The sequence below is a fragment of the Marinobacter halodurans genome, assembly GCF_004327985.1.
Classification (GTDB): Bacteria; Pseudomonadota; Gammaproteobacteria; order Pseudomonadales; family Oleiphilaceae; genus Marinobacter_A; species Marinobacter_A halodurans.
Genome location: NZ_SJDL01000038.1, coordinates 1 through 53,996, shown reverse-complemented (window position 1 = coordinate 53,996; position 53,996 = coordinate 1). Strand labels below are relative to the sequence as shown.

The following is a 53,996-nucleotide window of genomic DNA, read 5'->3' as shown; positions in this document are numbered from 1 at the left end:
ATAATGTCTGGAAAGTGCCCTGGCCAGCCGATGCCGGCGCTGGCGGGCCATGTGCTGCAGGTTCTCCGGGGTCAATGTCAGCGGGTCCGCTTCGGCCATTGCTCGCCCCGGCTGGTTACGGCGAAACTGCCAGAATTGGCCGTCGGTCGAGCCGATCAGGCGATGCAGGGGACCTAGCAACCGGTTCAACTGCGAGGAGTCCAACGAGTCTCCGAGGCCGCCCAACGCGTCGGGCAGGGCGAAATTGAACAGGGCCTTGCCCCGGGGAGTCTGGGTCCAGAGGAGGGTTTTGAAATGGGTGTTGGCTGCGTCAAGGGTAAGCCCGGGGCCGACCAGCGCCATCGCCCAGCCTTCGCGAACGCCTTTTAGAAAGTAAGGTTCGGCGGCCGGCTGGTTGGCGTCGATCAGCATGGGGCCGGCGAGTTTGGCTTCGTCCTGGGTTGTCCCCTGGTAGACAAAGCGTAGCCGTGGCTGCGGCTCCTGCTCGTAAAGTCGGCGCAGCGCGTCAGGCCGGAGAGCCTGGTGAACCAGAAACAGGGGGGATTCCAGCGGCGGCAGGTCCGTGAGTGCTTCAAACATCACGGCGTTCCCGCCCTCTCGATCTGCAGGCGATTGATGCTCCATATCCGTATGCCCATGCGTCCGTGCATTGAATGCCTGATCGTAAATGAGAGTGATGCCATTTGCCACCCTTGGCCATGTTGTGGGAGAGCCAGTCAGAGGCGTCGTAAGTTGGCGAGCGGAGTCAGCCCCTTGACCTGGCCGTTGGTCCGGGCATGATGATTAGCCCATCGTCTGACGATTCAGGAGTGAGATTCACGCGTGGCGCGACAATCAGGCTGGAAACGCGCGGCCCGGTGGCTGCTGTACCCCCTTTGTGGGCTGGTGTTGTTCATGCTGGCGGTGATTGGCGTGTTGCGCTTCGTCAATCCCCCGACCACGGCGTTCATGATCGCCGATCACATTGCCCATCCCGGGCGTCGTCAGGTGCAGAACTGGGTGCCGATCCAGCGGATATCGCCGTGGATGCCGTTGGCCGTAATGGCCAGCGAAGACCAGCGTTTCCTCCAGCACTGGGGACTGGACCTGAACGCCATCGCCACCGCGGTGGAGGACTACCAGCAGGGCGACAGCCTGCGTGGCGCCAGTACCATTTCCCAGCAAACCGCCAAGAACCTGTTCCTGTGGAACGGCCGCCAGCTGATACGCAAGGGGCTGGAAGCGGGCCTGACGCTGGGTATGGAGGCGCTCTGGAACAAGCGGCGCATCATGGAGGTGTACCTCAACGTGGCCGAATTCGGCGACGGCGTGTACGGTGTGGAAGCGGCCAGCCTGCGCTTCTATGGCATTCACGCCAGCCGGCTCAGTGCCAGCCAGGCGGCCCGGCTGGCGGCGGTGCTGCCCAATCCCAAGGCGCTGAGTGCCGCGCGGCCGTCGGCCTACGTCTGGCAGCGGGTGGACTGGATCCTGCGCCAGATGAGTCAACTGGGCGGACCCGCGCTGGTGAAGCCGCTGGTGGCGGCCGATTGACCGTTGCACAACCGATACAGGAGTCTGGATGCTGGAGATTTCCCGCAACGTGACATTGCCGGAATCCGAGATCGAGCTGAGTGCCATCCGCTCGCAAGGCGCCGGGGGCCAGAACGTGAACAAGACGTCGACGGCAATCCATCTGCGCTTCGATGTGCGGGCGTCGTCGTTGCCGGAATTCTACAAGCAACAGCTGCTGGCGCTGGCGGACCAGCGCATCACCAAGGACGGCGTGATCATCATCAAGGCCCAGCAGTTCCGCACCCAGGAGCAGAACCGGGAGGATGCGTTGGAGCGGCTGCGGGCACTGATCCGCAGCGTCGCCCGTCCGCGCAAGGCGCGCCGGGCCACCCGCCCCACCCGCAGTTCCCAGCGCAAGCGCATGGATCGTAAAACCGAGCGCGGGCGTACCAAACAACTCAGGGGTAAGGTAAAAATCTGATTAACCGGTTTGTCATGACTATCCTATATCCATATTTGGAAGGAGGAATCAGGATGATGCAGGGTAAACGAGCGTGTGGCGGGACCTGGCGGGGCATCGCCCTGGCCGCGTTGGCACTGGTCACCGCCGGCGCCATGTCGGGGTGCGCCCCGATGATGGAACGCTTCCAGGCGTCGAAGACGCGTCAGATTGAGGGGACGGTGACATACCGGGAGCGCATGATGTTGCCGCCCGACGCCCAGGTCACGGTGGCGCTGGAAGACGTGTCCCTGGCCGATGCGCCGGCCGAGCCCGTGGCCGACATGCAGTTCAGGGCCGAAGGCGCCCCGCCCTGGAGCTTCACCCTGTCCTACGAGCCCGACCAGGTGATCGAGGGGCGTCACTATAACCTGCGGGCCAAGGTCACATTGGATGACCGGTTGCTGTTCATGAGCACCGAGGCCCATCCGGTTGAGCTGCCCGGCGATACCGGACCGGTGGCTATCCTGGTGAGCCGGGCCAGCGGCACCATCGCCGAGATGGCCCGCGCCGACAGCGCCCGCAATAGCCTGATCGGCACCTTTTGGGAACTGACGCGCATTCATGACGACCCCATCAGCCAGGAAACGGACCAGCGTAAACTGAACATGGTCCTGTCCGAGGAAGGTCAGCGGATTTCTGGCTTCTCCGGTTGCAACCAGTTCGCGGGCCATTACACCCTCAATGGCGATCAACTGCAGTTCGGCCCGCTGGCCTCCACCATGATAGCCTGTTTCAAGGGAATGGAGCAGGAAGACGCTTACCAGAAAGCCCTGCGGGCCGTGACCCATTACCGGATCCAGGGACCGTTACTGCAATTGCTGGATAAGGACAACGAGGTGGTGCTGCAGTTCGTCTCCGGCGACCAGCTCTGAGGTTCGTTGATGGCCGAGCGCATACTCAACATCACCAACGGGGACTGTGCCGTCGAGGTCCTGACCCGGGCCGGGCAACCGGGGGACTGGCTGCCTTGGCGGGACATCCTGCATGAAGGCCCGGTTCCGGACGGCCTCGATCTGACCGGCCTGTCGGTGTTGCGGGCGCGCTTTATCAGCGAGCGGGGCTGGGCACCGCTGGAGCAGGCGGATTTCGAGGTCCGGGATGCGTGGCTCGCGCAGTGCGGTGAGTATGACCGCATTCGCCTCTGGTTTGAACACGACCTCTACGATCAACTGCAGCTATTGCAAATCCTGGACTGGCTGGCGGCCCATCCCCCGTCGGTACCGGTCACGCTGCTGACGCTGGATGACTACCTGGGCACGGCCTCGCCCGAGCTGGTTGAGCGCTACCTGGAGGCGGAGCGGCCGGTGAGTGCCGCCCAGTTGGGCCTGGCGCAGGTGGCCTGGGCGGCCTTTCGCGCGGACACGCCGGAGCGCTGGGCCGGTTTGCTCGATGCGGACACCGGCGCCCTGCCGTTTTTTGACGGCGCGGTCCGCCGCCTGCTGGAAGAATACCCCCAGCCCCATACGGGGTTATCGCGCACCGCCTACCATGCCCTGAGCCTGATTGGCCAGGGGGAAGATACCTTCGGCCCGCTGTTCGGCGAAGTCCAGAACACCGAGGAGCGCCGCTTCATGGGCGATCTGGGGTTTCGCTGGCTGCTGCACAACCTGAGCGACGGTGAGGAGCCGTTGCTGGTGACCGACAGCGAGCTGCCCGCCTGGCAGGTGGATCCGGCACAACGCTTCCAACTGACAGCCAAGGGTCGACTCGTCCTGGCCGGCCAGGCTTCGGCAGGAGACCTGATGATCCGCAACCGCTGGATCGGCGGCGTCCACCTGCGCCCGGACCGCTTCTGGGAATGGGATGCCGCGACAGGGCGCTTGCAGGCAAGCACGCTGCGACCGGCCCCGGTATCATAGGCGCCCCCATTCCGCTGATTGACTGGAAGTCCCTGCAATGAACGAACATCCCAACATTGTCCTCATCGGCATGCCCGGCTCGGGAAAGAGCACGGTCGGTGTCCTGCTGGCCAAGCGCACCGCCATGGAATTCATCGATACCGACCTGCTGATCCAGTCGGCAGAAGGCAAGACCCTGCAGGAGATCGTCGATGGCACCGGCTACCAGGCCCTGCGCCACATCGAGGAGCGGGTCCTGTGCGACCTGCATGCCAGCGGTGCGGTCATCTCCACCGGGGGCAGTGCCGTCTACAGCGAGGCGGCCATGTCGCACCTGAAGACAAATGGCCGGGTGGTGTTTCTCGATGTATCGTTGTCCACAGTCCAGCATCGCATCGGGGACTACAGCCTGCGGGGCATTTCCAAGCGTCCGGACCAGACCATCGAAGAGTTGTTCGCTGAACGCAACGCCCTGTACCGGCGCTATGCCGACATCATTGTCGACTGTGATGCCCTGAATCAGGAAGAGGCCTGTCAGGCGGTGCTGGACCAGTTGCCGTAACCGCACCGCCTGGTGCTCGCTGACAGGACACCATGTCATGACAGAACGGATGCGCCATTCTTCCCTATTGCTGGCGATTGCCCTGACGGCTGTTTTGGCCGGCTGTCAGACGCAGCCGACCAGCGAGGCCGAACGGATCGGCCACATGGTGCAGGCGGTGGATGCCGCCATCGACCGGCCGGCCGATCCGGAATCCCTCGACACCCTCGTTCGCTACGGCACCGACAGCCGCTACTACATTATGATCCGCGGCTGGCTGTCGCAGGAGCTCGAGGGTGTGGAAAGCCAGTACGAAGCAAGCCGCAATCCCGAACGGCGCCAACGACTCCAGGCCCGGGCGGATTTCCTGCGTCAGGCCATCCGCCGCATTGACCTGGAGTAATAAGGCGCCGCTGGATCGCCCCGGCGCTAATCCGGAATACGCACTTCCTTCTCCTCGAACACAATCCGGTCGGCCGCGTCCGGCGTTTCAGCGATCGCCGGCACGTTGGCTTCGGTGATGGCCGGTGCGCCGGCACCCCTCGGCGTGGTCCGGACCACCTGGCTCGGCGGCAGCGCCGCGCCTTTGGTCAGGTGCGCGTACATCAGGTCCAGCCCCTCCAGGTAGTAGCGGTGCAGCGGAATGTAGCGCTCGTTAAAGCCGGGGAAGGCATTGAAGGCATCCAGGTGATGGCCGTTGAGCACTTCGTAGTAGTACAGCTGGCTGCTGTTTCCCTCGACGGTCCGGTTGAGCCCGAAGTAGGGCCGCGACGTGTGGTTGATGGGCAGGATGGCATCGGAGCGCCCGGTCACGATCACCGTCGGGATGCCGTGCAGGTCGCCGCTGGCACGGATGGCGTCAATGCCGTCGGCAATCCGTTGCGCCTGGTCGGCCTGTTCGCCCGACAGGCGCGCTCCGGTAACCGCATCGCGCCCTGGGCCAGGCTGCGCAGGCACAGCAGGGCATCCAGGCCATAGTCCCGCAGGCCGCTGGAGGGTGACGTGCTCAGCTTGAGGTTGGTCGGCCCGCCACTGGCGTCGTCGTAGACCTGGTTGATGCCGGCCGACGGCGGAATGCCGTTGCTGGTGGCAAACAGCGTGGCCTCGGCGGTCTCCGCAAGCGGCTCGACTGCGCCGGTACTGGCGTTGGTGGCGGCGAAGCTCAGCCCGCAGAGACGATCCGTCACCCCGAAGCGCCCGTAGGCGTTGGCGTAGGTCATGCTGATGCTCTGGGCGACCGCCGCGCCGAAGTGGCTGGGAGCCACCAGGTCCTGTTCCGGCTGGATGGCGTAGGTTTCGTTGAGGATGCGCTGCGCGTCGGTGGCCCGGGCATCGGTGTCCGCCCCGCTGACCAGACCCCTGGCGGCCAGGACGCTGCAGATGTTGTCATCCACGGTGAAGTCGTTGAGCACCCCGTTGAACGGCGCCGTATCCTTCACGCCCGGTGCCAGGTTGGCGCAGCCCTGATACACCGCCAGGGCGGTGGTGTAATCCAATAGGCTGTGGCTGTGATCTCTGACCGGCGCGGCGTTGCCCTGGCGGATGGTGAAGCTCGTATCCACCGTCGGGTTCACGTTGGGTTCAGACACGGCGACCCCGTCGATCAGGCCGCGGCGGTCTTCCTCCGCTGCCCGCACCGAGGCGCCGCCGCCGTTGGAAACCGACGAGGCGATCACCAGCGTGTTGGACGGTTTCAGTGTCACCTGGACCTTGCCGTTGGGGAGTTGCTTGCCGTAGGTTTCATTCAGCACATAGAACCCGAATTCGATGGATCTGAGCACGTACCGGCCCCAGTCCGCCTCCGGGTTGACCTGCGAGTGGGCGTGCTTGACGGCAAAGCGATCCGGCCAGTTGGCGTTGAACGTTGCCAGTTCCGCTGCTGAAAGCCCGGGCCGGAACTGGAGCCGGGCTGCGGGATCGGCTGTCGTCTGGCCTTGCAGGGTCTGGCCTTGCAGGGTCTGGCCGGCGCCGGTTATCAGGTTGAAGACGCCGGTCCCGGTGCCCTTGTCGGTGTAGATCACCGCGCAACCTTTCTTCAGTCCCCATTCACCGGCGGTGCCGATGGCGCCGTAAATCCCGCGGGAACCGGACGACGGTGCGGTGACCATGCAGGCACTGGCGGGATCGAAGCTGTCGGGAACCTGCAGCATGACTGTCGCCGGTACATCGTTGCCGTCCAGGGTCATCAGGGCGAGATACTCGTCGCCCGGGATCTTCCCCTCGGCATCGTCCGCGTCCACCTGCGGGCCGAACAGCGTCCCGTAACCACCGCCGGCACTGGTGTCCACCAGCGCCCGGTATTTGTTGTAGATGGCCAGGGTGCGCAGTTCTTCGGCGGTGGGATTCAGCGGATCGGCTGGTGCCGGCGCGGTGCCGCTGGCCAGGCCACCTGCACCCAGGCCGCCGGTCAAGAGGTCGTTGCCGGACCCGTCATAGCGTCGATGGGCAATGTCGCTGATCAGGAAGCCGGGTTTCTGGTTGATGCCGGCAATGGGCCGGGCATCGGCCGTACCGGCGGCGAGGCTGAAGGCAGCCATCGCCACCATGAGTGGGAGGCGAATCGTCATGGTGTGCTCCTTGCGCTGTTGTTGTTGTGTTGGAGGGGCAATCTGCCCAGCACCGGAACACCTATGCGCATGCTGTGCCAAAAAGTAAAACATTGGTAAAACAGGGATGTCATGGATGAGGTGGAGGTGGGTCAGAGGAAAACCATCCGGAAATCCGGACAGGTGAAGAGACCCGGCCGGCGCGAACCCACGAGGAAACGGGGTCTGGGACGAGTGCTTCGGGTGTCCGCCTGGGCAGACAGTGTCTGCGTGTATGGACACCCGAATTGGAAAGGCGCCGATAGCAGGGTGGCTACCGGCGTTTCAGGGGCGACTAGCCGGTCGTTTTTGCCGAATAGGGATGGAGCAGGCCCAGGCCGACACTGACCACCGCCGATGCCGCCAGAGCCCCGAGGAACGGCGCCAGGGTCGGCACGCCGCCGGGGAAGCTGGCGGCATGCAGGCCGCCGATGGCGCTACCCGTAGCGATCCAGTCCGGCAGGACGGCACCGATCAGGCCGGCCACGGCTCCGGCGACGGCGGCGGTCGTGGTCATGCGTGACCAGAGGCCCAGCAGCACCGGAATCACAGTCGTGGCGCAGAGCAGGTCGGCGATCAGGAACAGGCGCAGCACCGAATAGCCCTGCAGTGCGATGAGGATAACCGGCACCATCAGCAGCACCGTCAACCAGCGGGCGCCGGTCAGCGACAGCCCGCGTTTTTCGGTGACGGCCAGCGAGGCAAGGCCGTTCTGCAGGGTATCGACCGAGGACGCCACCAGTGTCAGGGCCAGCACCAGGGCCGCGGTCGCCAGCCAGCCCGGCGCGCTGTGCAGCATGGCGAAGAAGGGAATCGGCGGCGAGCCCAGATCGGCGCCGCTGAGCGCCGCCGCGATACCCAGGCCGCCGACCAGCGCCACCACCAGTACCGTCGTAATACCACCAAGCATCGCACCGCGCCCGAGCACCGCGCCATCCCTTGCGGCCCACAGGCGCTGCCAGTAACCCTGGTGGAACAGGTTGGCAGCGGTCACCGCGATCACCAGGGTCAGGGCCACCGCAAGGGCATCCGTCACGGGCACCTGTGGCAGGCTGGCGGCCGCCGACGGATCCGGCAGGGCCGGGAGGGCAACGGCGCCCACCAGCAGGATCAGCGCAATCAGCAGCAGGCCCTGCCAGCGATCGGTGACCAGACTCGCCCGCAATCCGCCCCAGGCGGTGTAGACCAGCGTGGTGACCGCCACGCCGAGGATGGCGAGGTTGCCGTTGAGGTCGGTGAGCAGTCCGGTAATGGCGCCCACCGCCGTCAGCTCGGCGGTCAGGAAACACAGCATGTAGAGTACGGAAATCAGCGCCACCCAGCGGCGTACGCCGGTGCCGAAACAGGCCTGGGCGAATTCGCCGATGCTGCGGCCTTCGGGTAGGTGACGGCGGATGGCCGGGCCGCAGGCAGCGAACACCAGGAACGGCAGGGCCGCACCGACGGCGTAGCCGGCCAGGGCAACGGGGCCCACCATGGCGCCCACTTCGGGCGGCGCAAACAGGATCCAGCCGCCCATGCCGGACGCCAGGAAAGACAGCCCCAGGGCCTGGGCGCCCTGGGAGTTGCGGGCGGTGACGTAGTCGTCCAGGCCGCCGTCCGCGAAACGGGCGCGCAGGCCCAGCCAGGTAAAGACGAGCAATGCGGCGGCAACGGCCGCTGCGGTCATGATCATGTCGCGCTTCCTCCGCCGGTATGAACCGGATCAGGTTCCAGGGTCTGGACGGGTTCCCGTCGTATTCTCAGCCTGCCGACCGGCGGCAGACTCCCCTGGCGACAAATGTGTGGAATGGGATTTCGACGGCCATACTGACATAGTTCGCAGGCTCAATCGATTGGCGAAAAGGCGGCTGTACATCGATCCTGTAGGACGGGGATAGATATCGACTTCAGGGAGGTTTTTATGCACGTCATTCGAAACAGCCTCATGGCGCTTCCGCTCCTGGCGCTCAGTGCCTCTCTTGCTCAGGCGGCTGATACCGTCCGCGTCACGCCGCTGGGCGGACAGGATGGCGAGTTCTGCGTCCTGGACCGGGCCATGGTGTTCGAGGACCCGAACGGCACCCGCATCCTCTATGATGCCGGGCGCACCGTTGCCGGAGCCGACGATCCGCGCCTGGGCAGGATTGATGTGGTGCTGGTCAGTCACGTCCACGGTGACCACATGGGCGACCGGCACGTTCCGAAACCGAATGCCGGCAGCTGTGCCTCACCGGCGGCTTCCGAAGACGACGCGCCGCTGTCCAACAGCGTGAAGATCGCCGTGAAAAAGGACGCGCATATCGTCACCGGCAGTGAAATGGCCAGCTTCTTTGCCGGCCGGCTGAGAGCAGCGGGCGGCAACCCGAAAGACTCGGTGCTGGTCCGCTTCGGGGCCCATGTGGAGGAAGGGGGTGTCGGGATCACGACCGTGCCGGCGGTGCACAGCAACGGCCTGTCGCCAGCCTTCATCGAGGGGCAGATGAGCCGGATCATGGCCGCGGCCGGACTGACGGCCTACGTGGGCCCGCCCACCGGCTACGTACTGACGTTCAGTAATGGGCTGGTGGTCTACCTGTCCGGGGATACCGGCATCACCGCGGATCAGCAAGCCGTGGTGCACGACTACTACGGGGCGAAACTGGCCGTGATGAACATTGGCGATACCTACACCACCGGCCCGGCGGAAGCGGCCCATGTGATCAACGAGATGGTCAGGCCGGCCAGTGTCATTCCGTCGCACGCCAACGAACCGGCCACGGAGAATGGTAAGGTTCGTCCGGGCACCCGCACCGAAGCGTTTATCCAGGCCAGCGAGGTACCGGTTCACGTACCCCTGAGCGGACGCTCCATGGCGTTTGATGCCGGCGGTGTCTGTGTGGAGGGCTGCGGTTGAGCGGGGCGGCTCGCCCCGGCGGCCAGCGTCCTAAAGCCGAGCGAGAGAGGGTCTGGAGGTAACAACGGATGCCCGGTTCCCGAAAGCGTCCATAGCGGTCATGCTGGTGCTGAGCCCGGTCGTCACCGCCATGGCGGTCCTGGTGCATTTTCGGGGACTGTCGCTGCTCAACCGCTACATACCGCGCCTGGGTATTCCCCACCATTTCCGCATCGTGGTGGGCGTGGGCGGCGCCATGCTGGCGCATATGGTGGAAGTCTGGCTGTTCGGTGTGGTGTATTACTGGATGAACGCCTATCCCTACTGGGGCCATCTGGCGGGCAATTTTTCCGGCTCGCTGCTGGACTGCGTCTACTTCTCGCTGACCACCTATACCACCATCGGCTTCGGTGACATCGAGCCCTTCGGGCCGATCCGGTTCCTGTGCGGTCTCGAAGCCCTGACCGGCCTGGTGCTGATTACCTGGAGCGCGTCATTCCTGTTCCTGGAGATGCAGCGTTCCTGGAAGCCCGGTCGCTGATCGGGCTCAGACGTCCTCCACCGACACCTGCGCGGCGGCATCTTCCAGTTCCCGGATGAGTTCGCGCAGACGGCGGCACATGTCGGCGCTTTCCACCAACTGGTCCACCATCGCCTGGGTGGTTTCGCAGATGCCGGCCCACGGGTTCAGGCCTGCTGGGCGCTCAGGGGAGCCGGTTGGGCTGCGGTCCTGCCGGCATGGTTGAAGACCAACGCGTCATCGTCCACCTTGCCGTAGCGCAGGTTGATGAGGTCCAGTAGGTAGTTCTGGTACAGCTTCCAGGGTTTGCGGTCGCCCTGCTTGGGCAGGTGTTCCAGCGCCCGCAGCACATAGCCGGAGTCCAGGTCCAGGAAGGGTTCCTCCTCCACGTGACCGCTGACCACCGGCGTAACCGTGTCGTAGCCCTGGCTGTCCATGTACTGTAGCAGGCGGCAGACGTACTCGCTGGTCAGGTCGGCCTTGAGCGTCCAGGAGGCGTTGGTATACCCCACCACCATCGCCAGGTTGGGCACGTTGCTCAGCATCATGCCCTTGTAGCCCATGGTTTCGTTGGGCTGGATGAGCTGGCCGTCCACGTGCAACTCGGCGCCGCCCAGGGTCACCAGGTTCAGGCCGGTGGCGGAAATCACGATATCGGCTTCCAGCTCCTGGCCCGATTTCAGGCGGACGCCCTTCTCGGTGAAGGTGTCGATGTGGTCGGTGACGATGTCGGCCTCCCCCTTGCGCAGGGCCCGGAACAGGTCACCGTTGGGCACCAGGCACAGGCGCTGGTCCCAGGGGTTGTAGCTGGGGTTGAAGTGGGTGTCGATATCGAAATCCCTGCCCAGTTGGGATTTCAGGTGCTGGCGCAACACGCGGCGCATCAGTTTCGGGTAGCGCCGGCAGGCCTGGTAGAACAGCATCTGCATGGATACGTTCTTCCAGCGGGTGATCTGGTAGGCCGCTTTCGCCGGCAGCAGGCGGTTGAGCCAGCGGGCGATCAGGTCCACATCCGGCAGCGACAGGATGTAGGTGGGCGAGCGTTGCAGCATGGTGACCTGTTTCGCCTTGCCCGCCATCGCCGGCACCAGGGTGACGGCCGTTGCACCACTGCCGATCACCACCACGCGCTTGCCGGTGTAGTCCAGGTCTTCCGGCCAGTGCTGGGGGTGGATCACCTGCCCCCTGAACTGCTGGATGCCCGGGAAGTCGGGCATATAGCCCTGGTCGTAGCGGTAGTAGCCGGAGCAGTTGAGCAGGAAGTTGCAGGTCAGCTTGACCGGGCGGCCGGTCTTCCGGTTTTTTGCCTTGACCGTCCAGGTGGCGTCCTCGCTGGACCAGTCGTAGTGGGTGACCCAGTGGTTGTAGCGGATGTGCCGGTCAATGCCGTTATCCGTCGCGGTGTTCTTGAGGTAGTCCAGGATCGACGGCCCGTCGGCGATGGCCTTGCCCTGACGCCATGGCCGGAAGCCGAAGCCCAGGGTATACATGTCCGAATCCGAACGGATGCCGGGATAGCGGAACAGGTCCCAGGTACCGCCCAGGTTGTCGCGGCCTTCCAGGATGGCGTAGCGTTTGTCGGGGCAGTTCGTCTGCAGGTGATAGGCAGCGCCGATGCCGGAAATGCCGGCGCCGACAATCAGGACGTCGAAATGCGTGTGGGCCATTGTGTTGGACCTCATAACTACCGGGGATTACCCGATTCCTGTTGAGTAAAGCATGTGCTTTAGTTATTTCAACCTGAGGTCCCCGGGCAGTGCAAGTTTTAATCAGCGACGGCCAAGGAATTGGCCCGACTTCACCGATTCCCGGCCGTGAGTCCCGCTCCGACAGTGCTTGATATTGCGTCGGATCACCCCCAAAAAGGGGGTATATTGACCGACGAGGTGTGGCCATGACCGACATCCTGAATATTCCCTGTCCCCACTGCCTCAAGACGAACCGGGTGCCCGAGTCGCGGCGGGGTGAGCATCCCAAGTGCGGTGCCTGCGGCAGGCCGCTGTTTGATGGCACCGTGGCGGAATTGGGCGAAGCCAGCCTCGCCAACGTGACGGCCCGCTCCAGCCTGCCGGTGCTGGTGGATTTCTGGGCCAGCTGGTGCGGACCCTGTAAGGCGATGGCACCGGCCTTCGCCGAGGCCGCCCGCAACTGGAAAGGCCAGGCCCTGCTTGCCAAGCTGAACACCGAGCAGGCGCCCCAGACCTCGGCCCGCTTCGGTATCCGCAGTATCCCGACGATGATCCTGTTCCGGGGTGGCAAGGAAGTGGCGCGCCAGAGCGGTGCCCTGTCAGCCGCCCAGATCCATTCCTGGCTGACCAACCAACTGCGCTAGTGGGCGCCGACATTGTCCCCCGCTGGCGGTCGCGAATGCGTTGTGCCCCTTGATTGGCAAGGCGCAACCCGCGTAACCCGTGGCGCCGGATCCTAGTGTCCCGTCTGGTTAATTCGTTGACCTACTGCGTACCGCTGACGTCTCTGGTCAAGGCGCCAGCCCGCCGGTGTGGTGGTTCCACATCAAGGGTTGGCAACGCAGGTCCAGAGGCGTCAGCGGTGCGCCCTTCGGGAGCGCCTGAACACTTTGATAGCGGTGTTGCGGCAGCTCGATTTGGAACCACCAAACCTTCGCTACCGCGCCTTGCTCTCAAAGCGTTCAGGCGCTCAGTAGATCAGCGAATTAACCAGACGGGACACTAGCGGCTTCCCATCGACCGGTGCACCAGCGAGCGCAGCTTGTAGCGGTCGCCCGGATGGACCAGGCGGGCGTAGCTGATCAGGTGGTCGCTGGACCAGGTGCGCCGCACCATCCGCAGGCAGGGTGACTGGATCGGGATTTCCAGCTGCTGCGCCGTCCATTCATCCACCAGCACCGCCTCCACCACGTGCTCGATATCGCTGATCGGGTAGGCTTCCACCAGCACTTCGTTGGGCGTATGGCGGGTGAAGTCCGCATCCAGGTAGTCGGGGGCCCAGCGGGGATTGACGTAACGGTCCTCCAACTGGATCGGCACGCCATTCTCCCGGTGCAGCATCAGCGTATGGAACACCGGCGCACCGATGCGCACCCCCAGCCGCAGCGCCACCTCGTCATCCGCTTCCACCGACTCCAGGGCCAGCAACTGGTTGCTGTAGTCATGCTCCCGCGCCCGCACCTCTTCCGCGATATTGAACACATCCACCAGGGATGACTCCGCCTTGCGATCGGTCACAAAGGTACCCAGGCCCGGCTGACGGGTCAGGTAGCCCTGCTGGACCAGATCCCGGATGGCCTTGTTGGCGGTCATGCGGCTGACCTGGAAGTCCCGGGCCAGTTGCTCTTCGGGGGGAATCTGATGGTTGGCCGGCCAGTCGCCGGATTGGATGCGTTCGAGCAGAAAGCGCTGGATCTCCAGATAACGCGGCGGGTTTCTTGCCATAGCGGGTTCCGTACCTGTTTTGAACCGATGTTAATGCATTTGCGGTGCGCCGGTCATGGCGCGTCGGCGCTTCAAGTTATTGAGTATACAAAAGTGTCGGCCCTGTTTCCCCATATTCCTTGGGTCTTTGTCGGATTTTCTCCAGTTTTTGTGGTTGACACGGTCCTGTTCATCCTTTAAATGTATATACAATTACTTTGAGCGACGGGGAGCAACGACAATGCAGGGTCAAACGCGACACCTCTGGCGCGATGTCACGCTGTTCGACGGACTGCAGCAACGGCCTGGGCCGATGGCCGTGGTGGTCGCCGGCGAGCGGATCGAGTCGGTGGTGCCGATGGCGGAACTGGATCGGCTGGACCATGCCGGCGTCATCGAAGCCGGTCGGGGAGGCGTGATGACGCCGGGACTGGTGGACTGCCACACGCACCTGGTGTTCGGCGGCCATCGGGCCGATGAATTCGAGCAGCGCCTGGAAGGCGTCGACTATGAGACCATCGCCCGCAATGGCGGTGGCATCCTCAGCACCCTGCGCGCCACCCGGGAAGCCAGCGAGCACGACCTGTTCCAGGCCGCGGCCCCCCGGCTACAGGCCATGATCAATGACGGCGTGACCACCGTCGAGATCAAGTCCGGTTACGGGCTCAACCTCGCCGACGAGCTGAAAATGCTGCGGGTGGCCCGGCGTCTGGGCGAGGATTTCCCGGTGCGGGTGGTCACGACCCTGCTGGCGGCCCACGCGGTACCGCCGGAATACGCTGACGACAGCGACGCCTACATCGATCTGGTCTGCCGGGAAATCCTGCCCGCCGCTGCCAGGGAAGGCCTGGCCGATGCCGTGGACGTCTTCTGCGAGCACATCGCCTTTTCACCGGCCCAGTGCGAGCGGGTCTTCGCCGCGGCCAGGCAGCACGGTCTTCCGATCAAGGCCCATGTCGAGCAGCTGTCCAACCTGGGTGGCGCGGCGCTGGCCGCCCGGTACGGCGCCCTGTCCGCCGATCATGTGGAATACCTGGACGAAGCCGGTATCGCCGCCATGAAGCAGGCCGGCACGGTTGCCGTGCTGCTGCCCGGTGCCTTCTACACCCTGCGCGAAACCCAACAACCGCCGGTGGACGCCCTGCGCCGTCAGGGTGTGCCCATCGCCATTGCCACCGACGCCAACCCGGGCAGCTCGCCGCTGTTCCAGCCCACCCTGATGCTCAACATGGCCTGCACCCTGTTCCGCCTGACGCCGCAGCAAGCCTTGGCCGGGATGACCGCCCATGCCGCGCGGGCATTGGGATCGAACGCATACGGCCGTATTGCCGACGGGGCGCGGGCGGACTTGTGCTGGTGGGACCTGCAGTCGCCGGCGGAACTGGCCTACGCGGTGCAGCCCGGCCGGCTGCGGCAACGGATTTTCAACGGGGAGGTGACCCATGGCTGATCGCTTCAATGACACGCTGTGGCAGGGGCGGGCCGACCCGGAGCCGGACAGTGATCGTTGGCATCAAAAGGTTGCCCCCGTGGCGGAAACGCCGGGCGTGGCCCTGCTGGGCTTTGCGTCCGATGCCGGTGTACGCCGCAATCACGGCCGGCCCGGAGCCAGCGAAGGCCCGGCCGCCATTCGCCGCGCCCTGGCCAACCTGGCCTGGCACCGGCAGGGGCCGGTTTACGATGCCGGTGACGTGCGTTGTGAAGGCGATGCCCTGGAAGCGGCCCAACAGGCCCTGGGCGTGCGGGTCCATCAACTGTTGAGCGCAGGTCATTTCCCGGTGGTGCTGGGTGGCGGGCATGAAGTCGCCTTTGGCAGCTGGCAGGGGCTGGCCCAATACCTTGGGGCCCGGGAGGCTCACCCGCGGCTGGGTATCATCAATTTCGACGCCCATTTCGATCTGCGCGACCCCGCCGCCGTGACCTCTTCCGGCACGCCGTTCGCCCAGATCGCCAACGCCTGCGAGCAACGACACTGGCCCTTCCGCTATGCCTGCCTGGGCGTCAGCCGGGCCAGCAATACCCGCGCCCTGTTCCGGCGCGCCGAGCGCCTGGGTGTGCTGGTGCATGAAGACCGGGCTATGCGCGAATCCACCCTCGAGGCGATTGCCGCCGACCTGGACCGCTTCATGGCGGACTGCGACCACCTGTACCTGACCGTCGACCTGGATGTCTTGCCGGCCTGCGAGGCCCCGGGCGTCAGCGCACCGGCGGCCCGCGGGGTTTCCCTGCAACTGATAGAGCCGCTGATCCAGCAGATTCGCGACAGCGGCAAACTGCGCCTGGCCGATCTGGCCGAACTCAACCCCAGTCACGACATCGACAGCCGCACCGCCCGTGCTGCGGCCCGCCTGGTGTGGTGCATCACCGAACAATAGCGAGGCACATTACCGATGACACAGTATCAACCGATGATTCACGACAAGCGCCACGACGCCAGCCGCCATATCCAGGCGCCCACCGGCAGCGAGCGCAGCTGCAAAAGCTGGCTGACCGAGGCGGCCATGCGCATGCTGATGAACAACCTGCACCCGGATGTGGCCGAACGGCCGGAGGACCTGGTGGTCTATGGCGGCATCGGTCGTGCGGCGCGGGACTGGGACTGTTTCGACACCATCGTCGAAACCCTCAAACGCCTGGAGGACGACCAGTCCCTGCTGATCCAGTCCGGCAAGCCGGTGGGCGTGTTCCGCACCCATCTGGATGCACCGCGGGTACTGATCGCCAACTCCAACCTGGTGCCGGCCTGGGCCAATTGGGAACACTTCAACGAGCTCGATCGCAAGGGTCTGATGATGTACGGCCAGATGACCGCCGGCTCCTGGGTTTACATCGGTTCCCAGGGCATCGTCCAGGGCACCTACGAAACCTTTGTCGAGGCCGGGCGCCAGCACTACGATGGCGACCTCAAAGGGCGCTGGATCCTCACCGCCGGCCTGGGTGGCATGGGCGGCGCCCAGCCGCTGGCTGCCAGCCTGGCCGGTGCCTGCTCGCTCAACATCGAGTGCCAGCAATCACGCATCGACTTCCGCCTGCGCACCCGCTACCTGGATGAACAGGCCAGCGACCTGGACGACGCGCTGGACCGCATCCGGCGCCACACCGCCGCCGGCCAGGCAATCTCCGTCGGCCTCTGCGCCAACGCCGCCGATATCCTGCCCGAACTGGTGCGCCGCGGCGTCCGGCCGGACATGGTCACCGACCAGACCAGCGCCCACGATCCGCTGCACGGCTACCTGCCCAGCGGCTGGACCTGGGAGGACTATGTGCAGCGCGCGCAGCACGAGCCGGACGCGGTGGTCAGGGCGGCCAAGCAGTCCATGGCGGTGCACGTGCGCGCCATGCTGGATTTCAAGGGGCAGGGCGTGCCCACCTTCGACTACGGCAACAACATCCGCCAGATGGCGCAGGATGAAGGCGTTACCAACGCCTTCGATTTCCCCGGTTTCGTACCGGCCTATATCCGCCCGCTGTTCTGCCAGGGCATCGGTCCCTTCCGCTGGGTGGCGTTGTCCGGCGATCCGGAGGACATTTACAGGACCGACGCCAAGGTCAAGGAGCTGATTCCCGACGACCCGCACCTGCATCACTGGCTCGACATGGCCCGGGAGCGCATCAGCTTCCAGGGGCTGCCGGCGCGGATCTGCTGGGTCGGCCTGAAAGACCGGGCCCGGCTGGGCCAGGCGTTCAACGAGATGGTGCGTAACGGCGAGCTCAAGGCGCCGGTAGTGATTGGCCGCGACCACCTGGACTCCGGCTCCGTCGCCAGCCCCAACCGCGAGACCGAAGGCATGATGGATGGCTCCGATGCCGTGTCCGACTGGCCGCTGCTCAACGCCCTGCTCAACACCGCCGGCGGCGCCACCTGGGTGTCGCTGCACCATGGCGGCGGCGTGGGTATGGGATATTCCCAGCACGCCGGGGTGGTGATTGTCGCCGACGGCACCGACGCCGCCCATGCCCGTCTGGGCCGGGTGCTGTGGAACGATCCGGGCACCGGCGTCATGCGCCATGCCGATGCCGGCTATGAACTGGCCCGGGACTGCGCCCGGGACAACGGGCTGGACCTGCCCATGCTCAACAGGGGGAACCGCTGATGACCCGACTGACCATGACTCCCGGCCACATGACCCTGGCGCAGTGGCGTCAGGTGTACCAGGCACCGGTGCGCATCGAGTTGCCACAGAGCGCCGATGCCGCCATTGCCCAGGCGGTGGAGACGGTTGACCGCGTGGTGGCGGAGGACCGCACCGTCTATGGCATCAACACCGGGTTCGGGCTGCTGGCCCGGACCCGCATCCAGCATGACCAGTTGGAAGCCCTGCAGCGTTCCCTGGTGCTGTCCCACGCCACCGGCGTCGGCGAGGCGCTGGACGACGATCTGGTGCGGCTGATCATGACCCTCAAGATCAACAGCCTGGCGCGGGGCTATTCCGGCATCCGCCGTCAGGTGCTGGACGCGTTGATCGCGCTGGTCAATGCCGAGGTCTATCCACGGATTCCCCTGAAAGGCTCCGTCGGCGCCTCCGGCGACCTGGCGCCCCTGGCCCACATGAGCGTGGTGCTGCTGGGTGAAGGCCAGGCGCGCCACCAGGGGCAATGGCTGCCGGCGAAGGAAGCGCTGGCGGTGGCCGGGCTGGAGCCCCTGGCCCTGGCACCCAAGGAAGGCCTGGCGCTGTTGAACGGCACCCAGGTCTCCGCCGCCTATGCCCTGCGCGGCCTGTTCCAGGCGGAAGACCTCTACGCCGCCGCCACCGTGTGCGGTGCGCTCACCGTCGAGGCCACCCTGAGTTCTCGTGCGCCTTTCGATCCACGCATCCACGACGTGCGCGGCCAGAAGGGGCAGATTGATGCCGCAGCCGCCTATCGTCACCTGCTGGGCGAGCGCAGCGAGATCAGCGATTCCCATGCCCATTGCGGCAAGGTGCAGGATCCCTACTCCCTGCGCTGTCAGCCGCAGGTGATGGGCGCCTGCCTCACCCAGCTGCGCCAGGCCGCCGACGTCCTGGCGGTGGAGACCAATGCCGTCTCCGACAATCCGCTGGTGTTCGCCGAGCAGGGCGATGTGATCTCCGGCGGCAACTTCCACGCCGAGCCCGTGGCCATGGCGGCGGACAACATTGCCCTGGCCATCGCTGAAATCGGTGCCCTGACCGAACGGCGCATCTCCCTGATGATGGACCACAACATGTCCCAGCTGCCGCCCTTCCTGGTGGAAAACGGCGGCGTCAACTCCGGCTTCATGATCGCCCAGGTTACCGCCGCCGCCCTGGCCAGCGAAAACAAGGCGCTGGCCTACCCGCGCAGCGTCGACAGCCTGCCCACCTCCGCCAACCAGGAGGATCACGTCTCGATGGCGCCGGCCGCCGGGTCGCGCCTGTGGGAGATGGCGGCCAACGTCCGCGGCATTGTCGCGATCGAGTGGCTGGCGGCCTGCCAGGGACTGGACTTCCGCCAGGGATTACGCACCACGGAGGGGCTGGAACGGGCCCGGCACGCCCTGCGGGAAAAAGTGCCCTACTACGACAGGGACCGTTATTTCGCCCCGGATATCGACAGCGCCACACAGCTGCTGGAAAGCCAGCTCCTGAACGGCCTGATTCAACCGGATCTGCTACCCAGCCTGTAACCACCCGGGCCCCTGGCGGCGCCGGAGGAAAGCACCACCGCTATCGAATGACAGACCGGGTCCTGGGGCCCGGCCTGCGGTGGCACCGGCTTCCCTGCCCAGCCTGCATGGGCCTGGACCCCTCATCCATCACGGTCGACTACAAAAACAAGGAGTACCGATAATGCTTGACGAAACACATCCGGAAGCGGAGGCCTATCCGGCCCCGTCCTTTGGGCTGTCGCTGACGGTTTTTGTGCTTTGTGCCTTCACCATTGGTTTTTCAGTGATCAAGCTGGGGGTCGACGCCCATATCCCCATGATCATTTCGGCAACCATCTGCGCCCTGGTGGGCGTCTTTATCCTGAAAAGGCCCTGGCGTGAAATCGAGCAGGGCATCACCGGTGGCATTACCATCGCCCTGGTGCCGGTTGTCATCCTGATGCTGGTGGGGCTGCTGGTGGCCACCTGGATTGCCAGCGGCACCGTACCCACCATGATCTATTACGGCATGCAGGTGCTGTCCCCCCGCTATTTCCTGGTGGCCAGCTTCCTGATCTGTTCCGTGGTGTCGGTTGCCACCGGCTCGTCCTGGACGACCGCCGGTACCGTCGGCCTGGCCCTGATGGGCGCCGGCGGTGTACTGGGGATATCGGCACCGATGATCGCCGGCGCGGTCATTTCCGGTGCCTATTTCGGCGACAAGATGTCGCCCCTGTCGGACACCACCAACCTGGCTCCGGCCATGGCGGGTAGCGACCTGTTCGATCATATCCGCGCCATGACCTGGACCACGATCCCGGCCTGCCTGATTGCCGGGGTGGTCTACACCGTCATGGGGTTGCACTTCAGCGGCGACCTGGCGTCCGTCGAGGACATCGCCGAGATGTCCGGGCTGCTCAACGCCCATTTCACCCTCGGCCTGTTCACGCTGATACCGCCGGCATTCATCCTGTTCGCCGCCATCAGGAAGTATCCCGCCATTCCATCGCTGATCATCGGCATCCTGCTTGCCGCGGTGTTGGCCATTGCCGTACAGGGCGTCGCCCCGGCGAAGCTCATCGGCATTGTGCATTACGGCTTCAAGGCCGATACCGGCGTCAGCGCCGTTGATTCACTGCTCTCGCGGGGCGGGCTGGATCCGATGATGTGGACGATCTCCCTGATCATCTGCGCACTCTGTTTCGGTGGCATCCTGGAACGGTGCGGTTTCCTGGGCAGCATCCTCACCACATTCAGCCGCATCCTGCGCAAGCCCTCGTCGCTGATCGGCACCACCCTGGCATCATGCGTTGCCGGCAACGTCTTCCTGGGGGACCAGTTCCTGGGCATCATTGTACCGGGGCGCACCTTCCGTCCGGCCTTCGAGCGCCTGGGCCTGGCACCCCGCATGTTGTCACGCACACTGGAGGATAGCGGCACATTGACCGCCGCACTCATACCCTGGACTTCCGGCGGCGCCTACATGTTCGGTGTGCTCGGTGTCAGCGCTTTCAGTTACGCCCCCTATGCGGTGTTCAACTGGCTGACCCCACTGCTGGCCTTTGCCATGACCATGATGGGTATCGGTATCTTCTGGAAAGTCAAAGAGGGCCAGGTAACACGCCGTAAACCGGCTCAATCGGCCTCGGTGACTGCGCCGTCGCCCGAAGTGTCCTGATCCCGGCAGGCGCTCCGCGCGGGATTCGCGGAGCGCCTGCAGGATTCAGGAACCAGGCCTCTCCGATACATCAATCATGGCCCGGATCGGCCAGTTACATGGCGGGTTGGCAAGGTTATACCTGTGTGCGTTGCCGACAGATTGTGGGTGAGTCCTTTCTGCGACATCCTTCATAGTCTGAAACCACCTGCTTTCCCTGGGAAAGCAAGCATAGGTATGGATCCATGAATGTCCGGGGTGACCTGAGCGACCTGGAAGGTCTGATCGATCGCATCGACGACGTGGCCCGGCAACGGGAGCAGGTGGCCGTGGATGACATCCTGGCGGCCGTGGGTTATCGCTCGTTCGGACCGGTGGTGCTGGTGGCGGGCTTGATCACCCTGGCGCCGCTGGTCGGGGACATTCCCGGCGTGCCGACCCTGCTGGCGCTGCTGGTGTTGCTGACGGCGGGGCAGTTGCTGTTCCGGCGGCAGCATATCTGGTTGCCGGGCTGGATCGTCAAGCGTCGCCTGCCGCGGAATAAACTGCGCAAGGGACTGGCCTGGGTGCGTAAGCCGGCGCGCGGTATCGATCGCTGTACCCGGCCGCGGCTGACGCTGTTTGTCGAAGGTCCGGGGCTGCTCATTCTCTCCCTTGCCTGCATCGCAGTCGCCCTGGCCATGCCGGCGATGGAGATCGTGCCCTTCAGCGCCAACGGCGGCGGCGCGGCCCTGGTGGCGTTCGGGCTGGCGATGATCGCCCGGGACGGTGCCGTGGCTCTGTTTGCCCTGATTGTGACTGCGGGCACCCTGGGTTTCGTGGGGGCCGGTTTCCTGTAGCCGTCAGCGGCCGCTGACCTGCTCCGGCGCCGGTGTGCGGATCGTGCCCGCCATGGCCGTGCGCCGGTAGTCCCGAAACCAGCGCAGGGCCGGTTTTTCCACCCCGTGATGGATCGCAAACGCCAGCGTCAGTGCGGTGGCGATGGCCAACGCCACACCTACGGGGCCGGGCAGGCCGGCGTCGTAGGCCAGGTCCATGATGCCGTAGCCGATGTTCTGGTGAACCAGGTACAGCGCGTAGGACAGGCTGCCCAGGGTCAGCAGGACACGGTTGGCGAGGAAGTTGAGGTACCCAGTGACCGCCAGGATGAAGATCCCGTAGCAGCCCAGCACAAAGCCGTTGAACGGGGCCTTGTAGGCGAACAGGCAGTGGGCCATCGCCAGCATCAGTAATACCCGGTCGCTGACCGGTGGCTTGCCGTGACGGTGCCAGCGATAGAGCAGCATGCCACTGATGAACAGCGGCGCGTATTTCACGAACAGCAGGTCCTTGACCAGGAAATCCAGGCCGTCGGGGATCTGTTTCCAGAACAGCACGCCGGCGTAACTGGCGATCACCCAGGCCCAGAACACGCCGCGCAGGCGCTCCCGGCCCAGCCCGAAGAACAGCACCGCCATCCACACGTAGAACGTCGCCTCCACCACCAGGCTCCAGTAGGCCCCGTCCACCGGGTGCATGCCCAGGTACTCGTGCAGCAGGGTGAAGTTCCACAGGGTCTCGACGGGTGTCACGCCGCGATCGATCGGCCCCAGGAAGTGCACGGACAGGCTGGTGAGGAGAATCCCCACCCAGAGTGCCGGCAGCAGGCGGAAGGCCCGGGCCAGCCCGAACCAGCCGGCGGTCGGGGTGCGCTCCAGCGTCATGAAGATCACGAACCCGCTCAGGATATAGAACAGGTGCACGCAATAGCGGCCATACCACAGCGGGCTCCAGGGCTCGAAGTCGTGGCCGTAGAGCTCATCGTAGTAGGGGATGTAGTGAAACAGCATGACCCCGCACGCGGCGAGGCCACGCAGGGCATCCAGTGCCTGTAGACGCTGGGAGGACTCCGCCATGATGCATTCCCTGTGGCAAAAACCGTATTGTATGACGGCGCACGCGTCCGGCGGAGCATTATTGACTACGATTCGATGGCCGCCGCCTTACCATTCGGCAAGACGGCCGTGGCTCAGCCGGATTCGCCGGCCAGCGAGCCCCTGACCCGGCCGCCCCGGCGCTGGCGCAGGCCGATCAGCAACAGCGGCACCACGATCATCGCCGCCCCCGCCGCGAACCACAGGTCCGGCGTCTCGCCGAAGCCGATCCAGCCGAACAGCACCGCCCAGATCAGGCCGGTGTATTCGGCGCTGGTGACCTGGCTGGCCTCCACCTGCCGGTAGGCCAGCAGGACGCTCATGTTGTAGCCGAGGATGAACAGGGCCGAGCCCACTGCACTGAACAGCAGCCCCGGATCCCAGTCGGCGCCCTCATAGAGCATCAGCGCGCCACTGGCCGGCAGCACCAGCAGGTAGTTCAGGAACAGCTTGTGGACCATCGACTGCCCTGTGGGCAGCTTGCGCACCAGCAGCGCATTGATCGCCAGCGTCGCGGCCACGGCCAGCGCACTGAGCGCCATCCAGTTGACGGACACGGGGCGCAGGATTACCACGATGCCGATGAAGCCGCTGACCACCGCGAAAAGGCTGCGGCCGTCCAGCCGGCCCCGGAAGAACACCACCGAGAACACCATCACCAGCACCGGCGCCGCGTAGAAGATGGCGTTGGCGGTGGCCAGCGGCAGGGCGCCCAGGGCCAGCACCATGCACACGATGCCCACCAGGTGGATGTGCGCCCGTAGGGTATGGATGCCCAGACCCTCGAAGAAATGGCCACGATCGATCTGGCGCCACAGCGGCAGCAGGAACAGCAGCGTGATCACACAACGCAGGAACACGAACTGGAACACCGGGGTGCCCGGTTCCAGCAGCTTGATAAACACATCGGAAACCAGCGCCATCGCGTTGCCGATAACCAGCAACAGGATGGCGCTGTTCACGGTCCGTCCGGACATGGCTGCCTCCCGCGTCGAGTGAATGGAAGCCACAGTTTACGGTCGCCAATCACCGCTGTTTAATGATATTTAGAACCCAGGTATGAGTTATTTGGATAATGGAGTGAGCGCGCCATGATGAAACTGCCACCGCTGCGTGCCCTGCCCATGTTCGAGGCGGTGGCCCGGCTGAACAGCTTCTCGAAGGCGGCGGACGAGCTGGCGGTGAGCCAGAGTGCCGTCAGCCACCAGATCAAGGCACTGGAAACCTATCTGGGCGAGCCGCTGTTCCAGCGCAGTGGCCGCTACCTGACCCTGACGGACGAGGGCCGTGCCTACCAGGACAGCATCACCTCGGCCCTGTTGCAGATCGAACGGGCCAGCGAGACCCTGCTGGGCGCGCCCACCTCCCGGCTGCGGCTGGCGGTGTTCAGTTCGTTCTGCGTGCGCTGGCTGATTCCCCGCCTGCCCAGCCTGCAGCGGGCCCATTCCCAGATCGACCTGGCGCTGGAAATGACCAGCACCTCGCCGCAGCTGTCCGACCGGGTGGCGGACTGCTTTATCACCATCAACACCAGCGCCCGCGCCTTCAGTTACGACCTGCTCTATCGCGAGCGGCTGTTTCCGATCTGCAGTCGCCAGTACTGGCGTCATATCCGCGAGACCCTGGACCTGCCTCCCGGGGACCCGGCGGACAGCCGGCCGCTGACACCGGCGGACATCGCCCGGTTCCCGCTGCTGTCCACCTACAGCATCTATGACCGGGAAGCCGGGGACTGGGACACCTGGTTCCAGGTGGCGGGTGAAAGCCGGCCGGCGTCGACCCGGATCCAGCATTTCAGCCATATGCTGATGGCGCTGGAGGGAGCCCGGTTCCATCAGGGTATCGCCTTGACCAACGACTACATGCTGAGCGAAGAGGCGGACACCGATGATGTGGTGCGGCTGCCCTGCCACAGCTTGATCACCGGCGACAGCTTCTACTTCGCCCACAAGACCAGCCGCCGCAGTGAGCCGGCCCTGCGCGCGGTACGTCGCTGGCTGATCGAGCAGGCGATCGCCAGCGGCCTGAGACCGGCCCGGTTGCCCACGGATACCGGTCATACCGGGCCGTCGCTGCATCCGTAACTTTCAATTTGAGGACGTGACGTGTAGCTTCGTAAAAAAATGTTAAATGCAGCCCCCGGTCCTGAGGGGGCACCAAGTCAAAGGAGAAGTTACTTGGCTGCGACTCGGTTAATCGGACTGGTAGCGCTGGTGGTGGGTGTCCTGCTGCTCTATTTCGGCTGGCAATCCACCCAGAGTGTGGGGGAACAGTTGTCCCAGAGCCTGACGGGGCGGTTCAGTGAAAGCACCATGTGGTATCTGGTGGCAGGTGCGGCAGCGACGGTGGGCGGCGCGTTCATGCTGTTCTTCCAAAGTTAGCACGACCACGCGACAACGCATCATGATGGCGCCCGACGATCCTGCGATCGCCGGGCGTTTTACATTCAGGCCGTCGCCAGCGCGGTCTTTCCGGTCTTGGCAAAGGCATAGCTGACGCCGATCACCAGCGAGCCGACGGTGATGGCAAACAGGTAGGGCAGCACCGCACTCACCGCGTGGGGGATCAGCAGCACGAACAGCCCGCCGTGGGGTGCCATCAGCGAGACCTGGAACAGCATCGACAGGGCGCCGGTGATGGCGCCACCCACCATGCAGATGGGGATCACCCGCAGCGGATCCTTGGCCATGAACGGAATGGCCCCTTCCGAGATAAAGCACAGTCCCAGCACGAAGGACGCCTTGCCCGCCTGGCGCTCGTCGTCGGCGAACTTGCCGCGGGCCAGCAGGCTGGCGATGCCCATGCCGATGGCCGGCACCATACCGGCAGCCATAATGGCGGCCATGGGCGCAGAGCCGCCAGCCCCCTCCGACAGCAGGCCCACCCCGAAGGTGTAGGCGGCCTTGTTCACCGGTCCACCCAGGTCGAAGCACATCATCGCACCCAGCAGCGCGCCCAGCAGAACGGCGTTGCCCGTATTCATGTTGGTGAGGAAGTGGGTCATGGTATCCATGATGGCCGCGATGGGCTCGCCCACGATGTAGATCATGGTCAGACCGGTGAACAGGCTGGCCAGCAAGGGAATGATCAGGATCGGCTTGAGCGAGGCCACGCTATCCGGCAGGGGCAGCTTCTGGCTCACCAGACGGGCGGCATAACCGGCCAGGAAGCCGGCGGCAATCCCGCCGAGGAAACCCGCTCCCAACGTACCCGCCAGGTAGCCACCGATCATGCCCGGAGCGATGCCCGGCCGGTCGGCGATGGAGTAGGCGATGTAGCCGGCCAGCAGCGGGATCATCAGCTTGAAGGCGGTGCCGCCGCCTATCTGCATCAGCGCCGCGGCCAGCGTGCCTTCCTGTTCGGCGGCGTGGATACCGAACACGAACGACAGGGCGATCATCAGGCCGCCGGCCACCACCATCGGCAGCATAAAGGAGACCCCGGTCAGCAGGTGCCGGTAGGGACCCTTGCGCTCGCCGCCCTTGCTGGCGGTTTTGGACGCGCTGGCTCCGAACTCGATTTCCGCCTTGTCGAGCGCGTCGCGCAGGGTATCGGCGGGTTTCTTCAGGGCGGCGCCGGTGGAGGTGCGCCACACCCGTTTACCAGCGAAGCGCTCGGGGTCGATCTCGATGTCGCAGGCCAGCACCACCACGTCCGCTTCGGCGATCTCGGCGTCGGTCAGGGCATCCTGGGCGCCGACGGAACCCTGGGTTTCCACCCGGATGCGGTGCCCGGCGGCCCGTGCCGCCTCGCTCAGGGCTTCCGCCGCCATGAAGGTGTGCGCCACCCCGGTGGGGCAGGCGGTGACGGCGACGATCGAGGCGCCGTGCGCGCTGGCTTCGGGCGCCACTGGCGACTCGTCTCCCGGCGTAAAGGGCGTCGCCGCCTGCCGGGCTTCGGTCAGGAACGCCTCGGGATCGGTCAGCGGCGCCGTTACCGGGGCGTGGTACAGCGGCTTGCCGGCAAAGCGGTTCAGCTCGACCGGCGCGCTGGCAGCCACGATCACCAGATCGGCCGCGGCGATGGTGTCCTCGTCGACCGGTGTCACCGGGCTCGCCTGACTGTGCACTTCGGCGCTGACCTGCCAGTGGCGGGCTTCGGCGGCGCGGGTCAGGGCCCGGGCGGCCAGGAAAGAGGTGGCCAGTCCTTGCGGACAGGCGGTAACGAGTATCAGGTTCATGATGATGCCTCCCCGGACAGGGTTGTATCCGGCCAGGGCGTAACCCTGGTGTGTTGTTGGAGTTGTTGGAAGTCGTCGGCGTCGGGATTGCCCACGCCAACGTGACGAACGCATTCGGCGGACAGGGCGGTGGCCAGTTGCAGGGTGGCGTGATCGCCCAGGCCGCTCAGTTCCCCGTGGAGCAGACCGGCGAGCAGCGTATCGCCGGCGCAGACGGTGCTGACCACCGGCACCTGCGGCGCCCGCGCCAGCAGGTCCCGGCGCGGGTTGAGCCAGAGCACCCCATCGGCGCCGCGGGAAATCACCACGTGGGCGATGCCCGACTGCTGCAACTGGCGACCGGCATCGGCCTGGGCCGTCAGGTCCGGCAGGGGCCGGCCGGCCCACTCCGCCAGCTCTTCGGCATTGGGTTTGACACCGGTCGGGTGGGCGCCAATGCCGGCGGTCAGTGCCGCACCGCTGGTGTCCAGCCAGGCCGGTCGATCCGCCTCGGCGCAGCGCCTGATCAGCTCGGCGAGGGCCGATGGCGCGAAACCCACCGGCAGACTCCCGGCGATGACCACCGCATCGCAGCCCCCCAGCAGCGGGCTAAGGCGGAACTGAAGCCGGTTAAGGGCGTCGGCCGGTGTGTCGAAGCCGGTCCCGTTGAGGTCGGTGATCCGGCCGCCGGTTTCCGCCAGTTTGACGTTGGTGCGGCTGGTGCCGGGCACCCGCAGGAAGTGATCCTCCAGGCCTTCATCGGCGAACAGCTGCTCGAACGGGGCCGCGTTGTCCAGGCCCAGCAGGCCGGACACCATGACCTCATGGCCCAGCCGGCGCAGCACCCGCGCCAGGTTGATGCCTTTGCCCGCGGCGTCTAGTTGGGTCCGTTCGGTGCGGTTGACCTGGCCCAGGCGAATCGGCGGGGTTTCCACCGACAGGTCCAGGGCGGGGTTGAGGGTGAGGGTCAGTACCCGGGCCATTACGCGCCCTCCAGCTTGTCCCGTACGTCACTCGCCGTGGCCTGTTGCAGGGCCAGTTGGGCGAGGGACTTCGCGTCGGACAGGGCCAGGTTGCGGATGCAGGCCTTGACCAGCGGCACCCGGCGGCTGGTGACGGAGAATTCGTCCACGCCCAGGCCCAGCAGTACCGGAATGGCCTGGGGATCAGAGCCCAGCTCGCCGCAGATGCCCACCCAGCGGCCGTGTTCATGGGCCGCCTGGACGGTCATCTGGATCAGCCGCAGCACGGCCGGGTGCAGCCCGTCGGACTCGGCGGACAGTTGTGGATGGCCGCGGTCGATGGCCAGGGTGTACTGGGTCAGGTCGTTGGTGCCGATGGAGAAGAAGTCCACTTCCGGCGCCAGGGTCGGGGCCAGCAGGGCGCTGGACGGGATCTCGATCATCACGCCCACCTGCACATCCGGGGCGTCGATCTCCTCGCGCAGCCTGTCCACCAGGGCCTTGGCGGCGCGGAACTCGGCCAGGTCCTTGACCATCGGGAACATGATCCGCAGCGGGCGGCTGCCGGCTTCGGTGAGCAGGGCCCGCAACTGGGTTTCCAGGATTTCCGGGCGGGTCAGGGACAGGCGGATGCCGCGCAGGCCCAGGAACGGGTTGTCTTCTTCCGGCAGCGGCCAGTAATCCAGCGGCTTGTCGCCGCCCACATCCAGGGTGCGGGCCACCAGCGGCAGGCCGTCGAGGGCGTCGAAGGCCTTGGCGTATTCGGCGCGCTGGGTGGCCAGGTCCGGTGCTTCGGAATGGGCCATGAAGATGAACTCGGTGCGCAGCAGGCCCACGCCGTCCGCACCCCGTTCCACGGCTTCCGGTGTGTGCGCCGTGTTGCCCAGGTTGGCGCAGACTTCCACCTGATGACCGTCGACGGTGCTGGCCGGTTCGTGGCGGGCCTCATGGGCCCTGGCCTGCAGTTGCTCCAGCTGTTCCAGGCGCTGGTTCAGGCGGCGCCGACGCTCGGCGCCGGGTGCGGGCACGATGCAGCCGCGTTCGCCGTCGACGACGACGTCGGTGCCGCTGTCCAGGGTCAGCAAACGCTCACCCACACCGACCACGGCCGGCAGTCCGAGGGCGCGGGCCAGAATGGCACTGTGGGCGGTCGCCCCGCCCTTGGCCGTCACCAGGCCCCGCACGCGCTGGGTGTCGAGACGGGCCACGTCGGACGGGCCCAGGTCATCGGCCACCAGGATGTAGGCCTCATCCGGCGGTGTCGGCATGGCCACGCCGCAGAGGTTGGCCAGCACGCGCCGGCCCACGTCCCGCAGGTCGGCGGCCCGCTCCGCCAGAAGACGGTCGGCGAGGGCTTCCTGGGCTTTGGCCGCGGTATCGATAGCCTGCCACCAGCCCGCTTCGGCGGAGGCGCCTTCGCGGATGATGTCGAATGCGGCTTGGTGCAGGTCGTCGTCCCGCAGCATTTCGGCATGGACCGCCAGGATGGGGCCGGCCTCGCCGCCCTCGGCCTGGCGGATGAGGGCTTCCAGTTGTCCGAATGCCTCATCGATGGCCCGGTTCAGGCGCTCGCACTGGTTGTCCGGGTCGTTCGCCGTAGCGGCGTAGGTCAGCTCCGGCAGGCGCATGACGAACGCCGGTGCCACGGCCAGTCCCGGTGAGGCGGCGACGGCCTTGATGGGGGTGTCCGTTTCCAGCGGCTCCACCGGTTGGGTCGGGGTGTCGGTTGCCTTGCGCTCATCGTGGGCGCGCAGGGGCGTGACGGCCTCGCCCAGTCCGCTCTCGATGGCTTGGGCCAGGGCATCCACCGCGGCCTGGGCACCTTCGCCGGCAGCGCTGATCACCAGCGTCTGGCCGCGGCGGGCGCCAAGACCGATGACGCGGGTCAGGCTGGTGGCGGATACCGCCTGGGCGTCACCTTCCAGTAGGCGCAGTTGCAGGGGCAGCGATTGCTGGCGGGCCACCTGCACCAGTTGCTTGGCCGGACGGGCGTGCAGGCCGTGGGCGTTGAGCAGGCGGACCTGTCGGGTCACGGCGTTGGCCTGTTCCCCGGCCAGGCGCGCCAGCAGCTCGTCGGCGGACAGGCGGGCAATGGATTCCGGCTGGGTCAGCAGGTGATCGATCTGCTCCAGCAGCGGCTGGGTGTCCTCGCCCTGACCGGCCAGGCACAGCACGCCGTCCAGCGCGCTATCGGCTTTGGCCGGGGTGGCCACCGCCAGCGCCGGTTGGGTGACGCCATCGGTGGCGTGCACCAGCCACAGGCCACGGCCTACGGCCTGCGGGGACTGGGCGACCAGGCTGGCAATAAACGGCGGCTCGACACAGCCCAGGCTCTGCAGGCGGGCGGCGGCGGTCAGCGCCAGTTCGCGGGTGTCGCTGGCCGGCACCTTCAACAGCAGGGTATCGCGATCGCACTTGGGCGTGGCGGGTGTGCGCGACAGGCAGGCCAGCAGGGTGTCCCGGTCGGTGGCTTCGGCCAGCTGTTGGGCCAGGCCCGGCTTGTCCAGCACCCGGGTGAGGTGGCGCAGGATGTCCAGGTGCTCGTCGGACTGGGCGGCAATGGTCACCAGTACATGGACCCGGGCGTCATCGTGCCAGGTCACGCCGTCGGGAAACTGCAGCACGCGGATGCCGGTGGAGCGGACGTGCTCGCGGCTCTCGGGCGTGCCGTGGGGGATGGCGATGCCATTGCCCAGGACCGTGGAGGACTGGGCCTCGCGGTCCAGCAGGCCTTGCAGGTATTCGGGGGTGGTCCGGCCTGCGGCTTCCAGCTCCTCGCCGGCCAGGGCGAGGGCCTCGCGCCAGTTGGCGGCGCGGCAGCCCAGACGGATGTCGTCGGCAGTTAACGTAAGCATGGGGAAATCCCCTTGGTTGACCTTGTTGTTGTCTCACAGCAGCCGGTCAGGCGCCGTGGTTAAAAACGTATTTAAGCATTTGCTGAATCGTGTCAGCAATGACTAGAATGGATCATGAAACAACATTGATCAGATTTCAAGCAGTATGGATGACCGGTCCGGATCACGCCGAACGCTGTGATCCCTTAGAATGTCGCCCCTATCGATAACGGAAGCGCAGGAGACGCTGATGACCTTGGCAGAACTGGCACGACTGGCCGGCGTATCACGCACCACGGCAAGCTATGTGCTGAACGGCCGTGCCGCCGTCAACCGCATCAAGCCCGAGACCGTGGAGCGGGTAACCACACTGGCCCGGGAGCATGGCTTCCGCATCGATGCCCAGGCGGCGGCCCTGCGTGGCGGCCAGTCGCGCACCCTGGGCTTCATCCTGCCGGACCTGGAGAACGCCAGTTACGCCCGCCTGGCCAAGTTGCTGGAAGTGGGCTCCCGCGCCGAAGGCTATCAGCTGCTGATCGCAGGCTCCGACGACGACGCCGAGACCGAGCGCTCGCTGGCGCTGTCGTTCCGGGCGCGGCGTTGCGATGCCCTGATCGTGGCGAGCTGCCTGCCGCCGGACAGCACCTTCTATCGGGATCTGCAGGCCGAGGGACTGCCGGTGATCGCCGTGGACCGGGCCCAGGATCCAGCGCAACTGACCTGCATCGTCAGTGATAACCAGGCCGGCGCGGCCGCTCTCACCCGTTCGGTGCTGGGCCCGGGGGTGCATTCGGTGGTCTGGCTGGATGCCCTGCCCGAGCTGGCCATGACCCGCCAGCGGCGCCAGGGCTTCGAAGAGGCCGTCGCAGACTGGAGCGGCGAGGCCATCGTGATGAGCGGCGATCGGTTCGACCGGGCCTCCGGCGCAGCCCTGGCCCGGGAGTTGCTGGCGGAGCGGGGCCAGCCGGACGCACTGGTGACGGCCTCCTATTCCCTGCTCCAGGGGGTGCTGGACGTGTTGCTGGAGCGGCCGGCCGGCCTGCCCGCGGACCTGCACCTGGCCACCTTCGGCGACGACCGCCTGCTGGATTTCCTGCCGATCCGGGTCAATGCCCTGCCGCAGCAGCACGAGGCCATCGCGGCGGCCACCCTGAAAGCAGCGCTATCCGCGATCGGTGGTGTGACCTCACCCGGTTGTCAGGTCATCGAACGACGTCTGCACCGGCGCGCGGTCTGACGCCAGCACCTCGATTACATCCCCCAGCCGGATCTCGCCGCCCTCGATGACCCGTGTGGTGATTCCGCCATGCCCGCGCATGGCGTTGTAACCCCCGGGCCCGAGTTCGCCCTCCATCTTGGAACAGGGATCGCACAGCCCGGTCATTTCCAGCACCGCCTCACCCACCCGGAAGCGTTTGCCCTTGAGCGCCAGCAGGTTGAGGCCGCGGACCACCAAGTTTCGGCGCAGCCGGTCGGGGGTGATCGCGTCCTGGTGTACGAGCGAGGCAATCACCGGCAGGTGCTCCGCCTGGATCAGTGTCACCTGGCGCTTGCTCTCCGGACGGCCCCGGAAGCGGTCGCCGATCAGCCCCTGGCCCCGCTCGATGGTGGCGGATTCCGGCGCCAGCATGGGTTCGTCCCGGCCCGGCCGCAGGCCGATCCATTCAAGCGTGCCCTGTTGCGGGAGGGTATTCATCAGATCCTGCAGGCGTTGTGCGGCCATGGTCGCTCCTTGATCGTCAGGTGAGGGGTTGATGGTACGTAGCGGGAAACTTTCGTGCCATATCGCGTCGCCGGGTTATGGGTAGATTTGCGCACTATCCGGGTCCCCGATTTGTTCCTACATTCGCGCCCATACCGGCCCGGACCATTGTCCGGGCCATTTTTATTGGCGTCGTCCCAGATGAGGAACCCATAGACGTCCATGAACGAACACGCCCCGATCCAGGTTTCCGACTACTACGACGATGCGACTTTCCAGCGCATCAAGACCTTTGCCGATACGAAAGAAACCCCGTTCCTGGTGGTCGATACGGCCACGATTAACCGTCAGTACAACGAACTGGTGGAAAATTTCCCGTACGCCAAAGTCTATTACGCGGTGAAAGCCAACCCGGCGCCGGAAATCCTGACCATGCTGCGGGATCGGGGTTCGAATTTCGACATCGCCTCCATCTATGAGCTGGACAAGGTGATGGCCCTGGACGTCTCGCCGGATCGCATCAGTTACGGCAACACCATCAAGAAGGCGAAGGACGTGCGCGCGTTCTACGAGCGGGGCGTGCGCCTGTTCGCCACGGATTCCGAAGCGGACCTGCGCAACATCGCCAAGGCCGCACCGGGCTCGAAGGTGTACGTGCGCATCCTGACCGAAGGCACCCAGACCGCCGACTGGCCGCTGTCCCGCAAGTTCGGCTGCCACACCGACATGGCGATGGACCTGCTGATCCTGGCCCGCGACCTGGGCCTGGTGCCCTACGGCGTGTCGTTCCACGTGGGTTCCCAGCAGCGTGAAATCGGCGCCTGGGACGCGGCGCTGGGCAACGTGAAGGTGATCTTCGATCGCCTGCGCGAGGAAGACGGTATCGAGCTGAAGATGATCAACATGGGCGGTGGTTTCCCGGCCAACTACATGACCCGGACCAACGAACTGGGCACCTACGCCGAGGAAATCCAGCGCTTTATCCGTGAGGATTTCGGCGACGACTTCCCGGAAGTGATCATCGAGCCGGGTCGTTCGCTGATTGCCAACGCCGGCGTGCTGGTGAGTGAGGTGGTGCTGATTTCCCGTAAATCCCGCACCGGTCTGCACCGCTGGGTGTTCACCGACGTGGGCAAGTTCTCGGGGCTGATCGAGACGCTGGACGAGTCCATCAAGTTCCCGATCCACACCGAGAAAACCGGGGAATGCGAAGACGTGGTGATCGCCGGCCCGACCTGCGACAGTGCCGACATTATGTACGAACACTACAAGTACGGCCTGCCGCTGAACCTGGCGATGGGCGACCGACTTTACTGGCTGACCACGGGTGCGTATACCACCACATACAGCGCGGTGTGCTTCAACGGTTTTCCTCCGCTTCAGGACTATTACATCTGAAGCAACGGAATCAGGCTGGGCGTTCACCCCGAGACTCAACGGGAAGCGAGTGGATGCCCTTGCCGAAGGAGGGACATGGACGTCCCGGTCGGAATAGCGGCCAGGGACGGCCGTCTATTCCAGCGAAGGCAAGGGTGTCCGCTCGCTGCCCCGGCACGGGCTGTCAGTCCTGAATGCCCCGCAACTCCGACAAGCGTGTCTCGGTATCCGAATCCGCGCGCAAGGTGAGCGTCCGGACACCGGTGGCCATAACCTCCTCCCAGATATTATCCGCGATCACCGGCGGCTCTCCCTCAATCCGAACCACCACCTTGACCTCATGCCGCTGAATCAGTGCCGCCAGTTCCCCGGGATATTGCACCGTCGCCCCCAGGAGCCGGGTCCGGTTGTTCCAGGGCTCATCGTCAATAAACGCGACGAGGTGGAAGCGGCCGCTGGCCTGAACGGCCTGTCCCAGACTGAAACCGGGATAGCCCACACCCACGATGATCAGGTTCGCCGGCGGCTTTTGGCCACCGAACCAGCGTTTCAGACGACTGCGCCACGGCGTCACAGGGGCTCCTCGCAAAGAAAGATCGCTTCGTACGGACCGCATTATCCGCAATCGGCCGGGATTCGGACAGGGTACTGGTTGTTCCCGACCGGTCACTATACACTCAGCCCGTAACGGCAAGGATGATCGGATAGACGTATGACACGTGGGCTGTTGTTGGCATTGTGCCTGTTGCCCCTGTGGGGACACGCGGACATCTACCGCTACACCGACGAGAACGGTGTGGTGCATTTCAGCGATAGAAAGGAACCGGACCGCCAGCAGGAACGGGTGGACGTGCGCGGCAGCGCCTCCCGGTTCCAGCGCTTCCAGATCGACATCGTCACCGAGGGCGTCACCCTGACCGATGACGAACGGGCCGACATCTCGGCGAACGTGAACAACGTCTACGCCTTCTTCGATGACGTCCTCTATTTCGACATCCACCGCACCGTCCCGGTCAACATCCGGATCCTGCCGGACAAGGCGACCTATGACCGGTTCGTGGCCAACCACACCCGTGGGCCCGTACCGCCCTCGCGGGGGATCTTCCTGGGCGATGGCAACCAGATTGCCGCGTATGTACGCGAAGACCGCGAGGGCACGATACGCACCATCAGCCACGAAACCGCCCACGCCATTGTCGCCACCCTGACCCCCTATGTGCCGGCCTGGCTCAACGAAGGCCTGGCCGAGCAGATGGAAATGCTCCACCGCCAGGACGGCCGCCTGGTCATCGATGCCCATCCCGAGAACACCCGGGTGGTGGACTACATGCGGGCCCACCGGATGCTGCCGGAGGTGGCCGATTTCCTGGCGATGCAGAGCCGGGACTGGGCCAATCACTACGCCGACAAGGGGTATTCCCTGCAGGCCCAGACCGGGGAATTCGTGTATTTCCTGCTGTCGACCCCCACCGGGCGCAGCTTCCTGGTGCGCCTGATCCACCAGTACCAGCGCGGCGACCGTACCCTGGCCGCCGGCCTGGTGGACGACAACTACATCGGCGGCATGCGCGTGTTGCAGGACAACTGGGCGCTCTGGCTGCAGGGCGCCCGCACGGATTCAGTCACCTTCTAAACCACGTATCGAGCAAACGACTTACTGAGGACGGACACTATGCTGGAATGGTTCAGCTGGATCGGCGACCCGCAGGCCTGGATCGCCCTGGCGACACTCGCCCTGCTGGAAATCGTGCTGGGCATCGACAACATCATCTTCATCTCCATCCTGGTGGGACGGCTGCCGGAACACCAGCGCAACCGGGCCCGGCTGATGGGGCTGGGGCTGGCGATGATCACCCGCATCCTGCTGTTGCTGTCGCTGGCCTGGGTAATGACCCTGACCAACCCGCTGTTCACCATCCTGGAAGAGGCGATCTCGGGACGGGACCTGATCCTGATCATCGGTGGCCTGTTCCTGCTGGCCAAGAGCGCCCATGAGATCCACAACAGCCTGGAAGGCGAGGAAGAAACCGCTGCCTCCGCCGCCACGGCCAGCATGGCGGCCATCCTGGCCCAGATCGCCGTGATCGATATCGTCTTCAGCCTGGATTCGGTGATCACCGCCGTGGGTATGGCCGATCACGTCACCGTCATGGTGATTGCCGTGGTGCTGGCGGTGGCTGTGATGATGTTCGCGGCCAAGCCGATCGGCGAGTTCGTCGACGAGCATCCCACCATCAAGATGCTGGCCCTGAGCTTCCTGATCCTGGTGGGCGTGGCCCTGCTGGGCGAAGGCTTCGACATGCACATTCCCAAGGGCTACATCTACTTCGCCATGGCCTTCTCCTTCGGCGTGGAGCTGCTCAACCTGCGTATGCGCAAGCGGCGGGCGGAGAAAGTGCGGCTGCACCACAAGCTGGTGGAAGACGGCGAACAGCTGTAAGGGAAAGCCAGGACTGGCCGGGGCCCGGATCTGCCGATATCAGCCCCGGCGCGGTCGCAGATTATCGGGTTCAGGAAGGGAGCAACCGGGAGGGAGCACCACCCGCCCGGCCGGGCAGGTGGTGTCGGACGCTATGGCTTACTCGTCGTCCGGCAGGTTGTAGGAGCCGTCGGGGTCGTGGGTTTCGCGGCCGCTGACCGGCGGGTTGAAGGTGCAGATCAGGCGCATGTCTTCGCTACCGCCACGCAGGATGTGCTTGTCGTGCTTATCCAGCGCGTACAGGATGCCGTCGTGAATCTGGTGCACTTCACCGGTGGCCAGGTCTTCGATGCTGCCATTGCCCGACACGCAGTAGACGGCTTCCAGGTGGTTCTTGTACCAGAAGGTGAATTCGCTGTTGGCCGGGATGATGGTCTCGTGCATCGAGAAACCCATGCCATCCTTCTTCAATAGCAGACGGCGGCTGTTCCAGGGCTTCTCGCCCGGACCGAATACGTCGGCGTCACTTCCGATGATGTTTTGCAGGTCTACGATTTTCATTGGAGGCTATCCTCGTTTTGTCGCTCGGATAAGCACATTAGTATAAACATGCCCGAATCAGGCAGTTCAAATGTATTCCTGATTTATCCTAGCCCCCAATTCGGCCGTTTGCCATTCGCTGAACGCCGCCATGGCGGCCAGGATCACCGGCCGGTGACGGCCGGCTGCACGGCTGTCGCCGCTGCCCTTTGCCAGCCTTTGCAGCATGGCCTGCAGGCGCTTCTGATCGTCCCGGGACAGGTGCGCCAGCCAGCGGGCACCGGTCTGGTCGAGCTGGACCGGGCTGCGGCCGGCATGGTTGCGGTGACTGATCTGGTGCCAGTGGTTCAGCGCCCGCCCCAGGATCACGTAACCGAACTGCAGGTCCGCCACCGGCCCGTAGCGCAGCTCCCGCCCACCGGCGTGCAAGGGGCCCAGCGACCAGCGGGCCAGCCGGTCCGCGTAGAAATAGCTGCCAGCGGCGCCGAGGACTCCGCCGACCAGCGCCCCGGCGCCCAGTGACGTGCCGAAGGTCAGGGCGTCGATGCCCACACCCCCGAGGGCGCCGGCGCCGAAGCCCATGGTGGCCAGGTAGGTACGGCTGACGCCCCACAGGACCCGGCTGTGTTCGCTGAACAGGTCGTCGTCCTGCCAGTAGAGGTCATCCTCCTGCCGTTGCAGCCGGTGATGGCGATACAGTCCCTCGACCGCCTTGCGCAGCTGACGCTCGCGGTGGCGCTGGGCGTCCAGCCATTTCTGCTGCAGGCGCTGGCGGACCGCGCGCCGGTTGTCGCGTTCCCCGACGCGGCCGCTGACCCGCATCTGCAGCATGTCGCCGAGGGCGCCGGCCAGCAGGTCGGCGGTGTCCTCCCGGCGTTGTTGGCGCTGCTGCTGCAGGTGCCCGGTGGCCAGGGTCAGGCGCTCTTCCCAGCGATGCTCCAGCTGGCCGAAGCCCCGCAACAGGCCCAGGTGCTGATCGAATGGCGCCGTCACCGCGTTGAAGCGGCGTACGATGCGGAAATACTGGCCCAGCGCTTTCTCCCAGGCGTCGCTGTGATCGTCCGGACCGATGGCGTTGATCAGGGCCAGACTGGGCCGGCCGGTCCACTGCAGGATGGTCATTTCCGCTTCGTTGGCGGGGCTGTAGGGCACCGAACCGTCCACCACGTAGATGATGCCGGCGTTGTCCTCCAGGATCGGGCGCAGCAGTTCGCACTCGTCGTGGAACTGCAGGTCGTCCCGGTGCTGGAGGTAGAAGGCGCGAACGGTGTCTGGCCGGTCGGAGGCGGACGCGCTGTGCGCCTCCAGCCAGGCCAGCACCTTGCGCGGGCGCTGGAATCCCGGTGTGTCGACCAGCGTGTAGAGCACCTCGCCGTCGACCGTCAGCGGATAGGCGTGGCTCTCCCGGGTGGTGCCGGGCTCCATGGCGATGGCAATGCTGTCGTTCTGGGATAGGGTGGCCACCACGCTGGACTTGCCGCGGTTGGGATGGCCGACCACGGCGAAAACGGGGGCATCAGCCATGGCGACGCACTCCTTGCGTGTTGTCCGGCAGCCGGCAGACCCAGAGGTTGCCATCCTGCTGGCGTTCGGCGAAGCGTTGCCATTGGGCGAGTTGCAAGGGGCTGGCGGGGGCCAGGGGCGACTCGCCACCTACCGGCAACAGGGCGATCAGGCGCTCTTTCGACCAGGCTCGGCGGGCATCGTGCAGGAAATCCGCCAGTTCGCCGGTCGGGGGTTCCCAGGCCCGGGTCAACAGGATGACCGGATCATGGTGGCCTGCAAGCGACTGGATTACCTGCTGGTCTTCCGCCAGCGAGGCGGTACCGCCGGCATTGAACACCGGCGCGTCCGGCTGGGCGAGCAAGCCCCGGATGGCCGGTTCACTGTTGGTTGCCGTGCCTGCCCAGCGGATCAGCGCCTGGCCGGGCGGCAGGTTATGCAGGGCACTGCCCGGTTGGGATACGGCTTCGCGATGGCTGTCGTCGGCCGCCGCCACGCTCTCCACCACAGGGGTGTCAAACCGGTGCCTCAGGGCGCGGCGTCCCGGGTGCTGGCGCAGAAGGCGCCGGGCCTGCCAGCGCAGGTGCAGGCGGGCGAACAGGGCCAGCAACAGGCGCGGCAGTACCGCGTAGGTCAGCCACAGCATGCTGACGAACGGCCACCAGTCGCCGTAGCGGGCCGGTTCGTTGATGGCGGTATCACCCAGGCGGTAGAACTGGGTCTGGGTTACCAGTTCCAGCGACGGATAGGCCGCCGGCCAGAGATGTTGCCAGGGAGCGGCCAGGGCCTGGACCAGGGCGGTATAACTGTCGGCGGAGGTGCGCAGGGTGGTGCTCCAGCCAAAGGCCAGGTCCTGCACCACCACCAGGGTCATCAGGGTGAGCCAGGCAAACAGGGTAAACGCCAGTGCCATTTGCTGGGCGGTGCAGGCGGCCAGTTGGGGTTGCAGCGCGTCCAGCGCGGTGGGGGCGTCGCCGGCGGCACGGCGCGGGCTCAGCAACCGGCCCCAGGGGCGCCAGCCGACCAGGGCCTGTACCGTGGTGGCCAGGGCCAGTAAGCCCTGCAGGGCGACAAAGCCGATGATGACGGTGATGTTGATCTGCTGGGAGCCGTCGTAGAACAGCAGGCCCAGCATGGTGAGGATGCCCAGTACGGCGCCTACCGGCAGCAACCAGCCCGACAGGCGCCGCCAGGTGCGCAACCGGCGGTCGTTGCCCTGACCGGGTGCGCGATGGGGCTGGATGTGCCGGAGCCAGCCCGCCACCGAGGGTTGGCGCCCCGCACCCTGGCAATTGAGCGCATAGCGCCGGTCCCGGCGGTGCAGGAACATGGCCGACTGGGCCTGGTCACGCCGGACCTGATCGTCGAAGGCGAGTAGCAGCGTGACAGGGTGTTGGCGCATCCGGTGCGGGTCCTCGGCTCTGGCGGTGTGGGTGTCGTCTCGAGTGTAACCGGTTGATAACGTGGGCGGCTAGCGGCTGTCTGGCGGGGTGTCTTCCTGCCAGAGCCTGTGCCAGCCGTCGTGCCCCAGCGCGCGCAGGCGGTCGATGTTGGCGCGGTAGATGGCGTCGGGATCGTCCATCGCCTCCGCGGCCTGCGCCACGCTGTCTTCCCTCAGTATATGCAGGATGGGCAGCGGGGAGCGGTTGCTGTAGTTGTCGATGGCGTCGGCCGGTGTATCGGCAAACCGGTAGTCCGGGTGGAAGCTGGCAATCTGGAAAGTGCCGTCCAGCCCGAGATGTGCCAGCAGGTTATCGGCGAGCCCCAGGAAGTCGTTGAAGGCGTCGAAGTCGGCCAGGCCTTCGGTAAGGATCAACAGGGTGGTTTCCCGTTCCTCGACCGGCCGGGCCTGGAGTTGCTGGATCTCGGCCAGCAGGCCTTCGGCGATGCCCTCGTCATCGGTGGCGTCCGTAACGGCGAAATGGACCTGCGAGCGCACATAGGGCGCCCGGGCAAACGGGCACAGGTTGAGGCCGATGACGGCGGTCTCCACCCAGGCGCGGGTGGCGGCAATGGCTTGGTCTGTGGAATCGGGCATGGGCGTCTCCGGGGCAATCCGTCATGATACCGCGTTCGGTCCCGGCCCGCTGCGCCGGCACCACCGTTTTCCCGCCTGACCCGCTACAATGACGCCACAGTCACCCCGATACCGAGTGCTCCCGATGCCCCATTTCCTGATGAACCTGCGCCATGTCCCGGATGACGAGGCGGAGGAGATCCGCGCCCTGTTCGAGGAGCATGGGGTGGATTACTACGAGACGCCGCCCAGCCGCTGGGGCATCAGCATGGGGGGCTTCTGGACCCGGGACGGGGCCGAAGCCGAACGCGCCCGGGCGCTGCTTGCCACATACCAGCAATCCCGCAGCGACACTCAGCGTGCCGAGTATTCCCGCCGGCTTGCCGCTGGTGAGGTGCCATCCTTTGGCCAGCGTCTGATGCGCCGCCCCCTGACGGTACTGGCCACCCTGCTGGCGGTTGCCCTGATCCTGGGGCTCAGCGTGGCGCCTTTCCTTTCCTGGTAGCGTGTTTCCCCGGCTCCCCCTGTTCGCGCCGGACGGTCAGGGCGCACTTACCCCCTAGGGGCATCACCAGGGCCTGTCGGGCGCAGGGACGCGCCCTGTTTTGCGGCTTAACCGGCGGCTGCAGCATGCGTACAATGAGGTTTCCGCTTCCAACGGATACCCCGGATGCTGCTGCTGATTCTGTTTGCTGCGATTTCCATCGGTTTCTCGTTCCTGTGCTCGGTGCTGGAGGCCGCCCTGCTGTCGGTCACGCCCAGCTACATTGCCTCACTCAGGCAGGACCGGCCCGAACTGTTTCGACGGCTGCGTCGCCTCAAGGACAACGTGGACGATCCCCTGGCGGCCATCCTGACCCTCAACACCGTCGCCCACACCGTCGGTGCAACCGGCGTCGGCGCCCAGGTGGCGGGCATCTTCGGCAATGCCTGGGTGGGACTCGCCTCGGGCATCATGACCCTGGCCATCCTGATCTTTTCGGAGATCATCCCCAAGACCATCGGCGCCAAGTTCTGGCGCAGCCTCGCGCCCTGGCTGCCCGGTGTGCTGCGGACGATCATGGTGGCGCTGGCGCCGTTCGTCTGGCTGTCCAATCTCATCACCCGCCGGATCGGCAATGACGAGGCCGACGTGGACCTGCGCGCCGAAATCAGTGCCCTGACCGAAATCGGCCGGGACCAGCGGGCCCTGGATGAAGACGAACGCCGGGTCATCCAGAACATCCTGAGCCTGCACGAAATCACCGTGGGTTCGATCATGACGCCACGCACCGTGTGCCAGACCGTCCGCCCGGACGCCACCGCGGCGGAATTCCGCGAGCGCTTCCAGGACCTGCCGTTCACCCGCTACCCGATCATCGACGCTGACGGTCACAGCCTGGGTTATGTCCACAAACCGGACCTGCTGGATGCGGACGGCGCCGCACGCCTGGACAGCGTGGCCCGGGAGATGGAGAGCGTGCGCGCCGGCATGGACATCGAGCACCTGTTCGGCCTGATGCTGCGCAAACGCCAGCATATGGCGGTGGTCTATGACGAGATGGATACCTGGGTCGGCGTGGTCACCATGGAGGACATCCTGGAGACCATCCTGGGACTGGAGATCATGGACGAGACCGACAACGTGGCCAACCTGCGCCGTTACGCCAAGGAGCGCTGGAGCCGGCGTTTGCGCAAACTGTCCGCCCGCCAGCTGTGAACGGCCGCGGTCCGGTGCAAAAATGCCGTGAAAACATGGCGCCTGGCAGGACTGCGGCTCGACGCCCACCGCCGGAGCGGCTAAGTTGCTGGTAGGGAGGCGGTGATTCCGAAATCCGTTATCGGCTCCCCAGTGGGTGTGTCATGGAGCCATCGCCGGTGCCTGCCTGGACGATACCCGCGGATAGGTGACAACGAGGGATACAGCATCAGATGAGTGCGTCCAGGGATGTCGGCTCGCCTTTGCGCCGAGCCTTGTTGATCTGTGTGGGCTATGCCGTCGTCAGCGCCCTGTGGGTGGCGGCCAGTGACCGCATGCTGAGCCTGGTGGTGCACAGTCCGGAGGCCCTGACCAGCATCCAGACCTGGAAAGGGTTGGGGTTTGTCCTCGTCACCGCCCTGTTCCTGTTCCTGCTGATCTACCAGCAGTTCCGCCGTTACGCGCGCATGCTGGCCATCAACCAGGCCCAGGCGGAATCGATCCACGACCTGAGTCAGTTCCGCGAGAGCATCATCGACAACGCCAGTATCTGGATCAACGTGCTGGATCCCCAGGGCCGGGTGCTGGTCTGGAACAAGGCGGCGGAACGGATCAGCGGCTACACCCGCGACGAGGTGCTGCATTCCAACTCCATGTGGGGGTTGCTGTTCCCGGACGACGAGGACCGGGCCCACGTACTGGAACTGGCGGAGTCGATCATTCGCGATGGCCTGGACCTGAACGGTTTCGAGAGCCGTATCCAGACCAAGCAGGGCCTGCTGCGGGCCATGTCCTGGAACTCCCGCCGCTTCTTCACGCCGGAGGGCGAAGTGGCCGGCGCCATTACCATCGGCCAGGATCTGACCGAGCAGCGTCAGATGGAGAGCCTGGCCCACGACAGCGAGCGCCAGCTCAAGACCCTGATGGACAACCTGCCTGGCATGACCTATCGCTGCCTGTTCGACGAATCCTGGACCATGAAATTCGTATCCGACGGCTGTCGTTCGTTGACGGGCTATTCACCGGACGAACTCATCAACAACCGTACAGTGGCCTTCGCCGACCTGATTGACCCGGCCGACAACGAGGCCAGCACCCGGGCGGTGGAACAGGCCATCGGTAACGCCGAACCCTATGCCCTGGAGTATGCCCTGACCCGGCGAGACGGGCGCCGTATCTGGGTCTGGGAAAAAGGCCGTAGCGTGGAGGTGGACGGTCAGCTCATGCTGGAGGGCATCATCCTCGACATCAGCGACCGCAAGGCCCTGGAGGAGGAGCTGGCGCGACTGGCGACACACGACGCCCTCACCGGCCTGTTCAACCGGCGCGAGGTGGAGCGGCGCCTGCGCGAGGAACTGGTCCGGGCGGAGCGTTACAAGCGTCCGGTGGCGGTACTCTGGATCGACCTGGACCACTTCAAGGCTGTCAACGATGCTCACGGCCACGCCGGAGGCGACGAAGTGCTGCGCCGGCTGAGTGAACAGCTGCTCGATTCGGTGCGCGCGGCGGATATTGTCGGGCGGTACGGAGGCGAGGAATTCGTGGTCATCCTGCCGGAGCATGACCTGCCGGAGGCCCGCGAGACGGCTGAGCGCCTGCGCAGCTTGGTGGCCAGCCAGGTCATCGACATCAACGACCATGTGGAGGTGTCGTTGTCGATCAGTGTTGGCGTCGCCGTCTACCCGGAGCACGGCCAGACCGTCAAAACCCTCTGCGAATCTGCCGACCAGGCCATGTACGCGGCCAAGCAGGCCGGTCGCAATCAGGTGTGTGCCGCCCACTCCGCCGGCGACAGCTGATAGAAGCCCCGCAGGCATTCGTACAGCCGCGGCTCGTCCTGGCGCAACGCCTGCGGATCACAGAAGAACGCTTCCGTCGCGACGGCGAAGAACTCCGCCGGATTGGTGGCGCCATAGGGGTCGAGCACCGTATCCCCCCGTGAAGCCTCCAGCTTGAGCCGTTCCCAGGCATCGCTGAACACTGCCTGCCAGTTCCGCGCCTGTTCGCCGGAATGCGGCGGCGGTGCGCCGTCCGAACTGCCGTCCAACTGATCCAACTGGTGGGCGAACTCGTGCAGCGCCACGTTGCTGGCGGCCCATTCGTCGGCGGCCTCGGCCTGCAGCGTGGCCCACACCAGGATCACGCGTCCCTCGCCCCAGGACTCGCCCAGCCGCGTGTCCGTTCCCTCGACCACCACCGGACCTTCGCGATGGTGGGTCGGGGCCCGATAGGCGTCCGGGTAGATCAGCACCGCCTGCAGGCTGTCGTAGTAATCCATGGACAGGCCGGAAACCAGCAGGGCACCGTGGGCGACCACCAGCAGGCGCATCTCTTCGGTCAGTTCCAGACCGTTGCAGCCATAGAACTCGAGTTCGTCCATGAGGATCTGGATACCGGCGTGCACCCGTTCCCGCACCGGTGCCGGTAGCCGACGGTAGAGCGCCATGTCCCGCTCCAGCCAGCGGGACCACTGGGCCGGGAAATCGGCGGCCGCCAGCCGTTGGCGCCGGGCCCGGCGATAGAAAAACAGGCGCCAGGCGGCCAGGGCGATCAGTGCGGCGATACACAGCGCATAGAGCAGAGGCGTCATGGGGTCTCCAGAGGGTGTTGCAAAAGCTACTGCGCTCGGCCATACGGCGTTGAAAATCGCCTCGTGCGCGAGTCCGATCAAGATGCTCATTTACAGCCCGTAAACTGCGCTCTTTCGTTGATTTTCTCCTTGTCTGACCGTCGCTCTTGCAACACCCTCTCCAGAATGTGGGTTGGCCCGCATTGCATGTCCCTCGACATCGCCGCGGGAGACCGGAGCAATGTATCATCTTCCTGGCGGTCATGGGCCTGCATCCAGGGCGCCGTGGCCGATAGTCACCGCAAAGCGGATACCGCTGTCGCCGTCCACGAGGATATCTGCCGATGAACAGACTGGCCCGTCGTGCCCTCAACACCAGCCGGATTCCCCGGGATCTGGCCGCCGTCACACAGATCGACCGTGGCGCGGAAGTCGCTCCGGATAGCCTGGGGCTGTCGCCGGATAGCGTCGGCAGCATCTGGAACAACGTGGAACGCCTTTACCGGACCGGCGTGCATCCCGGTATCCAGCTTTGCCTGCGCTACCGTGGCGAGATTGTGCTGCAGCGGGCGATCGGTCACGCGCACGGCAACGGCCCCCGGGACAATCGGCGTACACCGCCGGTGGCCATGACCACCCGGACGCCGATCTGCTACTTTTCCGCGTCCAAGGCCGTGACGGCGCTGCTGATGCACCTCCTGGCCGAACAGGGGCGGGTCAACCTGCTCGATCCGGTCAGCCACTACTGCCCCGAGTTTGGCCGCAACGGCAAGGCCACCATCACCCTTCACCAGATCCTGTCCCACCGTGGCGGGATTCCGGCCATTCCCCGGGACACGCCCCTGGAAACCCTGTGGGACCGGGACGCCATCTGGAAGATCCTGTGCGACGCGGTGCCGGTGGAAGTGGACGGCTCCAAGCTGGCCTATCACGCGATTACGGGCGGCTTCGTGCTGCAGCGGGTGCTGGAAACCGTCACCGGGGAATCCATCGAGACCTTCCTCGACCGCCACATCCGCCAGCCGTTGGGCATGACCTGGTTTACCTATGGCATCCGCCAGGAAAAACGGGCTGAACTGGCGTCGAATTACGCCACCGGTCCGAGTCCGGTGTTCCCCGTGTCCTGGGTGCTGCGTCGGGCCCTGGGGGGCGATATCGGCACCATCGAGTCGGCGGTCAACGATCCCCGGTTCCTGGAAACCGTCGTGCCGGCGGCCAACCTGTGCGGCACCGCCGAGGAGATGAACCGCTTCTTCCAGATGATGCTGGATGAGGGGGCCTGGAACGGGCAACGGATCTGCCAGCCCGAAACGATACGGCGCGCGGTGCAGCAGTTCGGCTCCCCCCAGATCGACCGCACCCTGATGATTCCCATGCGCTTCAGTGCCGGCTTCATGCTGGGGGGCAATCCGGGAGGGCTCTGGGGGCCGGACAGCGGTGACGCCTTCGGGCATGTCGGGCTGATCAACAAACTGTGCTGGGCCGACCCATCCCGGGACATCTCGGTGACGCTGCTCAACACCGGATTGCCGATCGTGGCCCATCACCTGCCCGCCCTGGTGCGGTTCGTGTGGTCGGTGGGTCGGCAGTTCCCCAGGCATTCCCGGGAAAGCCGGCGGGTCGTGGCCTGAGGTGGACGCCGCCGGAGTAGCGCCCGTTCAGACGTCGTCCAGCTGCGCCTCCAGGATGGCCAGGACCGATGACTGCACTTCCTTGAAGTCCGTCACCGTCTGGGTGCGCTGGATCACTTCGTCCTGGCGCTCTTCCAACTGGTGCAGCTTGGGAATCACGCGCCGGATGCCCTCGGTGATCACTTCATAGGGATAGTGATGGTCGAGCACGCTCAGCTTGTTCAGCTCCGAGACTTCCTGGTGGAAGATACTGATGATGTCGTAGAGCATGTCCTTGTGCTGGATGGTGCTCGCCTCCCAGTAGGCGTCATCCAGCAGTTCCAGCAGCGACAGGTATTCCCGCAGGGTATCGGCGACGGACGGTACGGTCATGTCAGGCTCCGTTCAGGCATGTTGCATTCCAGAATAGCAGGCGCGACGATAGGTGTGAGCGTCCGGGCGCTGTCTTCATGGCCGTAAAATGAACATTGGTTCATACTTTGTTGCGGATTCCGGTTGGCTTGTGCACAATAATGAGACACCGCATGCGGGTTCCAGGGATGTAAGGAACCGACAGCGGGTAAGCGCTTCATTATGATAAAGTCGCTGAACGACTCAAGGATGAGAGAGCCCATGCTGAAAGTAACTGACCTCCACGACCCGACCGGCACCCGCCAGCCACACCAGCCCAACCTGAACCGCCACGAGAGTGTCCGTGAGCACCTGCAGGAACGCCTGAACCGTGAGGTGGCGGACCTGGAGGAGCGAATCGAAGCCCTGCGCCGCAGTCGCGCACCCCACACCGCGATCATCATCGCCACCTACGAGAGGATGATCGACCGAAAGAAGGGCTTCATGTCGACCTGGGGTATGGGTACCCAGGCCGGCAGTCAACGCCGCTCAAACTGATCCGCAGGGCCGGGGCGTCCCCGACGCCCTTACTGGCGCCCGGAAACCGCCTGTGTGGCATAGCTTGTTCCGGTACCGTCCTCAAAATTACCGCAGTAGTCGTTGGTCCGGGTGTATCCCGTCTGCCGTTTGGCGGGATCGTCGCAGTCCGAGCCGCTGAGGCTGCAGGTTGACGTGAAAACCTCGGCCTGTTGCTGGGCATAGTCAATCACGACCCGGGCGCAGTCGACGCCGGTCTGGTCGGCGAAGTCGAAGGTGTTGTCGCTGCTGCGGATCCATTCGTCCCGGTCCGGCCCCAGGAAATCCTGTTGCAGGCCCAGCCGCTCCTCGCTGTTGTCGGCGGTAAACGAGGCTGTTAGCAGTTCCGGCGGGTTGAAGCCGACGGCGGTGAAGGCCAGGTCGTCAAACTGGACGCCGACCGCTGCCGTGATCAGGCTGTCGCCCGACCGGCCCTGATAGCGCACCACGCGGATGACCTTGTTCGCTTCGTCCGGGCTGTAGACCCAGGTCAGCACCGGGTAGTTGTAGGTGTCGGTCACTTCGCCGTCCTGGTTTTCCTGGAACAGGATGTTGCGGTCGTTGGCGCTGGTGCTGTATTGGGCGGCATTACCCGCATCGATGCAGGTGCTGATGTAACGCCGGCCCACGTTGAAGTTGTCGATGGTACCCTCGCCGATCACCAGGTTGATCAGGTCCAGGGGGTTGCGCACGCTGGTGTAGGCGGTGGCGCCGCTGGTGGGTTGGCCGCCGTTGAAGTGGGCGGTCTGCCCGAACACGTCGTCGGCAACCATCCGGCCATAGGTCTCGTTGGCGCTGCCCGGCTCGGGCTGCACCCCGGCGATTACGTCGAGGAACATGTGGCGGTCGAGCCGTTCCGGCTCGCTGACGTCGAAGCTGCTGAAGCTGGCCTGCACGCTGGTGGCCGGATTGTACTGCGAGCCGCAGTCGGCCGTGCTGCCGCCATCGCTGCCGTCTCCACCACCGCAACCGGCCAGCACGGCCAGGCTGGTCGTGAGGGCCAGAAACGTCTTGTTCATCGCCATTGCCTGATTCCTTGTCGCGAACTGGCCGATAACGCGCTAAAGTTGGTGTCATCAGTGGGCTCTCCCAACAAAACCATAAAGCCCGGCCTGACGATCCGGCACCATAGCGGAAATCACGGGCGTCTGCCCGCTCGGAGATCACATTTTGCGGTATCCCAACCAGCATCCGGCGCGCATCACCGCAGCGCTTTTCCGGATGATCATTGTCGCCCTGGCCCTGCTGGCGCCACACGCGGCCGTTGCTGCCCAGCCGGCCTGCCATGAAGTGCCGGTGCAGGTGGCGCCGGGACAGGACCAGGTGAACCTGGCGTCCTGCCTTTGGTACCTGGAAGACCCCGGTGCCGAACTGAGCCTGGAGGAGGTGCGCCAGCGCGACCAGGCCGGCGACTTCCGCAAGCACGACGGCGGTATCCTCAATTTCGGCTATACCGAATCCGCGTACTGGGCCCGCTTCGACCTGAATTACACCGGGGACATGCCGGTCGAGCGGATCCTCGAACTGAGCCTGCCGCTGGTGGACCACGTGGCCGTCCACATCTACCGGGACGGCACGCTGGCCGATGAGCGTGGACTGGGCTACACCGCCGACTGGGCCGACCGGGAACTGCTGGTGCCGAACCCGGTGTTCAAGCTCGCCCTGCACCCGGACGAAAAAGTCCGGGTCTACCTGCGGGTCAAGACCGCCAACACCTTCCGCCTGCCGCTGACCCTCTGGTCGCCGGACGCCTACGTCGAGAAGGTGGCGGTGGACGAAACCATCCAGGGCATCTTCCTGGGCAGCATCCTGGCGATCCTGGCCTACAACCTGTTTGTGGCGGTGTCGGTACGCGAGCGCAGTAATGTCTACTACGTGCTCTACCTGGTGTTCGCCACCCTGTTCATCGCCACCGAGCAGGTGCATGGGCTGCAGTTGTTCGATCACCGGCCCTGGTTCCTGAACAAGGACCTGCTGCACTACCAGATCCTGCTCACCTGGTTCTTCGGCATCCAGATGGCGCGGGAACTGCTGGAACTACCCCAACGGGCGCCTGAACTGGATACAACCATGCGGGTCTGCCTGGGCGGTGTGGTGCTGACGTTCTTCCTCAGCCTGTTCATGCCCTACCACATCGCCATGGAGTGGACGGTGATCGGCTCGATCAGCCTGTCCATCGTGATGATCCTGGTGAGCTACTGGGCCTGGCGCCATTTCAATCCGGCGGCGCGCACCTATTTCTTCGCCTGGACCTGCACGCTGGCGGGCGTGGGCCTGTATGCGCTGACGGTGATGGGCTATTTCCCGCTCAACTACATCACCGGCCACTCGCCGCAGATCGGCCTGACCGCGCAGGTGATCCTGTTCTCGTTCGCCCTGGCCGACCGCATCAAGCTGATCCAGGCCGAGGCGCTGGACTGGAGCCGGCGGGCCCTGTCCAACCTGACCCGCTACCAGTCGCTGTTCAACAACGCCGTCGAAGGCATCTTCCAGATGTCCCTGGAGCGGCGTTTCCTGGCGGCCAACCCGGCCATGGCGGAGCTGCTCGGCTACGACGATGCCGACTCGATGATGCGCGAGGTGCCCGACGTGCTGTCGGCCTGCTTCGCGGACCCGGGCCAGCGCCAGCAGGTGATCGAACGGCTGGCGGTCAGCGGCGGTGCCAAGGGCATGGAAACCCGCTGTTTCACCCCGCAGGGCGAAGAGCGCTGGCTCAACGTCTCACTCAATACCGTCTATGACGCCGATGGCGAGCCGGTCCACCTGGAGGGGACCTGCATCGACATCACCGAGCGCATGCAGCGCGAAGCCATCGAGAAGGAGCGCGAGAACGAGCGCATGGAAAAGGAACTGGCCCGCAACGCCGCCGAGGCCAAGAGCCAGTTCCTGGCCAACATGAGTCACGAGATCCGCACGCCGCTGGCGGCGATCATCGGTTATGGCGAGAACCTGCTGGATCCGGAGCTGGATGGTGAGGAAAAACGCAACAGCGCGGAAACGGTGGTGCGCAGCGGCCGCCACCTGCTGGACCTGGTCAACGACATCCTCGATCACTCCAAGATCGACGCCAACAAGCTGAACGTCGAAATCCTGACCGTGGATCTGCCCGAGTTGCTGGATGAGGTGCGCGCCTTCTTCGTCCCGCGGGCCCGGGAGAAGGGCATCGACTTCAGCATCCACTGCGACTTTCCGTTGCCCGAGCAGATCCGGACGGACCCGACCCGTTTCCGCCAGATCATCATCAACCTGTGTGGAAATGCGCTTAAGTTCACCGAAAATGGTACGATCTCCCTGTCCATCCGCTGCCAGCGCGATACCGAAACCCTGGTGGCCAAGGTGGTGGACAGCGGCATCGGCATGAAGCCGGAACAGCTCCAGCGCCTGTTCGACCCCTTTGCCCAGGGCAGCGCCGCGATTGCCCGCCAGTACGGCGGAACCGGGCTGGGGCTGAGTATCTCCAGGCGGCTGGCGGAACTGCTGGGCGGCTCGATTGCCGTCAACAGTGTCTATGGCGAGGGCAGCGAGTTTGAGGTGACCATCGCGACCGGACCGCTCGAGGGCGTGCACCTGTTGCGGGATGCCTCCGAACTGACCCAGCGCCGGCGCCTGCTGCCGATGGTAACGGCACCACGGCTGCGCGGCCGGATCCTTTGCGCCGAAGACAACGAGGTCAACCGCAAGCTGGTGGCGCTCATGGTGGAACGGACCGGTGCCGAAATCGTGCATGTCAGCAACGGCGCAGAGGCCCTGGATGCCGCGACCCATGGCGCCTTCGACCTGATCCTGATGGATATCCAGATGCCGGTGATGAACGGCCGGGATGCCACCGCCGCCCTGCGTGAGGCGGGCGTCAACACGCCGATCGTGGCCCTCACCGCCAATGTCATGGCCGAGGATATCGAGGACTACCGGCGCGCCGGCTGTACCGATCACCTGGCCAAGCCCATCGACAAGCGCCGTTTCTACGAAGTCCTGGCCCGCTACCTGACACTGGATGACTGGCCCACCCAGGCCGAAGAGCAGCAGTACGAAGGCACCGTGCTGGTGGCTGAAGACAACGACGATAACCGCCGGCTGGTGGAGCGCCTGCTGGGCCGTTTCGGGCTCGACGTGATCGCCGTGACCTCTGGCCGGCAGGCGGTACAGACCGCCCTGTCCCGCACTGTGCACCTGGTGCTGATGGATCGCCACATGCCGGACATGGACGGCCCCGCCGCCACCCGCATGCTGAGGCAGACCGGTTTCCGGCGCCCGATCATTGCGTTCACCGCCGGGGATCAGCGGGAAATCGAGGAGCTGGTGGATGCCGGCTGCGATGGTGTCCTGAACAAGCCCATCGACCAGGGGCACCTGGCCGCAACACTGGCCCGCTACCTGTCGGCCAGCGGTACCACGCTGGCGGCCAGCCGGGAGAGCGACGGTATCCGGGCACTGGTGGAACAGTTCCGGACCGGGCTGCCGGAGCGAATCCGCACCCTGGAAACCGCCCTGGCCGATGCCGACTGGCCGGCACTGCAGCGCCAGGTCCACCAGATCAAGGGGACCGCCGGCGCCATGGGCTATCCGCGGATGACCGAACAGGCCGGCGTGGTCGAAGGGGCCATTCGCCGGGGTGACACCGGTCAGGCCATCGACCAGTCTGATACACTCATCAACCTGATGCGCCAGGCGGTGGCCAACCAGCCGCACGTGTCGGAACCAACCGAGGATCGCTAGTCGTGGATGAGAAGCCAAACAACGAAACGCCATCTCTCAACACCATGTTCGGCACCTACGCCGATGTCCTGTTCGTCCTGTTCCCGTTCCTGGTGATCATCATGCAGCGGATGTGGGACGGGGAACTGACCGAGGTGCTGCTGCGCCCGGATCTGAGTATTGCCTCGGCGATCCTGGCCGGGCTGGCGATCGGCAAGTTTGTCCTGGGACTGGTCATGAACAGCGACCTGGGGCGCTACAAGGAGCGCATCGTCTTCTTCATTGCGCTGACCCTGTTCCTGGTGATGGGGCCGGCGATCATCCTGATCCTGAGCATTGTCGGTGGCGACAAGGTGCCCGGCTTCGTGGCCTTCCTGCAGCCGGTGCTGCTGATCGTGGCCATTTCGTTGTACACCACCGCCATCTCCATCAGCAACCTGCTGCTGCGTGGCGCGGTGGGGGACAAGACGTTCGACCCGGCGCCCCAGTCGCCCACCGCGGATCGGGCCGCGTCGCCGACCCCCCTGGTTATTCCCCGGCGGACGTCAAACGGTGAGTAAGCGTATGCCAATACGAACGAAGCCCATTGAGAGGAAGTGAGAATGGAAAATCTGCGAGTCCTTGTGGTCGAAGACGAGCCCACCATGTGCAAACTGCTCAAGGACATGCTGCACCAGACCGGCGCCACCATGGTGGTGGAATGCGCGGACGCGGCCAGCGCCCGCAAGCAGTTTGCCGAGAGCCGTTTTCATATCGTGATGCTTGACCTGGGCCTGCCGGATATGGACGGCCATGAACTGATGCAGGAACTGAAGGCCGCGAACGAACAGCAGCACATCGTCCTGGTCACCGCCGACGACTCCATCGACAGCATCCAGCGCGCCATTAGTGCCGGCGCCAACGGCTATGTGGTCAAGCCCTATTCACTGGAAAAGATTCAGGATGTGGTCAACAACTACGTGATGGTGCATGGCGGGGAAGGGGAAGCCCTGAAGGGAATCAGCCGCCACCATTGACGGCTGGTCCCCCGGTATTGTGGTTGCCCGCTGGCCTCGATCAGGCCACCTGGCGGGCGATCCAGGAGTTGTACTTGGTGGCCAGGGCGCGAACGTAGCGGGCTTCCTGGCTATCCATGTTGGCAATCACGCCATTGAAGATCCAGCCGCGTTCGTACAGACCCAGCACGCTCTGTTCGCTATCCAGGTTGACGCGCTGGTTGAGCTTCTTGCAGATGGCCTCAAGCAGCGGCAGCCTGGCCGGGCGGCGCAGGGCGCCCTGCGGGTTTGTCTTGGTTTGCGGGCCGGGGCGGTTGTGGTGTTTTCTCATCATTCTCTCCTTTTTGCTCTATCGCGCGTGCAAAAAAACAAACCCCGATCAGGGCGACCGGGGTTGCTTGAGAGAATCTCAGCCCGGTCGCCCAACGGCTTCCGGGTTTGGGGAAGCCGTTAGAACAGGTGCATGACAATGGCGCGGATGCCAGCCTGGGTCGGGGCCAGATCCGCGACCTTGCGGTTGGTCATAAACTTGGACTGTCGGTACATCTGAGGCTGACCTCTCCACTGGGTTAATGCATCGGAACCATAAAAAAAGCCCGGAATCACTGTGCTTCCGGGCTTTTTCTGCCACCGGAAGATTCGCGCCGCGAATCGCCCGGTTGCGGGGATTCGGCGGTTATTCGGCTGTGGTTCGATTCAATGCAATCACTAGTTACTGTCTCTGTCTGCAACGGGCATCCGTTGACTCGTGATTCCAGTCTATCCGTTCATGCGCACTTTGCAATAGGTGCATCCGTCATTTTCCGCTCCTGCCGCCAAAGCCCGCGCCAGGCGCCGCTTACGGCAATCCCGTACAGATTCTGTGGGGGCACGGGCGCATACTTTTTACTGTCACGTGTTTACGTTGTGCATTTCATCAGCCCTTACCACCTACGATGGGTTGGCATGATGAATCTCTCCTTTACAAGGCGCGGTCGTCTGGCTGCGCTTTTTTTTTTGGTTCGCCAGGCATGGCGCGTAGCGCCTTGACGGGCGCTGTTCTGGTACAGGTGGTGCTGGCCGGATGACTTGGGGGTGCAAGTCCCCTGTGGGCCCGGTAAGGGGAACTACTAGCCGAACGGCAAGGGTG

General features: G+C 65.1%; 50 protein-coding genes. 29 read left to right on the top strand and 21 right to left on the bottom strand.

Going from position 1 to position 53,996, the window contains the following annotated elements:
* The coding region (locus EZI54_RS19220; protein ID WP_165495809.1) for a DUF4123 domain-containing protein at positions 1 to 579 on the bottom strand (579 nt) is incomplete at its 3' end.
* 243 nt (positions 580 to 822) lie between these two features.
* On the opposite strand from EZI54_RS19220, the gene mtgA reads away from it, so the two are divergent.
* From mtgA to EZI54_RS19190, 6 genes are read left to right on the top strand one after another with little or no spacing between them, the layout of a single operon-like run.
* On the top strand, positions 823 to 1,530 hold the full coding sequence (gene mtgA, locus EZI54_RS19215; RefSeq protein ID WP_131483501.1) for a monofunctional biosynthetic peptidoglycan transglycosylase: 708 nt from the start codon (positions 823 to 825) through the stop codon (positions 1,528 to 1,530).
* Between the two features lie 28 nt (positions 1,531 to 1,558).
* Complete coding sequence (gene arfB / locus EZI54_RS19210; protein ID WP_131483500.1) at positions 1,559 to 1,972, top strand: alternative ribosome rescue aminoacyl-tRNA hydrolase ArfB; 414 nt, start codon at positions 1,559 to 1,561, stop codon at positions 1,970 to 1,972.
* A 53-nt stretch (positions 1,973 to 2,025) separates the two neighbouring features.
* Positions 2,026 to 2,865 carry a YbaY family lipoprotein gene (locus EZI54_RS19205; protein ID WP_165495808.1) on the top strand — a complete coding sequence of 280 codons (840 nt, stop codon included), beginning with the start codon at positions 2,026 to 2,028 and terminating at the stop codon, positions 2,863 to 2,865.
* Positions 2,866 to 2,874: 9 nt separating this feature from the next.
* Complete coding sequence (locus EZI54_RS19200) at positions 2,875 to 3,852, top strand: hypothetical protein (RefSeq protein ID WP_131483498.1); 978 nt, start codon at positions 2,875 to 2,877, stop codon at positions 3,850 to 3,852.
* Between the two features lie 37 nt (positions 3,853 to 3,889).
* Positions 3,890 to 4,393 (top strand): shikimate kinase, encoded by a 504-nt coding sequence (locus EZI54_RS19195; RefSeq protein ID WP_131483497.1) that lies wholly within the window; start codon positions 3,890 to 3,892, stop codon positions 4,391 to 4,393.
* A 37-nt stretch (positions 4,394 to 4,430) separates the two neighbouring features.
* Positions 4,431 to 4,775: a hypothetical protein gene (locus EZI54_RS19190; protein ID WP_131483496.1), complete on the top strand. Its 345-nt coding sequence runs from the start codon at positions 4,431 to 4,433 to the stop codon at positions 4,773 to 4,775.
* 26 nt (positions 4,776 to 4,801) lie between these two features.
* On the opposite strand, the gene EZI54_RS25310 is transcribed toward EZI54_RS19190, so the two are convergent.
* The 3 genes from EZI54_RS25310 to EZI54_RS19180 form a co-directional block, all read right to left on the bottom strand.
* On the bottom strand, positions 4,802 to 5,227 hold the full coding sequence (locus tag EZI54_RS25310) for a 3-hydroxybutyrate oligomer hydrolase family protein (RefSeq protein WP_278248736.1): 426 nt from the start codon (positions 5,225 to 5,227) through the stop codon (positions 4,802 to 4,804).
* A complete protein-coding gene (locus tag EZI54_RS19185; RefSeq protein WP_278248735.1) occupies positions 5,188 to 6,939 on the bottom strand; it encodes a 3-hydroxybutyrate oligomer hydrolase family protein in 1,752 nt (583 codons plus the stop codon). Before EZI54_RS19185 ends, EZI54_RS25310 begins: the two co-directional genes overlap by 40 nt.
* A 313-nt stretch (positions 6,940 to 7,252) precedes the next feature.
* Positions 7,253 to 8,632, bottom strand: a complete 1,380-nt coding sequence (locus EZI54_RS19180) for a sodium:solute symporter family transporter (RefSeq protein ID WP_131483495.1) — start codon at positions 8,630 to 8,632, stop codon at positions 7,253 to 7,255.
* A gap of 228 nt (positions 8,633 to 8,860) precedes the next feature.
* Between EZI54_RS19180 and EZI54_RS19175 the strand changes: the two genes are divergently transcribed.
* Both EZI54_RS19175 and EZI54_RS19170 read left to right on the top strand, forming a co-directional pair.
* On the top strand, positions 8,861 to 9,832 hold the full coding sequence (locus EZI54_RS19175) for an MBL fold metallo-hydrolase (RefSeq protein ID WP_131483494.1): 972 nt from the start codon (positions 8,861 to 8,863) through the stop codon (positions 9,830 to 9,832).
* A 100-nt stretch (positions 9,833 to 9,932) separates the two neighbouring features.
* Positions 9,933 to 10,352, top strand: a complete 420-nt coding sequence (locus tag EZI54_RS19170; RefSeq protein WP_131483493.1) for a potassium channel family protein — start codon at positions 9,933 to 9,935, stop codon at positions 10,350 to 10,352.
* Positions 10,353 to 10,498: 146 nt separating this feature from the next.
* Here the strand turns inward: EZI54_RS19170 and EZI54_RS19165 are convergent, their stop codons facing one another.
* A complete protein-coding gene (locus tag EZI54_RS19165) occupies positions 10,499 to 11,998 on the bottom strand; it encodes a flavin-containing monooxygenase (RefSeq protein WP_131483492.1) in 1,500 nt (499 codons plus the stop codon).
* 227 nt (positions 11,999 to 12,225) lie between these two features.
* Between EZI54_RS19165 and trxC the strand changes: the two genes are divergently transcribed.
* A complete protein-coding gene (trxC, locus tag EZI54_RS19160; RefSeq protein ID WP_131483491.1) occupies positions 12,226 to 12,663 on the top strand; it encodes a thioredoxin TrxC in 438 nt (145 codons plus the stop codon).
* A gap of 358 nt (positions 12,664 to 13,021) precedes the next feature.
* Here the strand turns inward: trxC and hutC are convergent, their stop codons facing one another.
* A complete protein-coding gene (gene hutC / locus EZI54_RS19155) occupies positions 13,022 to 13,744 on the bottom strand; it encodes a histidine utilization repressor (RefSeq protein ID WP_131483490.1) in 723 nt (240 codons plus the stop codon).
* A 220-nt stretch (positions 13,745 to 13,964) separates the two neighbouring features.
* Here hutC and hutI point away from each other — a divergent pair, with 220 nt between their 5' ends.
* The 6 genes from hutI (at position 13,965) to EZI54_RS19125 (ending at position 21,806) form a co-directional block, all read left to right on the top strand.
* Positions 13,965 to 15,173 carry an imidazolonepropionase gene (gene hutI, locus EZI54_RS19150; protein ID WP_131483489.1) on the top strand — a complete coding sequence of 403 codons (1,209 nt, stop codon included), beginning with the start codon at positions 13,965 to 13,967 and terminating at the stop codon, positions 15,171 to 15,173.
* Positions 15,166 to 16,098: a formimidoylglutamase gene (gene hutG, locus EZI54_RS19145; protein WP_131483488.1), complete on the top strand. Its 933-nt coding sequence runs from the start codon at positions 15,166 to 15,168 to the stop codon at positions 16,096 to 16,098. Before hutI ends, hutG begins: the two co-directional genes overlap by 8 nt.
* A 33-nt stretch (positions 16,099 to 16,131) precedes the next feature.
* Positions 16,132 to 17,817 (top strand): urocanate hydratase, encoded by a 1,686-nt coding sequence (hutU, locus tag EZI54_RS19140; protein ID WP_131483507.1) that lies wholly within the window; start codon positions 16,132 to 16,134, stop codon positions 17,815 to 17,817.
* Positions 17,817 to 19,349 carry a histidine ammonia-lyase gene (hutH, locus tag EZI54_RS19135; protein ID WP_131483487.1) on the top strand — a complete coding sequence of 511 codons (1,533 nt, stop codon included), beginning with the start codon at positions 17,817 to 17,819 and terminating at the stop codon, positions 19,347 to 19,349. Before hutU ends, hutH begins: the two co-directional genes overlap by 1 nt.
* Positions 19,350 to 19,512: 163 nt before the next feature.
* Positions 19,513 to 20,988 carry a Na+/H+ antiporter NhaC gene (nhaC, locus tag EZI54_RS19130; protein WP_131483486.1) on the top strand — a complete coding sequence of 492 codons (1,476 nt, stop codon included), beginning with the start codon at positions 19,513 to 19,515 and terminating at the stop codon, positions 20,986 to 20,988.
* A gap of 224 nt (positions 20,989 to 21,212) precedes the next feature.
* Positions 21,213 to 21,806 (top strand): exopolysaccharide biosynthesis protein, encoded by a 594-nt coding sequence (locus EZI54_RS19125; RefSeq protein ID WP_131483485.1) that lies wholly within the window; start codon positions 21,213 to 21,215, stop codon positions 21,804 to 21,806.
* Between the two features lie 3 nt (positions 21,807 to 21,809).
* Here the strand turns inward: EZI54_RS19125 and EZI54_RS19120 are convergent, their stop codons facing one another.
* On the bottom strand, positions 21,810 to 22,862 hold the full coding sequence (locus EZI54_RS19120) for an acyltransferase family protein (protein WP_131483484.1): 1,053 nt from the start codon (positions 22,860 to 22,862) through the stop codon (positions 21,810 to 21,812).
* Between the two features lie 113 nt (positions 22,863 to 22,975).
* Complete coding sequence (locus EZI54_RS19115; protein WP_131483483.1) at positions 22,976 to 23,857, bottom strand: DMT family transporter; 882 nt, start codon at positions 23,855 to 23,857, stop codon at positions 22,976 to 22,978.
* Positions 23,858 to 23,974: 117 nt separating this feature from the next.
* Here EZI54_RS19115 and EZI54_RS19110 point away from each other — a divergent pair, with 117 nt between their 5' ends.
* Complete coding sequence (locus EZI54_RS19110) at positions 23,975 to 24,964, top strand: LysR family transcriptional regulator (RefSeq protein WP_131483506.1); 990 nt, start codon at positions 23,975 to 23,977, stop codon at positions 24,962 to 24,964.
* A gap of 93 nt (positions 24,965 to 25,057) precedes the next feature.
* Complete coding sequence (locus EZI54_RS19105; RefSeq protein ID WP_131483482.1) at positions 25,058 to 25,261, top strand: DUF3185 family protein; 204 nt, start codon at positions 25,058 to 25,060, stop codon at positions 25,259 to 25,261.
* 65 nt (positions 25,262 to 25,326) lie between these two features.
* Here EZI54_RS19105 and EZI54_RS19100 read toward each other — a convergent pair whose 3' ends face one another.
* From EZI54_RS19100 to ptsP, 3 genes are read right to left on the bottom strand one after another with little or no spacing between them, the layout of a single operon-like run.
* On the bottom strand, positions 25,327 to 27,060 hold the full coding sequence (locus EZI54_RS19100) for a PTS fructose-like transporter subunit IIB (protein ID WP_131483481.1): 1,734 nt from the start codon (positions 27,058 to 27,060) through the stop codon (positions 25,327 to 25,329).
* Positions 27,057 to 28,022 carry a 1-phosphofructokinase gene (pfkB, locus tag EZI54_RS19095; protein ID WP_131483480.1) on the bottom strand — a complete coding sequence of 322 codons (966 nt, stop codon included), beginning with the start codon at positions 28,020 to 28,022 and terminating at the stop codon, positions 27,057 to 27,059. Before pfkB ends, EZI54_RS19100 begins: the two co-directional genes overlap by 4 nt.
* On the bottom strand, positions 28,022 to 30,856 hold the full coding sequence (gene ptsP / locus EZI54_RS19090; protein ID WP_131483479.1) for a phosphoenolpyruvate--protein phosphotransferase: 2,835 nt from the start codon (positions 30,854 to 30,856) through the stop codon (positions 28,022 to 28,024). Before ptsP ends, pfkB begins: the two co-directional genes overlap by 1 nt.
* A 229-nt stretch (positions 30,857 to 31,085) precedes the next feature.
* Between ptsP and cra the strand changes: the two genes are divergently transcribed.
* On the top strand, positions 31,086 to 32,072 hold the full coding sequence (gene cra / locus EZI54_RS19085; RefSeq protein ID WP_131483478.1) for a catabolite repressor/activator: 987 nt from the start codon (positions 31,086 to 31,088) through the stop codon (positions 32,070 to 32,072).
* Here the strand turns inward: cra and EZI54_RS19080 are convergent.
* The gene (locus EZI54_RS19080) at positions 32,022 to 32,558 is read right to left on the bottom strand and encodes an MOSC domain-containing protein (RefSeq protein WP_131483477.1); all 537 of its coding nucleotides are present in this window, start codon (positions 32,556 to 32,558) and stop codon (positions 32,022 to 32,024) included. The two genes, cra and EZI54_RS19080, sit on opposite strands and share 51 nt — an antisense overlap.
* A gap of 201 nt (positions 32,559 to 32,759) precedes the next feature.
* On the opposite strand from EZI54_RS19080, the gene EZI54_RS19075 reads away from it, so the two are divergent.
* Positions 32,760 to 33,935, top strand: a complete 1,176-nt coding sequence (locus tag EZI54_RS19075; protein WP_131483476.1) for a type III PLP-dependent enzyme — start codon at positions 32,760 to 32,762, stop codon at positions 33,933 to 33,935.
* 163 nt (positions 33,936 to 34,098) lie between these two features.
* Here the strand turns inward: EZI54_RS19075 and EZI54_RS19070 are convergent, their stop codons facing one another.
* Positions 34,099 to 34,488 (bottom strand): nucleoside-diphosphate sugar epimerase/dehydratase, encoded by a 390-nt coding sequence (locus EZI54_RS19070; RefSeq protein WP_207389275.1) that lies wholly within the window; start codon positions 34,486 to 34,488, stop codon positions 34,099 to 34,101.
* A gap of 138 nt (positions 34,489 to 34,626) precedes the next feature.
* On the opposite strand from EZI54_RS19070, the gene EZI54_RS19065 reads away from it, so the two are divergent.
* Together EZI54_RS19065 and EZI54_RS19060 are read left to right on the top strand one after the other, a co-directional pair.
* Positions 34,627 to 35,547 (top strand): DUF4124 domain-containing protein, encoded by a 921-nt coding sequence (locus tag EZI54_RS19065; protein WP_131483475.1) that lies wholly within the window; start codon positions 34,627 to 34,629, stop codon positions 35,545 to 35,547.
* A 39-nt stretch (positions 35,548 to 35,586) separates the two neighbouring features.
* On the top strand, positions 35,587 to 36,354 hold the full coding sequence (locus tag EZI54_RS19060) for a TerC family protein (protein WP_131483474.1): 768 nt from the start codon (positions 35,587 to 35,589) through the stop codon (positions 36,352 to 36,354).
* Positions 36,355 to 36,492: 138 nt separating this feature from the next.
* Here EZI54_RS19060 and EZI54_RS19055 read toward each other — a convergent pair whose 3' ends face one another.
* From EZI54_RS19055 to EZI54_RS19040, 4 genes are all read right to left on the bottom strand, one after another.
* Positions 36,493 to 36,894, bottom strand: a complete 402-nt coding sequence (locus tag EZI54_RS19055; RefSeq protein WP_131483473.1) for an ectoine synthase — start codon at positions 36,892 to 36,894, stop codon at positions 36,493 to 36,495.
* Between the two features lie 66 nt (positions 36,895 to 36,960).
* Positions 36,961 to 38,397 carry a GTPase/DUF3482 domain-containing protein gene (locus tag EZI54_RS19050; RefSeq protein ID WP_131483472.1) on the bottom strand — a complete coding sequence of 479 codons (1,437 nt, stop codon included), beginning with the start codon at positions 38,395 to 38,397 and terminating at the stop codon, positions 36,961 to 36,963.
* Positions 38,390 to 39,778: a DUF2868 domain-containing protein gene (locus tag EZI54_RS19045; protein WP_131483471.1), complete on the bottom strand. Its 1,389-nt coding sequence runs from the start codon at positions 39,776 to 39,778 to the stop codon at positions 38,390 to 38,392. Before EZI54_RS19045 ends, EZI54_RS19050 begins: the two co-directional genes overlap by 8 nt.
* A 69-nt stretch (positions 39,779 to 39,847) precedes the next feature.
* Complete coding sequence (locus EZI54_RS19040; RefSeq protein ID WP_131483470.1) at positions 39,848 to 40,414, bottom strand: DUF1415 domain-containing protein; 567 nt, start codon at positions 40,412 to 40,414, stop codon at positions 39,848 to 39,850.
* Between the two features lie 124 nt (positions 40,415 to 40,538).
* Here EZI54_RS19040 and EZI54_RS19035 point away from each other — a divergent pair, with 124 nt between their 5' ends.
* The 3 genes from EZI54_RS19035 (at position 40,539) to EZI54_RS19025 (ending at position 43,870) form a co-directional block, all read left to right on the top strand.
* The gene (locus EZI54_RS19035) at positions 40,539 to 40,898 is read left to right on the top strand and encodes a DUF6164 family protein (RefSeq protein WP_131483469.1); all 360 of its coding nucleotides are present in this window, start codon (positions 40,539 to 40,541) and stop codon (positions 40,896 to 40,898) included.
* Positions 40,899 to 41,063: 165 nt separating this feature from the next.
* Positions 41,064 to 42,092 (top strand): CNNM domain-containing protein, encoded by a 1,029-nt coding sequence (locus EZI54_RS19030; protein WP_131483468.1) that lies wholly within the window; start codon positions 41,064 to 41,066, stop codon positions 42,090 to 42,092.
* A gap of 212 nt (positions 42,093 to 42,304) precedes the next feature.
* Positions 42,305 to 43,870 (top strand): sensor domain-containing diguanylate cyclase, encoded by a 1,566-nt coding sequence (locus tag EZI54_RS19025; protein WP_131483467.1) that lies wholly within the window; start codon positions 42,305 to 42,307, stop codon positions 43,868 to 43,870.
* Here EZI54_RS19025 and EZI54_RS19020 read toward each other — a convergent pair.
* The gene (locus EZI54_RS19020; protein ID WP_165495806.1) at positions 43,834 to 44,661 is read right to left on the bottom strand and encodes a M90 family metallopeptidase; all 828 of its coding nucleotides are present in this window, start codon (positions 44,659 to 44,661) and stop codon (positions 43,834 to 43,836) included. The genes EZI54_RS19025 and EZI54_RS19020 overlap by 37 nt on opposite strands.
* Before the next feature lie 323 nt (positions 44,662 to 44,984).
* On the opposite strand from EZI54_RS19020, the gene EZI54_RS19015 reads away from it, so the two are divergent.
* Positions 44,985 to 46,271: a serine hydrolase domain-containing protein gene (locus tag EZI54_RS19015; protein ID WP_131483465.1), complete on the top strand. Its 1,287-nt coding sequence runs from the start codon at positions 44,985 to 44,987 to the stop codon at positions 46,269 to 46,271.
* A 27-nt stretch (positions 46,272 to 46,298) separates the two neighbouring features.
* Here the strand turns inward: EZI54_RS19015 and EZI54_RS19010 are convergent, their stop codons facing one another.
* On the bottom strand, positions 46,299 to 46,643 hold the full coding sequence (locus tag EZI54_RS19010; protein ID WP_131483464.1) for a hypothetical protein: 345 nt from the start codon (positions 46,641 to 46,643) through the stop codon (positions 46,299 to 46,301).
* Positions 46,644 to 46,883: 240 nt separating this feature from the next.
* Between EZI54_RS19010 and EZI54_RS19005 the strand changes: the two genes are divergently transcribed.
* Positions 46,884 to 47,159: a hypothetical protein gene (locus EZI54_RS19005; RefSeq protein WP_131483463.1), complete on the top strand. Its 276-nt coding sequence runs from the start codon at positions 46,884 to 46,886 to the stop codon at positions 47,157 to 47,159.
* 29 nt (positions 47,160 to 47,188) lie between these two features.
* On the opposite strand, the gene EZI54_RS19000 is transcribed toward EZI54_RS19005, so the two are convergent.
* A complete protein-coding gene (locus EZI54_RS19000; RefSeq protein WP_165495805.1) occupies positions 47,189 to 48,196 on the bottom strand; it encodes a hypothetical protein in 1,008 nt (335 codons plus the stop codon).
* A 202-nt stretch (positions 48,197 to 48,398) separates the two neighbouring features.
* Between EZI54_RS19000 and EZI54_RS18995 the strand changes: the two genes are divergently transcribed.
* From EZI54_RS18995 to EZI54_RS18985, 3 genes are read left to right on the top strand one after another with little or no spacing between them, the layout of a single operon-like run.
* The gene (locus EZI54_RS18995; protein ID WP_131483504.1) at positions 48,399 to 51,893 is read left to right on the top strand and encodes a response regulator; all 3,495 of its coding nucleotides are present in this window, start codon (positions 48,399 to 48,401) and stop codon (positions 51,891 to 51,893) included.
* 44 nt (positions 51,894 to 51,937) lie between these two features.
* Positions 51,938 to 52,432, top strand: coding sequence for a hypothetical protein (locus EZI54_RS18990; RefSeq protein WP_131483503.1), 495 nt, complete (start codon positions 51,938 to 51,940; stop codon positions 52,430 to 52,432).
* A 42-nt stretch (positions 52,433 to 52,474) separates the two neighbouring features.
* Complete coding sequence (locus EZI54_RS18985) at positions 52,475 to 52,888, top strand: response regulator (RefSeq protein WP_131483461.1); 414 nt, start codon at positions 52,475 to 52,477, stop codon at positions 52,886 to 52,888.
* A gap of 40 nt (positions 52,889 to 52,928) precedes the next feature.
* On the opposite strand, the gene EZI54_RS18980 is transcribed toward EZI54_RS18985, so the two are convergent.
* Positions 52,929 to 53,198 carry a hypothetical protein gene (locus tag EZI54_RS18980; protein ID WP_131483460.1) on the bottom strand — a complete coding sequence of 90 codons (270 nt, stop codon included), beginning with the start codon at positions 53,196 to 53,198 and terminating at the stop codon, positions 52,929 to 52,931.
* Between the last annotated feature and the right edge of the window lie 798 nt (positions 53,199 to 53,996).

Coding starts and splice junctions, on each gene's coding strand:
- EZI54_RS18990 (WP_131483503.1), top strand. CDS start 51,938: ATGTTCGGCACCTACGCCGATGTCCTGTTCGTCCTGTTCCCGTTCCTG.
- EZI54_RS19060 (WP_131483474.1), top strand. CDS start 35,587: ATGCTGGAATGGTTCAGCTGGATCGGCGACCCGCAGGCCTGGATCGCC.
- EZI54_RS19080 (WP_131483477.1), bottom strand. CDS start 32,558: ATGGCCGCACAACGCCTGCAGGATCTGATGAATACCCTCCCGCAACAG.
- EZI54_RS19025 (WP_131483467.1), top strand. CDS start 42,305: ATGAGTGCGTCCAGGGATGTCGGCTCGCCTTTGCGCCGAGCCTTGTTG.
- EZI54_RS19010 (WP_131483464.1), bottom strand. CDS start 46,643: ATGACCGTACCGTCCGTCGCCGATACCCTGCGGGAATACCTGTCGCTG.
- EZI54_RS19115 (WP_131483483.1), bottom strand. CDS start 23,857: ATGTCCGGACGGACCGTGAACAGCGCCATCCTGTTGCTGGTTATCGGC.
- hutH (WP_131483487.1), top strand. CDS start 17,817: ATGACCCGACTGACCATGACTCCCGGCCACATGACCCTGGCGCAGTGG.
- hutC (WP_131483490.1), bottom strand. CDS start 13,744: ATGGCAAGAAACCCGCCGCGTTATCTGGAGATCCAGCGCTTTCTGCTC.
- EZI54_RS19120 (WP_131483484.1), bottom strand. CDS start 22,862: ATGGCGGAGTCCTCCCAGCGTCTACAGGCACTGGATGCCCTGCGTGGC.
- EZI54_RS19190 (WP_131483496.1), top strand. CDS start 4,431: ATGACAGAACGGATGCGCCATTCTTCCCTATTGCTGGCGATTGCCCTG.
- EZI54_RS19175 (WP_131483494.1), top strand. CDS start 8,861: ATGCACGTCATTCGAAACAGCCTCATGGCGCTTCCGCTCCTGGCGCTC.
- EZI54_RS19030 (WP_131483468.1), top strand. CDS start 41,064: ATGCTGCTGCTGATTCTGTTTGCTGCGATTTCCATCGGTTTCTCGTTC.
- arfB (WP_131483500.1), top strand. CDS start 1,559: ATGCTGGAGATTTCCCGCAACGTGACATTGCCGGAATCCGAGATCGAG.
- EZI54_RS19045 (WP_131483471.1), bottom strand. CDS start 39,778: ATGCGCCAACACCCTGTCACGCTGCTACTCGCCTTCGACGATCAGGTC.
- EZI54_RS18985 (WP_131483461.1), top strand. CDS start 52,475: ATGGAAAATCTGCGAGTCCTTGTGGTCGAAGACGAGCCCACCATGTGC.
- EZI54_RS19185 (WP_278248735.1), bottom strand. CDS start 6,939: ATGACGATTCGCCTCCCACTCATGGTGGCGATGGCTGCCTTCAGCCTC.
- ptsP (WP_131483479.1), bottom strand. CDS start 30,856: ATGCTTACGTTAACTGCCGACGACATCCGTCTGGGCTGCCGCGCCGCC.
- hutU (WP_131483507.1), top strand. CDS start 16,132: ATGATTCACGACAAGCGCCACGACGCCAGCCGCCATATCCAGGCGCCC.
- nhaC (WP_131483486.1), top strand. CDS start 19,513: ATGCTTGACGAAACACATCCGGAAGCGGAGGCCTATCCGGCCCCGTCC.
- EZI54_RS19020 (WP_165495806.1), bottom strand. CDS start 44,661: ATGACGCCTCTGCTCTATGCGCTGTGTATCGCCGCACTGATCGCCCTG.
- EZI54_RS19110 (WP_131483506.1), top strand. CDS start 23,975: ATGAAACTGCCACCGCTGCGTGCCCTGCCCATGTTCGAGGCGGTGGCC.
- EZI54_RS19165 (WP_131483492.1), bottom strand. CDS start 11,998: ATGGCCCACACGCATTTCGACGTCCTGATTGTCGGCGCCGGCATTTCC.
- EZI54_RS19015 (WP_131483465.1), top strand. CDS start 44,985: ATGAACAGACTGGCCCGTCGTGCCCTCAACACCAGCCGGATTCCCCGG.
- cra (WP_131483478.1), top strand. CDS start 31,086: ATGACCTTGGCAGAACTGGCACGACTGGCCGGCGTATCACGCACCACG.
- hutI (WP_131483489.1), top strand. CDS start 13,965: ATGCAGGGTCAAACGCGACACCTCTGGCGCGATGTCACGCTGTTCGAC.
- EZI54_RS19125 (WP_131483485.1), top strand. CDS start 21,213: ATGAATGTCCGGGGTGACCTGAGCGACCTGGAAGGTCTGATCGATCGC.
- EZI54_RS18980 (WP_131483460.1), bottom strand. CDS start 53,198: ATGAGAAAACACCACAACCGCCCCGGCCCGCAAACCAAGACAAACCCG.
- EZI54_RS19195 (WP_131483497.1), top strand. CDS start 3,890: ATGAACGAACATCCCAACATTGTCCTCATCGGCATGCCCGGCTCGGGA.
- EZI54_RS19180 (WP_131483495.1), bottom strand. CDS start 8,632: ATGATCATGACCGCAGCGGCCGTTGCCGCCGCATTGCTCGTCTTTACC.
- EZI54_RS19000 (WP_165495805.1), bottom strand. CDS start 48,196: ATGAACAAGACGTTTCTGGCCCTCACGACCAGCCTGGCCGTGCTGGCC.
- pfkB (WP_131483480.1), bottom strand. CDS start 28,022: ATGGCCCGGGTACTGACCCTCACCCTCAACCCCGCCCTGGACCTGTCG.
- EZI54_RS19100 (WP_131483481.1), bottom strand. CDS start 27,060: ATGAACCTGATACTCGTTACCGCCTGTCCGCAAGGACTGGCCACCTCT.
- EZI54_RS19200 (WP_131483498.1), top strand. CDS start 2,875: ATGGCCGAGCGCATACTCAACATCACCAACGGGGACTGTGCCGTCGAG.
- hutG (WP_131483488.1), top strand. CDS start 15,166: ATGGCTGATCGCTTCAATGACACGCTGTGGCAGGGGCGGGCCGACCCG.
- EZI54_RS19055 (WP_131483473.1), bottom strand. CDS start 36,894: ATGAAAATCGTAGACCTGCAAAACATCATCGGAAGTGACGCCGACGTA.
- EZI54_RS19005 (WP_131483463.1), top strand. CDS start 46,884: ATGCTGAAAGTAACTGACCTCCACGACCCGACCGGCACCCGCCAGCCA.
- EZI54_RS19040 (WP_131483470.1), bottom strand. CDS start 40,414: ATGCCCGATTCCACAGACCAAGCCATTGCCGCCACCCGCGCCTGGGTG.
- trxC (WP_131483491.1), top strand. CDS start 12,226: ATGACCGACATCCTGAATATTCCCTGTCCCCACTGCCTCAAGACGAAC.
- EZI54_RS19205 (WP_165495808.1), top strand. CDS start 2,026: ATGATGCAGGGTAAACGAGCGTGTGGCGGGACCTGGCGGGGCATCGCC.
- EZI54_RS19065 (WP_131483475.1), top strand. CDS start 34,627: ATGACACGTGGGCTGTTGTTGGCATTGTGCCTGTTGCCCCTGTGGGGA.
- EZI54_RS19170 (WP_131483493.1), top strand. CDS start 9,933: ATGCTGGTGCTGAGCCCGGTCGTCACCGCCATGGCGGTCCTGGTGCAT.
- EZI54_RS19035 (WP_131483469.1), top strand. CDS start 40,539: ATGCCCCATTTCCTGATGAACCTGCGCCATGTCCCGGATGACGAGGCG.
- EZI54_RS19075 (WP_131483476.1), top strand. CDS start 32,760: ATGAACGAACACGCCCCGATCCAGGTTTCCGACTACTACGACGATGCG.
- EZI54_RS18995 (WP_131483504.1), top strand. CDS start 48,399: ATGATCATTGTCGCCCTGGCCCTGCTGGCGCCACACGCGGCCGTTGCT.
- EZI54_RS19050 (WP_131483472.1), bottom strand. CDS start 38,397: ATGGCTGATGCCCCCGTTTTCGCCGTGGTCGGCCATCCCAACCGCGGC.